This is a genomic window from Haloimpatiens massiliensis (assembly GCF_900184255.1).
GTDB lineage: Bacteria > Bacillota > Clostridia > Clostridiales > Clostridiaceae > Haloimpatiens > Haloimpatiens massiliensis.
Genome location: NZ_LT854635.1, coordinates 1 through 57,671, shown reverse-complemented (window position 1 = coordinate 57,671; position 57,671 = coordinate 1). Strand labels below are relative to the sequence as shown.

At 31.1% G+C, this 57,671-nt stretch carries 45 protein-coding genes, 1 tRNA gene, 2 rRNA genes, 3 pseudogenes, 1 riboswitch and 1 other annotated feature (1 of these 53 running past the window's edge); of the genes and pseudogenes, 13 read left to right on the top strand and 38 right to left on the bottom strand.

Annotated elements, in window-relative coordinates; translation table 11 throughout:
• The 11 genes and pseudogenes from C1715_RS01110 to C1715_RS01060 all read right to left on the bottom strand — a co-directional run.
• On the bottom strand, positions 1 to 1,091 hold the 5' portion of the coding sequence (locus C1715_RS01110) for an RNA-guided endonuclease InsQ/TnpB family protein (protein WP_180963951.1). 79 nt of this gene lie to the left of the window's left edge; 1,091 of the gene's 1,170 nt are visible here — the first part of the coding sequence; it begins with the start codon at positions 1,089 to 1,091; its stop codon lies beyond the left edge, outside the window.
• Positions 1,069 to 1,265, bottom strand: a pseudogene (locus tag C1715_RS01105) (MerR family DNA-binding transcriptional regulator); the annotation flags it as partial. The gene C1715_RS01110 and the pseudogene C1715_RS01105, both read right to left, overlap by 23 nt.
• Positions 1,266 to 1,471: 206 nt before the next feature.
• On the bottom strand, positions 1,472 to 2,974 hold the full coding sequence (gene cobA, locus C1715_RS01100) for a uroporphyrinogen-III C-methyltransferase (RefSeq protein WP_102398841.1): 1,503 nt from the start codon (positions 2,972 to 2,974) through the stop codon (positions 1,472 to 1,474).
• Complete coding sequence (gene hemC / locus C1715_RS01095; protein ID WP_102398840.1) at positions 2,964 to 3,878, bottom strand: hydroxymethylbilane synthase; 915 nt, start codon at positions 3,876 to 3,878, stop codon at positions 2,964 to 2,966. Before hemC ends, cobA begins: the two co-directional genes overlap by 11 nt.
• An 83-nt stretch (positions 3,879 to 3,961) precedes the next feature.
• Complete coding sequence (locus tag C1715_RS01090; RefSeq protein WP_242971862.1) at positions 3,962 to 4,582, bottom strand: precorrin-2 dehydrogenase/sirohydrochlorin ferrochelatase family protein; 621 nt, start codon at positions 4,580 to 4,582, stop codon at positions 3,962 to 3,964.
• 26 nt (positions 4,583 to 4,608) lie between these two features.
• Complete coding sequence (hemA, locus tag C1715_RS01085) at positions 4,609 to 5,844, bottom strand: glutamyl-tRNA reductase (protein ID WP_102398838.1); 1,236 nt, start codon at positions 5,842 to 5,844, stop codon at positions 4,609 to 4,611.
• Positions 5,819 to 6,643 carry an energy-coupling factor ABC transporter ATP-binding protein gene (locus C1715_RS01080; protein WP_102398837.1) on the bottom strand — a complete coding sequence of 275 codons (825 nt, stop codon included), beginning with the start codon at positions 6,641 to 6,643 and terminating at the stop codon, positions 5,819 to 5,821. Before C1715_RS01080 ends, hemA begins: the two co-directional genes overlap by 26 nt.
• Before the next feature lie 109 nt (positions 6,644 to 6,752).
• Positions 6,753 to 7,433, bottom strand: a complete 681-nt coding sequence (cbiQ, locus tag C1715_RS01075; protein WP_102398836.1) for a cobalt ECF transporter T component CbiQ — start codon at positions 7,431 to 7,433, stop codon at positions 6,753 to 6,755.
• Complete coding sequence (locus C1715_RS01070) at positions 7,417 to 7,731, bottom strand: energy-coupling factor ABC transporter substrate-binding protein (RefSeq protein ID WP_102398835.1); 315 nt, start codon at positions 7,729 to 7,731, stop codon at positions 7,417 to 7,419. Before C1715_RS01070 ends, cbiQ begins: the two co-directional genes overlap by 17 nt.
• Positions 7,715 to 8,449 (bottom strand): energy-coupling factor ABC transporter permease, encoded by a 735-nt coding sequence (locus tag C1715_RS01065; protein WP_102398834.1) that lies wholly within the window; start codon positions 8,447 to 8,449, stop codon positions 7,715 to 7,717. Before C1715_RS01065 ends, C1715_RS01070 begins: the two co-directional genes overlap by 17 nt.
• Positions 8,450 to 8,672: 223 nt before the next feature.
• Positions 8,673 to 8,844: riboswitch (cobalamin riboswitch) on the bottom strand.
• A 77-nt stretch (positions 8,845 to 8,921) separates the two neighbouring features.
• On the bottom strand, positions 8,922 to 9,932 hold the full coding sequence (locus tag C1715_RS01060; RefSeq protein WP_102398833.1) for a ketoacyl-ACP synthase III: 1,011 nt from the start codon (positions 9,930 to 9,932) through the stop codon (positions 8,922 to 8,924).
• A 259-nt stretch (positions 9,933 to 10,191) separates the two neighbouring features.
• Between C1715_RS01060 and C1715_RS01055 the strand changes: the two genes are divergently transcribed.
• Entirely contained in the window at positions 10,192 to 11,724 is a 1,533-nt protein-coding gene (locus C1715_RS01055) for a methyl-accepting chemotaxis protein (protein ID WP_102398832.1), read from the top strand.
• A gap of 167 nt (positions 11,725 to 11,891) precedes the next feature.
• Positions 11,892 to 13,613: a sequence feature (23S ribosomal RNA rRNA prediction is too short), on the bottom strand.
• 352 nt (positions 13,614 to 13,965) lie between these two features.
• On the opposite strand, the gene C1715_RS01050 is transcribed toward C1715_RS01055, so the two are convergent.
• The 5 genes from C1715_RS01050 to C1715_RS01030 form a co-directional block, all read right to left on the bottom strand.
• Positions 13,966 to 15,112 (bottom strand): 16S ribosomal RNA (locus C1715_RS01050).
• Positions 15,113 to 15,715: 603 nt separating this feature from the next.
• Positions 15,716 to 16,462, bottom strand: a complete 747-nt coding sequence (gene nagB, locus C1715_RS01045; protein ID WP_102398831.1) for a glucosamine-6-phosphate deaminase — start codon at positions 16,460 to 16,462, stop codon at positions 15,716 to 15,718.
• A gap of 268 nt (positions 16,463 to 16,730) precedes the next feature.
• Positions 16,731 to 17,891 (bottom strand): N-acetylglucosamine-6-phosphate deacetylase, encoded by a 1,161-nt coding sequence (gene nagA, locus C1715_RS01040; RefSeq protein WP_102398830.1) that lies wholly within the window; start codon positions 17,889 to 17,891, stop codon positions 16,731 to 16,733.
• Positions 17,892 to 17,907: 16 nt separating this feature from the next.
• Entirely contained in the window at positions 17,908 to 18,639 is a 732-nt protein-coding gene (locus C1715_RS01035; RefSeq protein WP_180963953.1) for a GntR family transcriptional regulator, read from the bottom strand.
• Positions 18,640 to 18,784: 145 nt separating this feature from the next.
• Positions 18,785 to 19,852 carry an HD-GYP domain-containing protein gene (locus tag C1715_RS01030; RefSeq protein WP_242971861.1) on the bottom strand — a complete coding sequence of 356 codons (1,068 nt, stop codon included), beginning with the start codon at positions 19,850 to 19,852 and terminating at the stop codon, positions 18,785 to 18,787.
• A gap of 134 nt (positions 19,853 to 19,986) precedes the next feature.
• Between C1715_RS01030 and cls the strand changes: the two genes are divergently transcribed.
• Both cls and C1715_RS01020 read left to right on the top strand, forming a co-directional pair.
• Positions 19,987 to 21,420 (top strand): cardiolipin synthase, encoded by a 1,434-nt coding sequence (gene cls, locus C1715_RS01025; RefSeq protein ID WP_102398827.1) that lies wholly within the window; start codon positions 19,987 to 19,989, stop codon positions 21,418 to 21,420.
• A 267-nt stretch (positions 21,421 to 21,687) separates the two neighbouring features.
• Positions 21,688 to 22,296, top strand: a complete 609-nt coding sequence (locus tag C1715_RS01020) for a uracil-DNA glycosylase (protein ID WP_102398826.1) — start codon at positions 21,688 to 21,690, stop codon at positions 22,294 to 22,296.
• A 400-nt stretch (positions 22,297 to 22,696) separates the two neighbouring features.
• Here C1715_RS01020 and C1715_RS01015 read toward each other — a convergent pair whose 3' ends face one another.
• The 4 genes from C1715_RS01015 to C1715_RS01000 form a co-directional block, all read right to left on the bottom strand.
• On the bottom strand, positions 22,697 to 23,032 hold the full coding sequence (locus C1715_RS01015) for a single-stranded DNA-binding protein (RefSeq protein ID WP_102398825.1): 336 nt from the start codon (positions 23,030 to 23,032) through the stop codon (positions 22,697 to 22,699).
• Positions 23,033 to 23,315: 283 nt separating this feature from the next.
• A complete protein-coding gene (locus C1715_RS01010; RefSeq protein ID WP_102398824.1) occupies positions 23,316 to 25,388 on the bottom strand; it encodes a beta-galactosidase in 2,073 nt (690 codons plus the stop codon).
• A 378-nt stretch (positions 25,389 to 25,766) separates the two neighbouring features.
• Entirely contained in the window at positions 25,767 to 26,768 is a 1,002-nt protein-coding gene (locus C1715_RS01005; RefSeq protein WP_102398850.1) for a Gfo/Idh/MocA family protein, read from the bottom strand.
• A 4-nt stretch (positions 26,769 to 26,772) separates the two neighbouring features.
• Entirely contained in the window at positions 26,773 to 28,014 is a 1,242-nt protein-coding gene (locus C1715_RS01000; RefSeq protein WP_102398823.1) for a metal-dependent hydrolase family protein, read from the bottom strand.
• A gap of 336 nt (positions 28,015 to 28,350) precedes the next feature.
• Between C1715_RS01000 and C1715_RS00995 the strand changes: the two genes are divergently transcribed.
• On the top strand, positions 28,351 to 29,745 hold the full coding sequence (locus C1715_RS00995) for a glycosyltransferase family 39 protein (RefSeq protein ID WP_102398822.1): 1,395 nt from the start codon (positions 28,351 to 28,353) through the stop codon (positions 29,743 to 29,745).
• A gap of 237 nt (positions 29,746 to 29,982) precedes the next feature.
• Here C1715_RS00995 and C1715_RS00990 read toward each other — a convergent pair whose 3' ends face one another.
• A complete protein-coding gene (locus C1715_RS00990; protein WP_102398821.1) occupies positions 29,983 to 30,429 on the bottom strand; it encodes a GNAT family N-acetyltransferase in 447 nt (148 codons plus the stop codon).
• Between the two features lie 398 nt (positions 30,430 to 30,827).
• Here C1715_RS00990 and C1715_RS00985 point away from each other — a divergent pair, with 398 nt between their 5' ends.
• From C1715_RS00985 to C1715_RS00955, 7 genes and pseudogenes are all read left to right on the top strand, one after another.
• Complete coding sequence (locus C1715_RS00985) at positions 30,828 to 31,574, top strand: M15 family metallopeptidase (RefSeq protein ID WP_102398820.1); 747 nt, start codon at positions 30,828 to 30,830, stop codon at positions 31,572 to 31,574.
• A gap of 603 nt (positions 31,575 to 32,177) precedes the next feature.
• A pseudogene (locus C1715_RS00980) lies at positions 32,178 to 32,330 on the top strand (MerR family transcriptional regulator); the annotation flags it as partial.
• 21 nt (positions 32,331 to 32,351) lie between these two features.
• Positions 32,352 to 33,512, top strand: a pseudogene (locus C1715_RS00975) (RNA-guided endonuclease InsQ/TnpB family protein).
• Between the two features lie 162 nt (positions 33,513 to 33,674).
• Positions 33,675 to 34,412 (top strand): M15 family metallopeptidase, encoded by a 738-nt coding sequence (locus C1715_RS00970; RefSeq protein ID WP_102398819.1) that lies wholly within the window; start codon positions 33,675 to 33,677, stop codon positions 34,410 to 34,412.
• Between the two features lie 291 nt (positions 34,413 to 34,703).
• The gene (locus C1715_RS00965; RefSeq protein ID WP_242971860.1) at positions 34,704 to 36,113 is read left to right on the top strand and encodes a sensor histidine kinase; all 1,410 of its coding nucleotides are present in this window, start codon (positions 34,704 to 34,706) and stop codon (positions 36,111 to 36,113) included.
• Positions 36,110 to 36,778: a hypothetical protein gene (locus C1715_RS00960; RefSeq protein ID WP_102398817.1), complete on the top strand. Its 669-nt coding sequence runs from the start codon at positions 36,110 to 36,112 to the stop codon at positions 36,776 to 36,778. The genes C1715_RS00965 and C1715_RS00960 overlap by 4 nt, the downstream gene beginning before the upstream one ends.
• A gap of 17 nt (positions 36,779 to 36,795) precedes the next feature.
• Positions 36,796 to 37,449, top strand: a complete 654-nt coding sequence (locus tag C1715_RS00955) for a response regulator transcription factor (protein WP_102398816.1) — start codon at positions 36,796 to 36,798, stop codon at positions 37,447 to 37,449.
• Positions 37,450 to 37,463: 14 nt separating this feature from the next.
• On the opposite strand, the gene C1715_RS00950 is transcribed toward C1715_RS00955, so the two are convergent.
• The 7 genes from C1715_RS00950 to C1715_RS00920 form a co-directional block, all read right to left on the bottom strand.
• On the bottom strand, positions 37,464 to 38,369 hold the full coding sequence (locus C1715_RS00950; protein WP_102398815.1) for a sensor histidine kinase: 906 nt from the start codon (positions 38,367 to 38,369) through the stop codon (positions 37,464 to 37,466).
• Positions 38,370 to 38,388: 19 nt separating this feature from the next.
• Entirely contained in the window at positions 38,389 to 39,141 is a 753-nt protein-coding gene (locus C1715_RS00945) for an ABC transporter permease (RefSeq protein WP_102398814.1), read from the bottom strand.
• Positions 39,134 to 40,054: an ATP-binding cassette domain-containing protein gene (locus tag C1715_RS00940; RefSeq protein ID WP_102398849.1), complete on the bottom strand. Its 921-nt coding sequence runs from the start codon at positions 40,052 to 40,054 to the stop codon at positions 39,134 to 39,136. Before C1715_RS00940 ends, C1715_RS00945 begins: the two co-directional genes overlap by 8 nt.
• A gap of 82 nt (positions 40,055 to 40,136) precedes the next feature.
• Complete coding sequence (locus tag C1715_RS00935; RefSeq protein ID WP_102398813.1) at positions 40,137 to 40,838, bottom strand: response regulator transcription factor; 702 nt, start codon at positions 40,836 to 40,838, stop codon at positions 40,137 to 40,139.
• Between the two features lie 227 nt (positions 40,839 to 41,065).
• Positions 41,066 to 42,055 carry a biotin--[acetyl-CoA-carboxylase] ligase gene (locus tag C1715_RS00930; protein WP_102398812.1) on the bottom strand — a complete coding sequence of 330 codons (990 nt, stop codon included), beginning with the start codon at positions 42,053 to 42,055 and terminating at the stop codon, positions 41,066 to 41,068.
• 168 nt (positions 42,056 to 42,223) lie between these two features.
• Positions 42,224 to 42,655, bottom strand: a complete 432-nt coding sequence (dut, locus tag C1715_RS00925) for a dUTP diphosphatase (RefSeq protein WP_102398811.1) — start codon at positions 42,653 to 42,655, stop codon at positions 42,224 to 42,226.
• 134 nt (positions 42,656 to 42,789) lie between these two features.
• On the bottom strand, positions 42,790 to 43,470 hold the full coding sequence (locus C1715_RS00920) for a CPBP family intramembrane glutamic endopeptidase (RefSeq protein ID WP_102398810.1): 681 nt from the start codon (positions 43,468 to 43,470) through the stop codon (positions 42,790 to 42,792).
• Positions 43,471 to 43,586: 116 nt separating this feature from the next.
• On the opposite strand from C1715_RS00920, the gene C1715_RS00915 reads away from it, so the two are divergent.
• On the top strand, positions 43,587 to 44,780 hold the full coding sequence (locus C1715_RS00915) for an MFS transporter (protein WP_180963950.1): 1,194 nt from the start codon (positions 43,587 to 43,589) through the stop codon (positions 44,778 to 44,780).
• 758 nt (positions 44,781 to 45,538) lie between these two features.
• Here the strand turns inward: C1715_RS00915 and C1715_RS00905 are convergent.
• From C1715_RS00905 to C1715_RS00870, 8 genes are all read right to left on the bottom strand, one after another.
• A complete protein-coding gene (locus tag C1715_RS00905) occupies positions 45,539 to 46,162 on the bottom strand; it encodes an HD domain-containing protein (protein ID WP_102398807.1) in 624 nt (207 codons plus the stop codon).
• Between the two features lie 181 nt (positions 46,163 to 46,343).
• Positions 46,344 to 47,297, bottom strand: a complete 954-nt coding sequence (locus C1715_RS00900) for a zinc-binding metallopeptidase family protein (RefSeq protein ID WP_102398806.1) — start codon at positions 47,295 to 47,297, stop codon at positions 46,344 to 46,346.
• Positions 47,298 to 47,616: 319 nt separating this feature from the next.
• Positions 47,617 to 48,615 (bottom strand): M42 family metallopeptidase, encoded by a 999-nt coding sequence (locus C1715_RS00895; RefSeq protein WP_102398805.1) that lies wholly within the window; start codon positions 48,613 to 48,615, stop codon positions 47,617 to 47,619.
• Complete coding sequence (locus tag C1715_RS00890) at positions 48,606 to 49,646, bottom strand: M42 family metallopeptidase (protein ID WP_102398804.1); 1,041 nt, start codon at positions 49,644 to 49,646, stop codon at positions 48,606 to 48,608. The genes C1715_RS00895 and C1715_RS00890 overlap by 10 nt, the downstream gene beginning before the upstream one ends.
• Positions 49,647 to 49,839: 193 nt before the next feature.
• A complete protein-coding gene (locus tag C1715_RS00885) occupies positions 49,840 to 50,985 on the bottom strand; it encodes a mechanosensitive ion channel family protein (protein WP_242971859.1) in 1,146 nt (381 codons plus the stop codon).
• 434 nt (positions 50,986 to 51,419) lie between these two features.
• On the bottom strand, positions 51,420 to 52,916 hold the full coding sequence (locus C1715_RS00880) for a glycine betaine uptake BCCT transporter (protein ID WP_102398803.1): 1,497 nt from the start codon (positions 52,914 to 52,916) through the stop codon (positions 51,420 to 51,422).
• Positions 52,917 to 53,218: 302 nt separating this feature from the next.
• Positions 53,219 to 54,529, bottom strand: coding sequence for a betaine reductase selenoprotein B (gene grdH / locus C1715_RS00875; protein WP_102398802.1), 1,311 nt, complete (start codon positions 54,527 to 54,529; stop codon positions 53,219 to 53,221).
• Positions 54,530 to 54,541: 12 nt separating this feature from the next.
• A complete protein-coding gene (locus C1715_RS00870; RefSeq protein WP_102398801.1) occupies positions 54,542 to 55,867 on the bottom strand; it encodes a glycine/sarcosine/betaine reductase component B subunit in 1,326 nt (441 codons plus the stop codon).
• A 647-nt stretch (positions 55,868 to 56,514) separates the two neighbouring features.
• Here C1715_RS00870 and C1715_RS00865 point away from each other — a divergent pair.
• Positions 56,515 to 57,168, top strand: a complete 654-nt coding sequence (locus C1715_RS00865) for a TetR/AcrR family transcriptional regulator (protein WP_102398800.1) — start codon at positions 56,515 to 56,517, stop codon at positions 57,166 to 57,168.
• A gap of 167 nt (positions 57,169 to 57,335) precedes the next feature.
• Here the strand turns inward: C1715_RS00865 and C1715_RS00860 are convergent.
• Positions 57,336 to 57,411 (bottom strand) — tRNA-Lys (locus C1715_RS00860).
• A gap of 10 nt (positions 57,412 to 57,421) precedes the next feature.
• A 5S ribosomal RNA gene (rrf, locus tag C1715_RS00855) occupies positions 57,422 to 57,538 on the bottom strand.
• Positions 57,539 to 57,671 lie beyond the last annotated feature (133 nt).

Below are 57,671 nucleotides of genomic sequence, written 5' to 3'. Positions count from 1 at the left end.
CATTTGTAAACTCTATCAGATAGTTTTAAATCTTTCTTATATGCTCCACAACAGCTACACACTTTACTACTTGGATAGAATCTATTAACTATTCTTATCTCAATGCCATTTTGTTTAGCTTTTGAAATAAGCTTAGTTCTAAATTCATAAAACTTTTGCCCAGCAACCGCTTTAGCTAAATGTCTATTCTTCATCATTCCACTTACATTTAAATCTTCAATAGTTATAAAACTTGGTTTTTGTTTTATTAACTCATTCACTGTTTTATTTATATAATCAGTTCTTATATTTGTAAGTCTTTGATGAAGTTTTTGTACCTTTACTATTTGTTTTTGGATATTTTGACGAGTAGCTTCTCCTTTCTCTTTTTTATTTCTTAATTTTAAACTTTCATATTTTCTTGAAAGCTTTCTTTGCTCACGTTTTAGTTTCTTTTCTGCTTTTTTAACTGTTTTAGTTTTGTTAATATTCTTTTTAGATAAACCATTATTACAAATTGCAAAATTCTTTAATCCAAGGTCTACGCCTATTCCTTCTGAATAAGATTTATTGTCTAAATTAATAGCTTCTTCAACTAAAATTGAAACAAAATATCTATCTGCTTTTTGACTTACTGTACCACTTTTAACTATAGAGTTAACTGGAATGTATCCAAATTCTTTTAATCTAATCCAACCTAAAGTTGGTACTTTAACTCTATGTCTTTCAATAGTCCAATCTGATTTGTTATTCTTAGGAAAATAAGCTTTAACATCTTGATTTTTCTTTTTCTTAAATTTAGGAAAGCCGCTTTCCCCTTTAAAGAATTTTTTAAATGCTTTTTCTCCATTCATAATGGCTTGTTTAGTAGCTTTGGAAGACACTTCTTTAATCCAAGCTTTGTCAGGATGATTAGGAATATATTTGTTATTAAGCCATTTAGAAAAATCCATACCACTAATAAATTTTTTCTCTTTTTCGTAAACTTCTTTATTATGAGCAATATAAAAATTGTATATGAACCTGCTTACACCAATAGTTTGATGAATTTTAGTTCTCTGTTCTTCTGTTGGTTTAATCTCTATTTTGTATGCTTTTTTCAACTTCTTCATCTTCCTTTATCTTTTTCTTATATTTTCTTTGTATTGCTCATAAGTATAATATCTCCTATTTGTTGGTGTTCTAAATGCTTTTAATATTCCTTCATTATCCCATCTTTGTAATGTTCTAACTGATACATTAATTAATTCTGCAAATTCATTTGGTTTATAGTTATTATTCTTCAAATGTACTCACTTCCTTTTCATAAGTACATTTTACTATATTTAATTACTTTTATTTATATTTTAAATAACTAAAGATATCTCCTAAATTTAAAATATTCAATGTCATTCCTAAACTAATCTCTCACTCTCAGTTATAGTTGAGAATTGACAATTGAGACTAGAGATTTACAACAACTAGCATTCTAGCCCTCTGACACCCTAGCCCACTAATACTGGCACGCTAGTAAACTATGCACTAGTCCACTAATAGTATATTCTTCCGCTTCCCTATAAACTTTAAGTCCAAACTCCTCTATGGTTTTAGAAGTAATAGGTCCTATAGACATGAGTTTCACCCCATCTAATAAGCTTAAATTTTTCTCACCTAATATTTTAACTAAATTTTTAACTGTAGAGGAGCTAGTAAATGTTATGTAGTCTATTTTACCATCCTTTAAAAGTTCTATTATTTTTTCTCTCTTTCCCTCTCCTGCTACAGTATCGTATATTTTAACTTCTTTAACAAAGCATAATTTGCTTAATTTCTCAACTAAAATTTCTCTAGCTTCACTAGCTCTTGGAATAAGCACCTTATCTTCCTTAGTTATAACATTTTCCAATTCCTTAAATAATTCCTCTGCTACAAACTTATCTGGAACTATATCCGCTATAAGCCCGTACTTAGTAAGCTCTTTAGCTGTAGAAGATCCTATAGCTACTATTTTTGTACCTCCAAAAACTCTACTGTCAAAGCCCAAATTCATCAGCCTTTTAAAGAATATATTTACTCCATTTATACTGGTAAATACTACATAAGAATATTCCTTTAAACATCTTATACTATTATCTAATTGTTCATTAGGAATTATTTCTTTTATTTTTATAGTTGGAAACTCTACAACATCAGCACCTAAGCTCTTTAGCTCCTCTACTAATTTGCTACTTTGAGTTCTTGCTCTTGTAACCACTATATTTTTACCAAATAAAGGCTTTTTTTCAAAGAAGTTCAGCTTATCTCTTAAAGCAACTACACCACCAACAACTATAAGGCTAGGTGGTTTTATTCCTTCTCTTTGTACCACCTCATATATGGTTTCTAATGTTGCTGTTACTACCTTTTGTTCCGGTCTTGTAGCCCAGTTTATTATGGCAACTGGTGTATCCTTACATTTACCCTGTTCTATTAAGTTATTACATATATTTTGCAGATTAGCCATACCCATTAAAAATACAAGGGTTCCATCTAATTTAGCTAGTGCTTCCCAGTTTAATTCCTTATCTTCTTCCTTTAGGTGACCTGTTATAACGTGAAAAGATGATGCATAGTCCCTGTGAGTTATAGGTATACCTGCATAACAAAGACCTCCAATTGCAGAGGTTATGCCGGGAACTACTTCAAAATCCACACCTTTTTCTAAAAGAAATTCGCCCTCTTCTCCACCTCTTCCAAATACATAAGGGTCTCCCCCTTTAAGTCTTGCAACGGTTTTACCCTCTAAAGCTTCTTCTGCTATAATTTCATTTATTTCATCTTGAGTTTTAGTGTGATTTTTAGACTCTTTACCTACATATATAAATTCACAACCTGCCTTAGTTTCCTTTAAAAAGCTATCATTAGCAAGTCTATCGTAAACAACTATGTCTGCTTTTCTAATACAGTTAAGACCCTTTAAAGTAAGTAATTCATAATCTCCAGGTCCTGCACCTATTAAGTATACCTTACCTTTCAACGTTTTTCATCTCCTCTCTGATTTCTTCCGCCAATTTAAGTCCCAGTTCTCTAGCTTCTTCTTTTTTTCCTTTTACAATTTTTCTAACCATTACACTTCCATCTTCTAAACCAAACAATCCATCTATACTAATTTCTTCTCCATTTACCGTACATAAAGCTCCCACAGGTATGTGGCAACTTCCCTCTATGGCCTCTAGAAATCCTCTTTCGGCCTCCGCTTGAGTTTTGCTTTCTTCATGGTGAATAGGCTTTAATATTTCTTCTATTTTGGTATCATCTTTTCTTATCTCTATAGCAAGGATTCCTTGCGCTGGTGCTGGAAGTATTATTTCCTCGTCTACATAAAAAATTCTATTCTTGATTTTGTCATCCATACCTAATCTATTTACACCTGCTGCAGCCAAGACTACTCCATGAAGATTTTCTTCTTCTATTTTTCTTATTCTAGTATCTATGTTCCCCCTTATAGGTACTATATCTAAATCCGGTCTATACTTTAAAAGCTGATATTTTCTTCTTTTACTGCCTGTACCTATTCTAGCTCCCTGTGGCAAGTCCTTTAAAGAATTATACCCTTCTCTAAGAATTATCACATCTCTAAAGTCCTCCCTCTTTGGCACATAAGAAAACTTAAGTCCCTCTGGAAGAGTTGATGGCATGTCCTTCATGCTGTGAATTGCTATGTCTATCTTTCCTTCTAGAAGCTCTTGCTCTATTTCCTTAACAAAAATACCCTTATCTCCTATTTTATCTAAGGCTACATTTTGAATTTTATCTCCCTTTGTCTTTATCACTTTAAGCTCCACTTCCACATGTGGATTCGCTTTTTTTATCTTATCTATAACCCAATTAGTTTGTGTAATCGCCAATTTACTGCCCCTAGACCCAACAATTACTTTCATGCTCTTAAAATCTCCCTTCCTAAATTAGAATATATATAAATGATCAAACCACAAAAAGGTACAATGTGGTGGAATTATGTAATTTATAAGTCACTCATACATTTATAACTATAAGGATTTATTTTTAATTGTTTATAAAAATCCTTAAGCTCTTGTAGCTTCAAATTTGCTAAGTTATTTAAAATATTTTTCTTCTCACTATTATCCTTACAAGTTTCTAGAATAATTTTTCTTACTTTCCCAAGCAAACTGACGTATTCTTCATAGTCTTCACCATAAGTTTGTTCCAGCTCCCTTCTTATTTTAGCACAAAGGGATGGACTATTCCCTAAAGTGGACACTGAAATTAAAAGGTCGCCCCTTTTCACTGTAGAGGGTACTATAAAACTTGAATCTTCTATATCATCAACTACATTACAAAGTATGTTTTTTTCAACACAAAAAGATGCTATTTTACTATTTACCTCCTTTGAATTAGTTGAGGCTACTACTAAAAAAGCATCCATTATATATTCACTTTTATAATTATCTTTAACTAAACAAAGCTTTTCTGCATAAGCTTCTTTTAAAACAGAAAAATATTCCTGAAAGCTAGGAGCAACAACATAAACTTCAGCTCCATACTCTAAAAACTTCTTACTTTTTCTAAGGGACACGTGTCCCCCACCAATTAATACTATTTTTTTATTATCCAAATCTATCATAAGTGGATAGAACATATCTCTTCTCCTTAAAAATCAAATAATTTATTCACCATATCTATATAGGTATCCATATGATCAGTTTCTTTTATATCCTTAAGGTTCTTTATAGGTTCTCTTATAACCCTCTTTAAAGCAGAACCCAACATCTTCTCTATTATCTTCTTTTCCCTACAGTCTAAATCTAATTTTCTATTTATGTAATCTAAAGTATCTTGTTGAATTTCACTGCATCTGTCATTCAAAGATTTTATAACAGGATCAACCTTTACCTTTTCAAGCCACTCTATAAATTCTTCCACATCTTCTCTTATTATCTCCAAAGCCTCTTTAGCTAGTTCTTCTCTTTTTATTAAATTTTCCTCAGAAGTTTTCTTTAGATCATCTATATCATAAAGATGTACATTTTTCATTCCTTCAACCTTTTCCTCCACATCCCTTGGAAGAGCCAAATCCATTATATAAAGCTCTTTTTTAATGTTTGGCATATCCTTCTTAGTAAATATCATATGTGGAGCTGATGTAGCAGTTATGACAATATCTATATCATTTAAAAGAGAATATCTTTCTTCATATTTTATAGTCTTAAGCTCCGGAAACTGAAAACACAAATCCTTTAATTTTCCATGAGTTCTATTGGTTATATAGATTTCATCTAAACCCTCTTCTTTTAAATATTTTAAGCTTAAACTACTTATTTTTCCTGCACCTACTATAAGAGCCTTTTTACCATTTAAGGATTGTAGTTGCTCTTTTAAAAGTTTAATACCAATATAACTAGTTGAAAGAGGTATTTCGGATATCTTAAGCCTACACTTTATATCTTTAGCAGCAGTTATAGCTTCTCTAAAAAGCTTATTTAGTATCTTTTTACTGCCCCCGACTTCCATAGAAAATTCTAGAGCCTCCCTAACTTGTCCTAAAATTTGATCCTCTCCTAATACCACAGAATCCATGCCTGCAGCCACCATATAAATATGATTTATAGCCTCTTTACCTTTCTTCACAAATATATAGTCATGTATATGATTTATATGAAAGAATTCCTTATAGAATTTTTCTACATCTTTTATTCCCTCATTTATCTTATTACTGCATATGTATATTTCACTTCTATTACAAGTAGATAAAATAACCGCTTCATTAATGCGTCCATCCAGTAAATAATTTATTCCTTCTATCTTTTTAGTTTCGGTAAAAGAAACTTTTTCTCTAACTTCTATAGGAGTAGTATTATGATTAACTCCTACTACTGCTATTTCCATATTGTTCCCTCCAATAATTATAAAAACCTTCCTCGTTCTTAAACAAAGGCACCTGCAAATTTTTATGAAGTTTTACAAGCCAAGGCTGATTTAGACCAGCTTCTTTAAGAAGCTCCTCCTTTGTAAATACTTCCTCTACACTTCCTTCTCCTACTACCTTGCCCTTACTAAGTACATACACATAATCACATATGTCATATATAGAATCCATGTTATGGCTAGATATAACTATCTTCTTGCCCTCTTCTCCTAGCTTATGTATTATTTCTGTGACACTTTCAGTCATCACTGGATCCAATCCTGCAGTAGGTTCATCAAGTAATATTATATCACTATCCATAGCTAAAACACCTGCCATAGCTACTCTTTTTTTCTGACCATAACTTAAAAAATGTACCGGTTTTTCCTTAAATTCGTAAGCTCCTGTTTTTCTTAATACACACTCTACTCTCTCTTTTATTGTATCCTCAGGAAAGTCTAAATTTCTAAGAGCAAAAGCCACATCATCATACACATTAGAATAAAATATTTGCTTATCTGGATCTTGAAAAACTATACTTACCTTTTGCCTAAATTTCCTTAAAAACTTCTTATTATATTGAATTTTCTCACCCTCATAAATTACCGAACCTTTTTTAGGTTTTAATATTCCTATGATATTTAAAAAAAGTGTTGACTTTCCACAACCATTAGCCCCTATTATTCCTATTCTATCTCCCTTATTCATATCTATGTTAATATTATCTAATGCTACAGTTCCATCCTCATACACATAGGTTAAATTTTCCGTCCTAAGCATATTTTCATCCCCTTCTTTTATCCATTAAAAGTTATGTTTTAAGAGTATCTTATTTAAATCACCATGCAATTATCATTTATCTACTATATTTTCTTTTTCATCTTAAATTCTACATTTTAAACTCTCCATCATAAAGCTTACTTTCTAATGATATAATTAATTCTTCATATTTAAGCATAACTCTTACAAATAAGCATCGTATTAAAAGCGAAAGAGACTTATAAGAATTTTTTCTATTATTATACCCAAATCTCATTTCTTGAGCAGTGTGTATTTCCTTGCACTCTTCTAAAAATATAAATATAAATCTATAAATTAATATTAAAAGTTCAATAAATACCTTAGGCAATCTAAATTTTTTAAAAACCACTATAAGTTGATTCATAGGTATAGTTAATGCCATAAAATATGTGGCAGCTACACAAGCCATAGCTCTGAAAAATACATGTCTGCAGGTAACAATTGCATCTCTAGTTATGCCTATGTAATTTTTTGACAGTGGTAGTGCCCATAAAAACAATTCCCTTTTAGGAGAACAGGATATTAAAATAGTTATAAGACTCACAATTAAAAAAGCTGTAGGGATACAAAGGAGTTTAGTATACTTTTTAAAAGGAATTCCAGCAACTCCTACTGTTAGTATCAGTAGAAATAGAAAAATACATAGATTAAATCTATAATCCCTCATATTTAGGGATAAAATTAGTATTCCTATGGCAAAAAAGAATTTTGCCATAGGATTAAAATTTCTTAATCTATTGGTGTATGCATATTTATCTATCAGAAGCACTTTTTTTCTTTCCTTTAAAATAACCTAATGTATATCCTATAACCCCTGCACCTATAGCTCCTTGTGCACAGAAAAGTAAACTTTCTATTTCTCCACTTGGTGGTTCCCAAATGCTTTCAAACCATGGTTTATATCCTGGGTTTATTTCCGTTATAGCCCCTTCTGCCTGATCATCAGCACCTGCAAATTCAGCTCCGCTCTTAAATACTAAAGGAGTTATAATAAGTGCCAATGTTATTAAAAGTAAAATTATATTCTTCTTTTTTGTTGAAGTGCCCGTATTAGTTGATGCTTTCATCTTTTAACACCCCTTCACGTTTATAATCTAAAAGTAGGTTGTAAACTACAGTAGTTAAAAGTCCCTCTGCTATAGCTAAAGGTATTTGAGTTACTGCAAATATACCTAAGAATTTTACAAGTGAAGCTCCTATACCTCCTGATGTAGCTGGAAAAGCTATAGATAACTGAGTAGCTGTAACAACATATGTAGCTAAATCTCCTAAAGCTGCTGCGAAAAATACACAAGTTGATGTCTTAACATTGTTTTTCTTTAAAAGTTTAAATATTGCATAGGATACTAAAGGTCCTACTATTGCCATAGAAAATGTATTTGCACCTAATGTAGTTAGTCCACCATGAGCAAGTAATAATGATTGAAATAATAAAACTATTATACCTAGCACACTCATAATTGTAGGTCCAAATAAAATTGCTCCAAGCCCTACTCCTGTTGGATGTGAACAACTTCCTGTAACTGACGGTATCTTTAAAGCAGATAACACAAAAACAAATCCTCCAGCTAAAGCAATTAATATTTTCTTATTAGGCTGCTCCTTAAATATCTTATTTAAATTTTTAATTCCCATTACTAAGAATGGTATTGTAACTATAGCCCAGAAAATACACCATTTTGCTGGCAAAAATCCCTCCATTATATGCATAGCTTGTACAGTGGAAGGCGTAATAACTGCTAGTAATGCAAGAGCTGCAGCTAATTTAAGTTTTTCTTTACGCATTTTATATCCCCCTCTTAATTTTTATATTTATTTTAAATAAATCACAGGATTTAAATAGTAAATAGAGCTAATAAATATATTCAATAATTGAGGTGAGAAGATACACACAAATAAAAAACCCTAACCAATAGGTTAGGGAATTTTTTCTTATAATCATCTATTTAACAGAATTAATCCATTAAAATTATACAATAAATTATAAGTAGTCTCTTCCCTCCGAAGGCATACTTTAAAATCTTAGGCAGGTCTCCTGACTTAAGTTCTCTCTACTTGTTGGCCTTCCCGTATAATACAGTGGCATAGTCAACTTTCGTCCCTCTTACAGTAGCGGGGGCTGTATTGGATTTTCACCAATTTCCCTTTTAATATTAATAACCTAAATTTTTCTTTTTTAAATTTTACAATCTAACGATACCACAAAAAGTCAAAATATTCAATAGTATATAAAAATTTCTCTTATAAGTTGTCCAAATTAAAATTCATAAAGTACTGAGCACATAGCTACTCCTGCACCTACAGAACAAAATACTGCTTTAGCTCCTCTAGGTATATCCTTGCCCTTAACAGCATGATGAAAAGCTACTATCGGGCTAGTTGTGCCAGTGTATCCATACTTATCTCCAATATAAGTGAATTTATCATGGTAATCCTCTATATTTAAATATTTAGCAGTTTCCGTAATAAATTGCTTTGAATATTGAGATAATAAAAAAAGCTCTATATCATCAATTGTAAAATGAAATTTTTTTGAAAAATATGTAATTGCCTTTGCCCATTCTGGAGCAAAAAAATCCAAATGAAATCCTCTCCACCTTTGCTTTTTTTCATATTCTCCTACATCATTATGTCTAGCTTTTGTCATACCACAAGCTGGAGACATTATTGTATCATAATATTTAGAGACAGTGGTATATTTTGAATCTAATACTCCTCTAAGAGTTTTCTCCTCTTTAGCTTCTAATATAAGGGCTGCTCCTGCATCCCCAGAAGCAGGATAAGTGTACTTACAATCTTCTCTTGCTATTGAAGACACGTATAATCCTCCACACACCAAACAATATCTTATATCATCGTTTGTTTTCATCATTCTAGATGCTTGATCCAATGCAACAACCATTCCTACACAATTAGAATTTAAATCATATACTATATGTGCATTTTGGGCATTTAATTCTTTATTTATTATTAATGCATTAGATGGCGTTAAATATTCTGGAGTATCTGATGAAAATACTATCATATCTAATTGTTCTGGTGATATATTTGCACTTTTTAATGCCTCCCTAGAGGCTTCTAGCGCCATAGTTAATGCATTTTCTTCTTTATTATCGATTACATATCTATATTTCCTCCCTAGATTATTTAAAAGTGCCCTTATGTCTACATCCTTATTGTCAAAATGTTTAATAAAAAATTCGTTTCCTACCCTTTTCTTTGGATGGTACACACCTGTGCCTATGATATTTACATTTCTAAACCCCATAATCTGTCACTCCCATTCGTCTATTTTAAAACTTTTATATTTATATTTATAATTTTAATTAAATATTTAATGAAACTATATATACCTTTTAAAAATATATTATCAATTTTTTGCATATTATTCAATAACTATATTATTTTCTCATAAATCTACTATTATATTGTAAAATCGTTAAATTTTTTATAATTACAAACGATAATATTATTGCTTGCTGTTAATAACGCTGCTAACAATATTTATAAAGAAAGGGTGTCAATTAGTGAAAGATGAAAAAACTATAATTTCATATCAAAAAGATACATTAAAGTTTGTAATACTCATTTATTCTTTTAGTTGTATACTTTCTCTTATTTTCTTTACATTTCTAAAAAAATTCGGAATAAACGAACAACTAAAATGGTCTACATTGATTAAGTTAGGTATTTTAACCCTTGTAGAAATATCCGTTCTATTTTCAATGTATAAAATGACCATAAAAGAAGGAGTATTGATACAAAAAAACTTTAAGTTTTTAAAAATGGCAATACTTATAATTACATATGTGCACTATTTATATTTAACTTTTACAATTCCATCTAAAGATCTGTGGTGGTTTATATTTTATTTTGTGATACTAGGTGCATTGTTTTTAGACTTAAAAATGCTGACAACCTCCATTGTCATGGCAGTAATAAGTGTATCAATTGTTTGGAAGTTTAATTCTAGCATCCTTCCTCAAGGAAATCTACGTACTTCTGAATTACTTATAAGGGGAATAACTGTTATACTAACCTTATTAGGTATTTATGCATTTGCTTATTTTGCTGCTAATCTATTGAAAAAAATAGATGAAAATGAAAATGAACTGACCATAGAACGTAATAACATGAAAAATATACTAGACGAATCCTCTGACTGCTCAAAATCCATACTTGAATCTAGTAAAGTTTTGGCTGATATAGCAAATCAAGAAAGTCTTTCTATTCAAAATATAGCTAATACAGGTTATACTTTAACAGAAGATTCTAAAAGTATATTAGAAAAAACCTCGAAAAATATATCTATACTAAATAATTTTCTTGAAAATACCAAAAGCATTTCCTCAAATATAAGCAATACTAGCGAAACATCATCAAAACTTATTGAGGTATCAAATGAAAATCAGAACTCCTTAGGGAAAACTCTAGATATAATACAAGAAATTGCCTCAAGCATAGATGTAACTTTGGATTCCACAAATATCCTTCAACAAAAGTCTGCAGAAGTAGATAATATACTATTAATTATTAGAAGTATTTCCGAGCAAACTAATTTATTGGCATTAAATGCTTCCATTGAAGCAGCAAGAGCTGGAGATTTAGGAAATGGTTTTGCAGTAGTAGCTGATGAGATAAGAAAATTAGCTGAAAGCACTAACGCTTCCCTGGAAGATGTGGAAAAAATTATAAGTGAATTAAAAATACATATTAGAGAAGTAGAAGATCATATGATAGGAAATAATGACAAAATTAAAAATGGTAATAATATATTAAGCTCTACAGTTGAAAGCCTTAACAATATGGTAGAACAATTAAAATCATCTAATAAAGATATACATTCAATAGATGAATTCACAAAATCCATGGTATGTGAAACTAACAATGTTGTAAATTTTAATAAAGAAATATCCTTTACAACTGAAAATGTCATAAACAAATTTAAAACTATATCTGACTCAGTAACTGAAACTGCAGCAACCAGCGAAGAATTAGCTAGCAATGCCGAAAACCTTAAAAACGTAGCTCACAAGATTAATGATATCATAAAAATTTAATATACAACTAATCCATTACAATTAAACTCCTTTTAGTAAATTATAAGTAACTAAGTTTACCAAACTACTTCGTTTGCTAAAAGGGGGTTATTTTATATCTTAATTGCCACATTTAAACTCTTTTCAAAACTTTTTAAAGTTATCCTTACCACTTGGAACTTATTATTTTGATTATATAGAAAATATTAGCTTATTGTATAGAAAAATAATAAGTTAACGTTTTTTACAACAAAAAACCCTTAGATTTATCTAAGGGTTNCCATTTTCCTCGATAGAGGCTTTTCTTGGCAGTGTGGAATTGGATACTTCGCTACTAAAATTTCACTCCCCATCACACCTCAGACTTAAGATTGAACGGATTTGCCTGTTCAATCATCCTAAGTGCTTAGACGCACATCCATCAGTGCGCACATCCTATCCTACTGCGTCACCCCATTTCTCAAACGGATCATGGTGGTATCGGAATATCAACCGATTGTCCATCACCTACGCCTTTCGGCCTCGGCTTAGGTCCCGACTAACCCTGAGCGGACGAGCCTTCCTCAGGAAACCTTAGATTTTCGGCCAATGAGATTCTCACTCATTTCTCGCTACTTATGCCAGCATTCTCACTTCTGTACAGTCCACCGCTCCTTACGGTACGACTTCAACCCGTACAGAAAGCTCCCCTACCATATACATAGTATATCCATAGCTTCGGTGGTAAGTTTGAGCCCCGGACATCTTCGGCGCAGGATCTCTTGACTAGTGAGCTATTACGCACTCTTTAAATGAGTGGCTGCTTCTAAGCCAACATCCTAGTTGTCTTAGAAATCCCACATCCTTTACCACTTAACTTACACTTTGGGACCTTAGCTGATGGTCTGGGCTGTTTCCCTCTTGACCACGGATCTTATCATTCGTAGTCTGACTGCCAGGATAAAAGTAAATGGCATTCGGAGTTTGATAAGGTTCGGTAAGCGATATGCCCCCTAGCCTATTCAGTGCTCTACCTCCATTACTCAATTACCTGACGCTAGCCCTAAAGCTATTTCGGGGAGAACCAGCTATCTCCGAGTTCGATTGGAATTTCTCCGCTATCCACAGCTCATCCCATGGTTTTTCAACACCAACGTGGTTCGGTCCTCCACGGAATTTTACTTCCGCTTCAACCTGGCCATGGATAGGTCACCCGGTTTCGGGTCTACAGCATGCAACTAATCGCCCTATTCAGACTCGGTTTCCCTGCGGCTCCGCACCTTAAGTGCTTAACCTTGCTACATACCATAACTCGCTGGCTCGTTCTACAAAAAGCACGCCGTCACACATGTAAAGTGCTTCGACAGTTTGTAGGCACACGGTTTCAGGTTCTATTTCACTCCCCTCCCGGGGTTCTTTTCACCTTTCCCTCACGGTACTTCTTCACTATCGGTCACTAGGTAGTATTTAGCCTTGGGAGGTGGTCCTCCCAGCTTCCCACAAGGTTTCACGTGTCTCGTGGTACTCTGGAGTAGATCTATCTTATATTTCTTTTACCTACAGGACTATTACCTTCTGTGGTGGAGCGTTCCAGCTCTCTTCGATTAGAAAATCTAAGACGTTATGATCTATCCGCAACCCCTAAATCCGAAGACTTAGGTTTGGGCTCTTTCCCGTTCGCTCGCCGCTACTTAGGAAATCGATTTTTCTTTCTCTTCCTCCGGGTACTTAGATGTTTCAGTTCCCCGGGTTTGCCTCTGTATACCTATGAATTCAGCATACAGTACTCAGCGTAGCTGAGCAGGTTGCCCCATTCGGAAATCTGTGGTTCACAGGCTATTTGCGCCTACCCACAGCTTATCGCAGCTTATCACGTCCTTCGTCGGCTCCTAGTGCCAAGGCATCCGCCATGCGCCCTTTGTAGCTTGACCTGTATAATTTGTCAAAATCTCTGATTTTGTAACAAATTAACACTCATCAGCTCTGCTGATTGAGTTTCCTTAATTCATCTTAAAATCTTTGATTTTGTTGCAAATTAGCACTTATTAGATTATCTAATAAGTTTGTTTCTATAATTGATTCTCCAGTGAAATCATCACAATTGTAATAATTTCTACTTTCTTCACTGTGCAATTTTCAAAGAACAACTTTTCAGTTGCTAGTTTGCTAATTTCATAGCGTCTAGCTACTGATGAGAGATCTGGTCTCTCAAAATTAAACAGAGATTTCAGTGAACTTGTCATAATTTACGAAAAGGTGACTTCCTTTTCATGTTCTCCTTAGAAAGGAGGTGATCCAGCCGCAGGTTCTCCTACGGCTACCTTGTTACGACTTCACCCCAATCACTAATCCCACCTTCGGCCGCTGGCTCCTTACGGTTACCTCACGGACTTCGGGTGTTACCAGCTCTCATGGTGTGACGGGCGGTGTGTACAAGGCCCGGGAACGTATTCACCGCGACATTCTGATTCGCGATTACTAGCAACTCCAGCTTCATGTAGGCGAGTTGCAGCCTACAATCCGAACTGAGATCGGTTTTTGAGATTTGCTCCACCTCACGGTCTTGCGTCTCGTTGTACCGACCATTGTAGCACGTGTGTAGCCCTAGACATAAGGGGCATGATGATTTGACGTCATCCCCACCTTCCTCCTGGTTAACCCAGGCAGTCTTGCTAGAGTGCTCAACTTAATGGTAGCAACTAACAATAGGGGTTGCGCTCGTTGCGGGACTTAACCCAACATCTCACGACACGAGCTGACGACAACCATGCACCACCTGTCACCAAGTTCCCCGAAGGGCACTACCGTGTTTCCACAGTATTCTTGGGATGTCAAGTCTAGGTAAGGTTCTTCGCGTTGCTTCGAATTAAACCACATGCTCCGCTGCTTGTGCGGGCCCCCGTCAATTCCTTTGAGTTTTAATCTNCCGCGGCTGCTGGCACGTAGTTAGCCGTGGCTTCCTCCTCTGGTACCGTCATTATCGTCCCAGATAACAGAGCTTTACAACCCTAAGGCCTTCATCACTCACGCGGCGTTGCTGCGTCAGGGTTTCCCCCATTGCGCAATATTCCCCACTGCTGCCTCCCGTAGGAGTCTGGACCGTGTCTCAGTTCCAATGTGGCCGATCACCCTCTCAGGTCGGCTACGCATCGTCGCCTTGGTAAGCCTTTACCTTACCAACTAGCTAATGCGCCGCGGGCCCATCTCAAAGCGGATTGCTCCTTTGATTACAAAACCATGCGATTTCGTAATTTTATGCGGTATTAATCTCCCTTTCGGGAGGCTATTCCCCTCTTTGAGGCAGGTTGCCCACGTGTTACTCACCCGTCCGCCGCTAATCCGTTCCCCGAAGGGAACTTCATCGCTCGACTTGCATGTGTTAGGCACGCCGCCAGCGTTCGTCCTGAGCCAGGATCAAACTCTCAATTTAAAAGTTCAATCTCAAACTCAAATTCACTGACTTTATGATTCATCATCATCATCTCTGTTTAATTTTCAAAGACCAGTTTGCCGTTTTTAAGCGACTTCTTTTATTATATCACTTAAATTCGACTTTGTCAACTTTTATAAAACATTTTTTATTAAATTTTCTTGTCGTTTCTTAGCGACAAGTGATATTTTATCATAATATTTTATGTGTTTACGCATTCAATACTTTAATAATTAAAATTAAACTCCTTTTTCGGATTATTTCTAGTTTTTTCTCAATATATCTAGTATTGATACACCAGGCTACTTTGTGAGCTTACTCCAGCCACAAGGGCATGGGGATTCCTACTTCCTCCACCTCGTAAAAGCTTTTGCTTTAATTCGTATTCTACTAAGCTATACCGCAAGGTTTTACAATATAATGATTATCCCACAAAAAGTATTACATTACTTGAATTATGAAATTTCTCTGTAATGACTTGCATAAGAAGCAAAGGAACTGTTTAAATTTATTGTTTCGAACTCTTATGCAAGTCATGGAGGAGGAATTTCATAATTCCTCCTCATTGTACCTTTTTATGATTTAATTGTATAATTTATATTATTAGTAATTATATTCCATTGTACTTAATTCGCTAGCAGCTTCTTTATCAATTATAAATGTTACATCTTTATGTAATTGAAGAATTGAAGCTGGTACTTCTGGAGTTATTTTACCTTCTATAGTTTTTCTTATAGCCTCTGCCTTTCCTTTTCCATTTGCTAATAATAAAATCTTTTTAGACATCATTATTGTCTTTATTCCCATACTTACTGCTGTTGTAGGAACTTCATCCATGGAATTAAAGAATCTTGAATTGTCCTTTATTGTTTTTTCATTTAAATTAACTAGATGTGTTCCAGTCTCAAAGGTAGCATTTGGTTCATTAAATCCTATATGGCCATTCCCACCTATACCTAATACTTGTATGTCTATGCCGCCAACCTCTTCTATTTTTTTATCATACTCTAAACATTCTTTTTCTATATTTTCTGTCATTCCATTAGGTATGTTAATATTTTCTTCACCAACATTTATATGATTAAACAAGTTTTTATTCATATAATAATGATAACTTTGTTCATTGCTTTTTTCCAAACCATAATATTCATCTAAATTAAAAGTCTTTATACTAGAAAAATCTACTTCTCTATTCTTGTACATGTTAATTAATTCCTTGTACATGCCTATTGGAGTACTGCCTGTAGCTAACCCTAGTATACTATTGGGCTTTAATATAACTTGACTTGCCATCATTATAGCTGCTTTTTTGCTCATTTCCTCGTAATTTTCTACAATTATTATCCTCATATTCTATTCCCTTCTCCTTTATATTATTTACTATTAATATTATTTAGGTACATGAAAAGAAATAACATTTCAAAGATGCTGGTATATTTTGTGTCAGACAAGAAAGCAGGTTCCATAGCTAGTACTATCGGTGGGTTCTGCTGACTCAGTATGACGCAAAATACACTAGCATACTGATTTGTTATTTATTTGAATGTGCCTTAAGATATAAACTATGTGCTAATATTAAAATATAAGCTATATCATTCTACATATTACTTACTATTTCTTAGGCCCTAAAAACTACGTTTCCTTCCACTATAGTAGCCTTTATATTAAATTTTTCATCAAAAATAGTGAAATCCGCATCCTTTCCTATTTCTATGCTTCCTTTTCTCTTATCTACACTTATAACTCTAGCTGGATTTATGCTAGCCATGGCCACTACTTCTTGTATTTTTAGATTTGTATTTTCAAGTATATTTTTTATTCCGTTATTTAGATTTAAAATACTTCCAGCTAGTGTTCCATCCTCCAATCTTGCAGAGTTATCCTTTACTATTACCTTTTGTCCTCCAAGATCATAATTTCCATCATTTAAATTTCCTGCTCTCATACAATCTGTAATTAATACTACTTTGTCAAAACCCTTTACATTTATTAGTACATTAAATGCACCTGGATGCACATGTATTTTATCTGCTATTAATTCACAACTAACATTACTATTCATTATTGCTCCTACAACCCCAGGTTTTCTATGATGTAGTGGTGTCATAGCATTAAATGTATGTGTTCCATGGGTAATTCCTAACTCCATAGCTTCTATGGCTTGTTCATAAGTAGCATCTGTATGACCTATAGATAATATTATATTTGTATCCTTTTTAACCTTTTTTATAAACTGATATTTCTCGTCCATTTCCGGTGCTAAAGTTATGATTTTTATTGTGTCTAAATAGTCTTTAATGAAATCATAATCTGGTTTTTCTATGTATTTTTCATTTTGTGCACCTTTATATTTCGGATTTATAAAAGGACCTTCCATATGTGCACCTAAAATTTTTGCTCCTTCTGCTATACTACCCATGCTTTCTCTAATAGCATTCAACGCTTTATAAATCTTCTCCTTAGCCATAGTCATAGTAGTAGGTAAAAATGCTGTTACTCCATTTTTGCACACATTCCTACTTATGGTTTTTACATCTTCTAAAGTTCCATCCATAGTGTCGCTACCCCCACAACCATGAACGTGTATGTCTATAAAGCCTGGTGAAATATAGTAGCCCTTTGCATCTATAATCTCATATCCTTTTATATTATTCTTATTAATATACTGTTCTAAATTTTTTTCATCTATTATATCTAAAATTTTTTCTTTGAAAAATAATGCTTTATTTTTTAGAACTTTGTTCTCAAGTATTATTTTTCCATTCCTTATTATTTTCATGCTATCATCTCCCATATTAAGTAAGTACTATCTCATATTTATATTTGTCACTTCTGTATATTTCCCTAGTATGCTCTATGGGTATATCATTTTCTAAATAAGTTGTTCTTTTAAACATTAGTGCAAGAGAATTATCCTCTTGATTTAATAATTGACTTTCAAACTCATTTAACATTATTGGTTCTATTGTTTGTTTTGCAAATTTTAAATTAAAACTATATTTTTCTCTTAGTATTTCATAAAGTGACTTTCCATCTAAGCTCTCTTTTGTTAAATCTGGGCACATATAACAAGGTATAAAAACTTTTTCCAAAGCATAAGGGTCCTGTTCAATAATTCTTAATCTATTTATTTCTATTACTTCTTCTTGATCTTTCGGAAGTTTCAAAACACATTTTATTTGATTTGTAGCTTTCTTTACATTGAAGGATATTATCTTCGAACTAGACTTAAGTCCTTTTTCCTCCATTTGCTCTGTAAAACCCTTTAGTTGCAATTGCTGTTTCTCCTTAGGACAGGCAACAAAAGTTCCTTTACCCTGCTCCCTATATAAAACTCCCTCATTTACTAAAGACATTATTGCTTTATTTACAGTCATTCTACTTACTTCTTGAAGCTGGCATATTTCTCTTTCAGGAGGTATTAATTCTCCTGGAATTAATTCTCCATCTTCTATCATGTCAAGCAATAATTGCTTTATTTGATAATACAGTGGAAGTGGACTATCCTTACAAATTTTTCTCAAAATATTACCTCCCGCTATAAATAAATATTATCATATTCACATGTTGTTATGTTGTATATACCAATTATAATATAAAATGATGTGGAAATTCAACATCATTTTAAAATTTATATGCATTTACCATGAAATAAACAGTTAACAATCGTACTTATTCATGGTAAACATCGACTATTGTAATGCTTGGATTATCCAAAAGATTCATATCATATGTATAAACATTATTCTTTTTAGATTCCCCACATGTAACTCTTATTATTGGCCTGTCTGGGAAATTTTCATTTTGTTCAACTACATATCCCTCTAAACCATTAGACAATATTAGTTTACATCCTAAAGGATATATAGCAAAGCATTGCTTAAACTTTTCTACGTACTTTGGTTCAAACATTATACCTGAATTACTAAGTATTAATTCATAGGCCTCATTAGGTGAAAACCTATTTCTATAGCTCCTATTAGAACTTACAGCAGTAAAAACATCACAAATACTTATGATTTTTGCATAATCGCAAATTTCATCTCCCTTTAATCCAAAAGGATACCCTGTACCTAAAATTTTCTCATGATGCTGTAAAACCCCTAAAATAATGTCCTTAGAAAAAATACCTTTACTCCTTAATATTTCTCCTCCAAATATAGGATGTTTTCTTATTACATTTAATTCATTTTTAGTTAAATCTCCCTTTTTATTTATTACACTACTGGGGATTTTTGTCTTTCCAATATCATGAAGAATACCGCATATGCCAAGTTCTCTAACTTTTTCCTTATCCCACCCTAATTTAACCCCTAAGTATGTAGCCATTATCCCTGTATTTAGAGAATGTATATATGTATAATCATCATATAACTTTACTTCATATAAATTGGTATTTAAATTATTTTGTTCAAAAATATAATCAATAATATTTTGAATATTACCTAAACTTTCCTTAATTTGAGATTTAGTTCCTGATAATATATTTTGGAATAGGAAAGGTATTTCATTTAAACTAGAGGATTTTAATCTATCTATTTCGCCATTTTCCTTAGTATCTACATCAGTAAATGTGTCATCCTTTATGTATACAAGATATATTCCATTAGCTTCTAGCTGCCTTATATAACTTAGAGTTAATGTACTTCCCTTTTTTAAAAGTACACTTCCATCACTAGAAAGTATATTTCTAGCTAAAATTTCTTTTCCACTTAAATTTTTTATAAATTCTAACTTCATAATTCCCTCCATAAACCTTAATACCAATTTACATATTATACAGTATTTCTATAAATTTGCAGGAATTCCTTTGAAATATTTAAAAATAATTGATATTATATTTCTACACAGTTATATTTAAAGGAGGAGGCCTTATGAATACTAACCTTATAAAAATACTTTCTTGGTTTTTTATAATTAACGCAGTAATATCTATAATAGTTATAATTTTAGAACGTAGAAGACCCGAAAAAACTATAGCATGGCTATTAATATTATTAATTTTACCTCCTATAGGTTTGTTTTTATATATATTTGCGGGAAGGAATTGGAAAAAACATAAATTAAACACCGAAAACACTCAACGTACTCACAAACTTGTATCTGAAACTTTATGTCATATAAGAAATGTCAAGTATCCTTCTCTTATACAATTAATAATGAATAATAATAATTGTCCCGTTTTTATAGATAATGATATATCAATACTTACCACTGGTGAAGAAAAATTCAAAATATTAAAAGATTGTCTGAAAAATGCAAAACATCATATACATCTTGAATACTATATAGTTAAAAATGACACAATAGGAAATGAGATAAAAAACATATTAATAGAAAAAGCTAGAGAAGGAGTAGAAGTACGTTTTATTATAGATAAGGTAGGTTCTCCTACTATAAAAAAAGATTTCATAAACCAGTTAAAAGCTGCAGGAGTAGATGTAGTTTTTTATACTTACTTTCTAGCACCTTTATTTAAAAAAATAAACACTCAATTAAATTATAGAAACCATCGTAAAATAGCTATTATCGATGGCAAAATAGGATTTTTAGGTGGCATAAATATAGGGGATGAATACTTAGGTAAAAGTAAATTAGGCTACTGGCGAGATACACATTTAATGATTCAGGGTGACTCGGTGCTTGGGCTTCAGGCTTCATTTTTTGACGATTTCTTCATGGTTAAAAAAAGCCAAAATACATTTCCTTGGCATAATGATTTTGAATCCTATTTCCCTACTCCTGATAATTTTAAAGGAAAAATAATGCAATTAGTCAAAAGTGGCCCTGATTCTGAAAATGCATCTATTATGCAAGTAATTATTAAAATGATTTCTCTAGCAGAAGATCATATTTACATAGCCACACCATATTTTGTTCCAAATTATAGTGTGATGAATGCTTTAAAAATAGCTGCCTTAAGTGGCATTAAGATAAAAATTTTATTTCCGGGTCGCTATGACCACTTTACTGTTTATTATGCCTCTAAAACTTATCTTTCAGAATTAGCTAAATACGGTATTGAAATCTATCTTTATAGAAAAGATGCCTTTATGCACTCAAAATTTATGACCATAGATGGAGAAATTTCTACTGTAGGCACTGCTAATATGGATATCCGTAGCTTTGAGTTAAACTATGAAATAAATGCAGTTATATATGATAAATTCTCCACGGAAAACCTCGAAGCTATTTTTATAAATGATCTAGAACAAAGTACTTTAGCTAATTATAACTATTTTGAAAATACACCTTTGTACAAAAAGTTTATGGAGGCTATAGCTAGAATTTTTTCAAATCTCCTTTAATATTTACGAAAATACTATTTTATATTAATCAATGTTAGATAAACTGATATAAATATATAAGTATTTTTTCTTACTTACATAAGGTACATGAAAAGAAATACCCAGTCAAAGATGCTGGTATATTTTGTGTCAGACAAGGAAGCAGGTTCCGCAGCTAGTAGGAACTATGGGTTCTGCTGACGCAGTATGACGCAAAATAGACTAGCATACTGACTTGTTATTTATTTGAATGTGCATAAATAAAGAAAAGAGGTGACCTTCAGCAAAATGACTCTTGAAGAGATAAAAGATGCAATTAAAAATATATCCGATAATTATAAAGAAGATCATATAGGTGGATGGATAACTGGTGATGGACCTGTGCCTTGTGATATCTTATTCGTAGGCGAAGCTCCTGGTAAAACAGAAGTGGAAACAGGTAAACCTTTTGTAGGCACTGCTGGCAAAACCTTTGAAAACTATCTAAAATCTATAGGCATTAGTAGAAAAGAGATACGAATAACAAATACCTGCTTTTTTAGGCCTATAAAAAAGAAGCTTTCGAAAAATGGAAGAGAAACTATAAGCAACCGTCCTCCAAAAACTTCTGAGATAAATTTATTTAGACACCTATTAGATGAAGAAATCAAATTGGCCAATCCAAAACTAATAGTAACCCTTGGCAATGTCCCACTTAAGAGACTTACAACCTTTAGTAGCATAGGAAGCTGTCATGGAGAACTTTATTTTAATGAGGAAATAAAAAGATACATTTTCCCAATGTATCATCCTTCTTCACTCACGTACAATAGAAGTGAAGATTTTAAAGATATGTACTCTAAAGACTGGAAAAAACTATCCGAAGCTTTAAAAAAACTTACCACGCAACAAAAATAAAATGCAAAGCAAGTACCGTAAGAAAAATCACACTTTAAGTCCATAAAAAAATTGGAATTTGGGACTAATCACAGTACGCTAAGGCCTTCTACATGTTTGCAGATTTCAATCCCCTAAAACCTTAACTCGCTCCTTACGTCCCTCAAACAGGAAGGTTTCTTAACGGAAATTGAAATCCGCAAACATAAGAAGTTCTAAGGCTAGTTCCATAGTCCCCAATTCCAATTTTTTCATTCCCTTAAAGTGTGATTTTTCAGTTCATTCATAGTTTATTTAGGGAGGAATACGACCTAGTAAAGGATGATTTTCCTCCACTATGTTACGGAAAATCATCCTTTACTAGCCCTCTAGCACACTGGTCCACTAACCCTCTGAAAATTATGACAAAGTCATAATTTTCTTATACTGCTGATTCTTTCTTACTTTCAAGAAACTTAATCTCATCCGCTACCACACTGGTATAATATCTTCTAGTTCCGTCCTGCTGATCTTTTGAATATATAGAAATTCTACCACTCACAGCAATCAATCGTCCCTTTAATAAATATTTTACTAAACTATCATAATGCTTTGTAAAATAAATAACTGGAATAAAATCTGCTTCTCTTTCTCCATTTATATTTTTACGTCTCCTATCTACAGCTAAAGTAAATCCAAGGCCTTTCCTATCACTTTCATTTAAGTCTATTAACTCCGTATCTTTAGTTAATCTTCCAATTAATGTAACTTTATTCATTGTACTCTCCCTTCCTCTTTTAAAACATTTATATACAATGAATTCTATCCATTTAATTGGTAATTATTCAATTACATTATATTTTTTCAAATTCATATAAGGTACATGAAAATAAATAACAAGTCAAAGATGCTGGTATATTTTGTGTCAGACAAGGAAGCAAGTTCCGCCGCTAGTAGAACTATCGGTGGGTTCTGCTGACGCAGTATGGCGCAAAATAGACTAGCATACTGACTTGTTATTTATTTGAATGTGCCTAATGAGATGAAAATCGGTCTTTAAGTTAGTTAATTTTTTGTAATACTCTTATTCCATATTTGTCTAACTCTAAAGAGTTCTCCACTTTATTTCCAGTCTCCATATCTCTAAATATCATTCCATTTAAATTCACGCTCTTTTTATCTGGCGTAAAGTTAGAAACAAATATAAACTTATTCTCTCCATCTGTACGCATTTGCGCGGTAACTCCATATGGTAATTCAGTATTTATTACTCTTTTCAAATTACAATCTTTAGCTATCTTTTCATAGAAGTTTAAAAGAAACTCCTCATTACTTCTAAAGGCTATATAATAAGCCTTTCCATTATGGAAAAGGTTTTCTGTGACAGCCGACATTCCCGCATAAAAGTCATTTTTATATTTGGCAAGCACTTTAGCTGTTTCTGCATGAATTAAATCGCAAAATATACTAGCTTCATATTTTCCTGCCATACCCAATTCATTATTATTTTCAAACTCAACATAATTCACTTCACCATCATATAAGGCATCTATTTCTTCAGACCAAATTCCAGTAACCTTTCTAAGTGGTCCTGGGAATCCTCCAAGGAAGCATAAATCATTTTCATCTACTATGCCACTCCAGTATGTAGTTACAAAAGTACCTCCATTTTTCACAAACTCCTCTATTCTTTCACCCACACCCCTTCTAACCATATACAGCATAGGCGCTACAACTAACTTATACTTTGAAAAATCTACATCCATGCTCACTACATCTACAGGCACTCCCATGTGCCAAAAGGCCTTATAGTGATTTACACAGGTTTCAAAATAATCCTTTTTTTCCTTTCTTGGACCCTGAGCGTCTTCCATTGCCCAGCAATTTTCCCAATCGTATATTACTGCTACCTCTGAATCTACTGAAGTCCCAACAACAGAATTAAGTTTAGATAATATTTCTCCAACTTTTGAAACTTCCTTAAACACCCTAGTATTTTCATGCCCACAGTGATCAACTACTGCTCCATGAAATTTTTCAGAAGACCCTCTACTTTTTCTCCACTGAAAATATTGAACAGTATCTGAGCCATGTGCTATAGCCTGAATTGAACCTAAAATATGCATACCGGGCCTTCTTAATTTAGCTACTGGTTGCCAATTAGTTGCACTAGGAGAGCTCTCCATCATCATGAATGGCTTTCCACCTTTTAAAGACCTATTTATATCATGTATAAACGCTCTTCTACATGCCTCTAAAGGCTCTGGACGCTGACCATGCCAATAAGGGTAGTTATCCCACGAAATCACATCTAAGTAAGGAGCAAACTCCCAATAATTTATGCTATTTGCTATATCTACATACTCATGAAAATTTGTTGTTATGGGTATTTCTGGTGTAATTTCTCTCAATGGAATAGTTTCTGTTTTAAAGAAATCTAAGGTTTTATATGTAACAAACCTTCTCCAATCTAAATTTAATCCGTGTAAATTAATTTCTCCCTGTAGTGCCGGTGATTCTATTTGAGACCAATCAGTATATGTGTGACTCCAAAAACCTGTCCACCATGTTTTATTTAACTTATCTAAATCACCATTATATTTTACTTTAAGCCATTGCCTAAACTCCTGTTGGCATAATTCACAATGACATTCTCCCTCATATTCATTAGATACATGCCACATAATAAGTGCAGGATGATTTTTATATCTTTCTGCTAACTTCGTATTGATTATGCGAACTTTCTCCCTATAAATTGGGGATGTATAACAATGATTGTGACGTTCTCCATGAAGATTTCTAATTCTATTTTCTTTAACTCTCAATACTTCAGGATATTTTTGAGACATCCATGCTGGCCTAGCCCCACTTGGAGTAGAAAGTATTACATGAACTCCATTACTATACAACTTATCCATAATCTCATCTAGCCATGCAAATTCAAATTTTCCTTCCTCTGGTTCCAAGAAGCTCCAAGAGAACATACCTATTGACACTACATTACAATTTGCAAGCTTCATAAGTCTCATGTCTTCATTCAAAATGCCCGGAATGTGCATCCACTGTTCTGGATTGTAATCTGCTCCATGCAACATAAAATTGCACTTTTTACTTACAGGTTCATATCTTTCCATAAAAATTTCCCCCTTATAAAAATTAAAATTTACTCATAGCTATCTAACGTAATGCTCCCCACTTGTAGCAAAATGGTACATGGAAACACATAATCCTATGAATAATATTTTCTAAGTTTCAGCTGCAATAAACCTACATCTAAAACCATAAACTTTATTTTCTTAGGTTAATATACCCTTTCTTGAATTATTAGTTTTACAATGAGCCATATGTATTTCACTGTTTTAACCTAAAATTCACTACTATATAAGAATTGTACAGTATTTTCGGAAAAATTTCTATATTACTTAATATTTTTAACAAAAATGAACGAGTAATTTTATTAAAATAAAAGCACATATATTTATATTAAAAATACACGTGCTTTTAAAAAATAACTACTTATTTTTTTTATCTGATGGAAAGACCAATCCGATTTCCTTTCTTATAGAATCCATTATTTCCATAACCCATTTAGAATTCTGGTAATAATTAACATCGGATTCAGTTTTATTTTCGTTTATTAAATTTATAAAATGTTGTGCTTCATAATACATGTCATCTTTTATTTGAACCTGCGTCAAATCTTCTTCTTCTCCATCTTTAAGCAGTATTTTTACCTTTTGAAAATTATTAATTGTCTCTATTGTTATACTGCCTTTTTCTCCTTGAATTTCTGACGACACATATGAGTTAGCAATTTTTGAATATGTAATTAAAGCATCCATATGATCATATTTAAATAGTACACTGCCCTCACCATCTACTCCAGATTCCAACATTAAGGCATTGGCCTTTATTGCCTTTGGCTTTCCAAATAGATTTACCATTGGATGAATACAATAAACTCCTATGTCCATCAATGCTCCATTAGACAACTGAGGATTAAATGCATTTAATACTATACCCTCTTTATACTTATCATACCTGGATGAATACTGACAGTAGTTACCAAAATACCTTCTTACTTTACCTATTCTATGTAGGTTTTCCTTAACAACTTTAAAATTAGGGAAATGAGTTGTTTTCATAGCTTCCATCAAGAGTACATTATTTTCTCTAGCAGTTTCTATCATTTCTTCAACTTCCATGCTGTTAGATGCAAAAGCTTTTTCACATAATACATGCTTTTTATTTTTTAAAAACAGCACACTCTGCTCTTTATGAAGCGCATTAGGTGATGCAATATAAACGGCGTCTATTAAGTTACTTTTTGCCATGTCCTCTAAATTTGTAAACACGTTAGTTACTCCATATTTTTCAGCAAAATTTCTTCCTTTTTCTTCATTTCTTGAATAAACTGCTGTCAAACAAAAATTCTCTAATTTTAATGCTCCATTTAAAAACCACTCTGTAATGTTATTTGTACCTATAATACCAAACCTTATTTTTTTATTCACGCTTTCATTCCTTTCTCTTAACAAATTTACCTTCTTTCATTATGACTTCCATTTTATCAGTAGCTACATTATGAATGTCCTCTAGTGGATTGCCATTAATTACTAAAAAGTCCGCGAATTTACCCTTTTCTAAAGTACCTGTAATATCATTTATCCTAAGCATTTCAGCTCCATTCTTAGTAGCTGCCATAATTGTCTCCATCTCTGTCAATCCTGCTTTATTAAGTGTATACATCTCTGTAATAGCATATTTACCATAAGGAGTCAAGCTGCTGCAGAAAGAGTCAGATCCGACGGTAATTCTAATTCCCTTTTTATTTGCTTTCTGTAAATTATCTATTATACGGTTCAGCTCTTTTTCAGCAGTGGTTTTACCTGGATAATTATCATGAACTGGTCTATACGGTGGTTCATACACAGTAAACCATTCATAAAAGAATTGCAGCGTTGGACAAAAAGTTATATCTTTTTCTTTCATTATTTCAAGGCACTCATCATTTAATTCCTGTCCATGAATTATTGCAGCAACCCCTGCTTTGCAAGAATTAAGTGCTCCCTCATAACCTTCAGCATGAGACCACACAGGTAATCCTACCATATTACACTCATCAACTACTGCTTGAATTTCTTCCATGCAATAATGGGAATCAGCCTTTGCATCATGTCTCCAAATCCCCCCACCAGTAGACCATATCTTAATGGCATCAGGATTTTCACGAATTCTTCTTCTCACTGCCTTTCTAAGATCCCAAGGTCCATCTACACGTTCAGCCCATGGATGTGAATCATTATTATATTCTAATGGTAACTTATGAGAATCTCCATGTCCTGCTGTTCTACAAAAACCAAGTCCAGACGTAACCACACGAGGTCCTTCTATAACCCCCTCTTCAATCATGTTACGAATATGTATTCCTGAACGAGAAATTTCACCTACAGATGTTAATCCATGTTCAAGGGCTTCACGAGCTTGCGCCACTGCCACAATTGTCTTTTGTATAACAGGCTCAAGCACCCACTCTGTATCATCATCAGTTCTATTTCCACTAAAATGAAGGTGAGTGTCAATTAACCCAGGCATTATAGTCTTTCCCGTAATATCCATTTTTTCTAAATCATCACCGATGTCCATCATGACCCCAGCATACTGAATTTTTTTGTCCTCAACAATTACTAATGAATTTTCTATAGGTTCGTTTCCAGTACCATCTATTAGTAATCCACCTAGAAATGCAATCTTATTCATAGTTTTCCCCCCTAAGATTTTGTATATACTCCAATCTATCTTTTAACAATTTATAGTTTATGCTTTTTAGAAACCGTTATCAAGCCATCTATACCCTGAACAACTATAAAATTTAAATTTTACATATATTTTTCTTCTAAACTCTTAACTTTATAACTAATTAACTTTATTGTATTTTGCTTAATATTTTAACTATCTTGTTCCAAATGGTTGAATTGTACAAAATAGTTCGTGATGTTATAATTGTAACGATTAAATATTATTTAAGGGATACGTGTCCCTTTTTTATTAACGGTAACGTTATAGCTATTAAATATAAATTTTAGGGAGATAACTATGAAAACACTATTTGCTAGACATAAAAAATTTCAACTTAATAAATTAGATAAAATATATCTATTTTTTATAACTATTATAGGAATATTAACTCGTATTTCTTTTATATTAAATGTACCTTGCAATCCTGTTTCAGATTTTAAAAAGTATCAAATTATAGCTACCAATATTTTTACAGGTAATGGTCATTCCTATTTAGGAAAACCTACTGCTTTTCAAGCAATGGGCTATCCATATACCCTAGGCTATTTTTATAAACTAATGGGATCTAATAATATATTCTTAGGTAAAATATTAAATGTTTTACTATCATCTGTAACTCTAATAATTATTTTATTTATACTATTTAAGTTGTGTAAAAATATGCTTTCAGTACATATAGCATATACAATAATAACTTTTATTCCAAACTATATTGCCTATAATAATGTTTTAGGCTCAGAGATACTAATAACATTTTTACTAGCAGTAATAATTTACCTACAACTATGTAATTTTAATGCTACTCTCCGATACATAACTATGGGAATTTTTATAGGGCTTGCTGCCTTAACTAAACCCTTCTTTTTAATGTATACCATAATAATCTCAATAATTCATTGGTTAAAAAGTAAAAATAGGAAAGAAACTTTTAAATTATTTTCTATTACTACTGTACTCATGTTTATAGTAGTGGCTCCTTGGACTTATAGAAACTACAAAAAATTCAATTTGATAATTCCTGTGTCTCACAATGGTGGATATGTATTATTTATTAATAATAACAGCAATAATAAAACTGGTGCTTGGATGCCTGTTGCAAACATATACGTATCTGAAAGTTTAAAAAGAGAATTTTATGAACATAATTTTAAGTATAGAGATAAATCTCAAAATGAGGTAGATCAGATTATGTTAAGTCCCTCCTTAGATAATTTATTTAAAAAAGAAGCAAAAAAATGGATATGGAATCATCCCCTTAGATTTTGCCAGCTAGGCTTAATTAGATTGCGTAACACCTTTTTCCACGGTGCAGGAGACATATATCAATGGACAATGGCTAGTAATGAAGCAACAAAATACTCAACTTTTTTAAAAACTAACTTTATTAATACTATTTTCAACGGATATGTTTATATACTAAATTTCTTTGGTTTTATTTTCGTTATATATAATATAAAAAGAATATTAGTTGGTTTATTTAAAAAAGAAACTAAAATTGATTATGTAACTTCTATACCATTTTTTAATATCGCATTCTTTATACTAATAGCTTTTGTTTTTGAAGGACAACAACGATACAATTTTCCTATACTATTTTTATGTTCACTATGTATAACTACTTTTATAGAAAAACTTGATGTAAGTAATAATTATCAGAGTACTACTATACATAAAGCACGACAGTTTTTTTAAGTGTACTAAATAGTAAAATTCATCATAAGTATGTTTTTAATGTTACAGCAGTATATGCTCTCTTTCCAATTATGGCTTAAATTATGTATCTTCCATGTACACTAAAAATAAAAATGTAGATGTATCTTATATAGACACATCTACATTTTTATTTTTCTTGCTTACATTTTTTATACCAGTTATAAATTCAGAATAAGGAATATAACTAATGAGCTTAACTAGTAGCCCTATTCTATATTAATTAGAACCGTATAACATCTCTACATGTGGAATATTATCCTCTAAATAAACCTCAGAAACTTCTTTAAAACCTAAACTTTTATAAAAATCCTTTAGGTATTCCTGAGCTGAAATTCTAATTGAATTCTCTCCTAAATTTTCTTCTATAAAATTTATTGCTTTTAGCATGCCTTTCCTTATTAAACCTTTATTCCGGTACTCTTTTTTAGTTAAAACCCTTCCTATAGAAATTTCCTTATAGGATATTCCTTTCTCTAAAATCCTTAAATAAGATACAATTTTACCCTTATGACTATAGAATAAATGATATGCATGTTTATCTTTACCATCACAATCCTGATAAGCACATTTTTGTTCTACAACAAAAACTTCATTTCTTATTTGTAATATCTCATATATATCTTCTACACTTAATTGGTTAAAATTTTTTATATTCCACTCCATTCAAATCTCCCTTTATCAGTCTACATGTTGCAGACACTTACTTTAAGTAAATTATAAGCAATAACTCTAGTGCTATCAACTAATTGTTTAAAAAATCAGATTTCTTATTTAACACAAAGCCCCTATGGACTTACAAATAACATTTATAATATAATGTAATTAAATTACAATTTAATATCCTAAGTCATTTTTAAAAGTGGACGCGCTTATAATTAAAAACATAAAAGGATATACTTTACATATATAGGTTTTATAAATAGACTTAATAAAAAATAGTAGATATTTAAACTTATTGATATTTATCAATTGCAACTATATTTATTTCATTTTACATTACTAATTTTTTTGCAGATTAAAAACTAGAGATTACAGACTGATAAATATGAAAGGAGAAGTTAATGAAAAAATTACTATGTTCTTTGATTTTGGTTTTAGCTATAATTTGTTCAATAAATGCCTTTACAGATTTAAAAGATAAAGAAAATAATTTAAATAATGAAAACACTAGTACTGTAGTTAAAGAGACAAATCCCAATATCACTACTAAAGTTAACAGTACTCAAACAAACAAAAAAACAAATATTCTTTTAATAAATGATAAAAATAAATTAAGTAAATCATATATTCCAAAAAATCTTGTAATTCCAAAAGTAAAATTTATATCTTATGCAGATCCTAATGTGAAAAAAATGGATATAGACGCTGCCGTGGCTCTAGAGAGTCTATTCCTTTCTGCTTCAAAAGATAACATAGAATTACTAGCTGTGTCAGGCTACAGAACTTATGAATATCAAGATAAACTTTACAAGAAGAGTAAAAATACTACCCGTGCATCGGACAAAGCTACATCCGAATATGTAGCTAAACCTGGAACTAGTGAGCATCAATCAGGATTGGCTATGGACGTACTTTCTGATGAATGCTTTTATCTAAATGATAGCTTTAGCCAAACAAATGCCTATGCTTGGCTTAAAGAAAACTGTTATAAATACGGTTTTATAATCCGTTATCCTAAAGGAAGAGAAAATATTACTGGATATTGTTTTGAGCCTTGGCACATAAGATATATTGGGTTACCTGCATCTAAAGAAATTATGGAATCAGATATTACTTTAGAAGAATATTTGCTACCTACTGGGAACTAAACGAAAAATACTTTTAGTTTCCTCATCCATTTTTTAATATTTTTTACTTATTAAAATTGTAATATAACTATTTATATGATTAACCCACAAAAAGCATTATATTACTTGAATTATGAAATTTCTCTGGAATGACTTGCATAAGAAGCGAAGGAACTGTTTAAATTTAATTTTAGAAATTCTTCTTTTAGACAGATAAAATTATCGTAAGCCTGGCAAGGACGCCAGGCTAGCGAATCTGAGGCAGGACGCTGAATGTGAGCGTTAGATAATTTTATATGGCTAAAAGATTAGAATTTCTTAAATTAAATTTATTGTTCAGAGCTTTTATGCAAGTCATGGAGGAGAAATTTCATAATTCCACCACATTGTACCTTTTTGTGGGTTAATCATTTATATATATTAAACTTTTATAAGTATTTTACACTTCTGAAACAACTGCAAAAGAATTTCGAAACCATGCTTCACTATACTTATTCATATATTGAGTATTTCATTGACTTAAATAATATTAAGGAGATATCTTTAGTTATTTAAAATATAAATAAAAGTAGTTAAATATAGTAAAATGCACTCATGAAAAGGAAGTGAGTACATTTGAAGAATATTAACTATAAACCAAATGAATTTGCAGAATTAATTAATGTATCAGTTAGAACATTACAAAGATGGTATAACGAAGGAATATTAAAAGCATTTATAACACCAACAAATAGAAAATATTATACTTATGAGCAATACAAAGAAAATATAAGAAAAAGATAAAGGAAGATGAATAAGTTGAAAAAAGCATACAAAATAGAAATTAAACCAACAGAAGAACAGATAACTAAAATTCATAAAACTATTGGTGTAAGTAGGTTCATATACAATTTTTATATTGCTCATAATAAAGAAGTTTACGAAAAAGAGAAAAAATTTATTAGTGGTATGGATTTTTGTAAATGGCTTAATAACAAATATATTCCTCATCATCCTGACAAAGCTTGAATTAAAGAAGTGTCTTCCAAAGCTACTAAACAAGCCATTATGAATGGAGAAAAAGCTTTTAAAAAGTTTTTTGATGGTAAAGCAAGTTTCCCTAAATTTAAGAAAAAGAAAAATCAAGATGTTAAAGCTTACTTTCCTAAGAATAACAAAACAGATTGGACTATTGAAAGACATAGAGTTAAAGTACCAACTTTAGGTTGGATTAGATTAAAAGAATTTGGATACATTCCAGTTAACTCCATAGTTAAAAGTGGTACAGTAAGTCAAAAAGCAGATAGATATTTTGTTTCAATTTTAGTTGAAGAAGCTATTAATTTAGACAATAAATCTTATTCAGAAGGAATAGGCGTAGACCTTGGACTAAAAAATTTTGCAATTTGTAATAATGGTTTATCTAAAAAGAATATTAACAAAACTAAAACAGTTAAAAAAGAAGAAAAGAAACTAAAACGTGAGCAAAGAAAGCTTTCAAGAAAATATGAAAGTTTAAAATTAAGAAATAAAAAAGAGAAAGGAGAAGCTACTCGTCAAAATATCCAAAAACAAATAGTCAAGGTACAAAAACTTCATCAAAGACTTACAAATATAAGAACTGATTACATAAATAAAACAGTGAATGAGTTAATAAAACAAAAACCAAGTTTTATAACTATCGAAGATTTAAATGTAAGTGGAATGATGAAGAATAGACATTTAGCTAAAGCGGTTGCTGGGCAAAAGTTTTATGAATTTAGAACTAAGCTTATTTTAAAGGCCAAACAAAATAATATTGAAGTAAGAATAGTTGATAGATTCTATCCAAGTAGTAAAGTGTGTAGCTGTTGTGGAGCATATAAGAAAGATTTAAAACTATCTGATAGAGTTTACAAATGCAGTTGTGGGCTTTCTATTGATAGAGATTTAAATGCATCAATAAATTTAGCTAATGCTAAAGAATATAAGATAGCTTAATTAAACAAGCACTTATATATGTACCCAAGGCTATTTGGGGAATTAACGACTGTGGAGTGCTATACAAACTGTAGTAGCTTAGGCAAGGCAGAGTACGTTGAAACAGTAAGAATCTCAATATGGATACATTTGAACATATTTTGAGTAGCAGGCATGGTTATTATGAAAAAAATACTGCCTACTGTATTATTACCTTTATTTTTATCTATATTTTTATCACTTATAATATTCAATTTAGTATTTATAAATACAAACTTAAATTCATTGAATAATAATGCTAAAATTCAATATACATCTAAACCTCAAATAGTTCAAAATGACCAAACAAATAAAAAATCCAATAAAACTGATATTATATTAGTAAATAAAACCAATACAGTAACCAAAAACTACCGTCCTGAAAATCTTACTATACCAAATGTTAAATTCATATATTATGCTGATCCTAAAGTCAAACAGATGGAATCAAAAGCTGCAGAAGCATTAGAAAGTTTATTTCAAGCTGCCTCAAAAGACAACATAACACTATTAGCTGTTTCTGGCTATAGGCCTTATGAATACCAAAGAGGACTTTATAATAATGATAAGCAGTCTTCTAATAACACTGATAAATATTTAGCTAAGCCAGGAACCAGTGAACACCAAACAGGTTTAGCTATGGATGTACTTTCTGATGAATATTCTTCACTAGATGAAGGCTTTGTTAACACAAAAGCTTATGAATGGCTTAAAGAAAACTGTTATAAATATGGCTTTATAATTCGGTATCCTAAAGAAAAAGAAGATATAACAAAATATAATTTTGAACCTTGGCATATACGATATGTTGGAATTACACATTCTAAAGAAATTACAAATAAAAATCTTACCTTAGAAGAATATTTAGGTAACACAGACTAGTTCTCTTATTTAAAAATAAAGTACACCTAAGTGTTTTAATTCTTATTTACCAATTAAAATACTTAAGTGTGCTTTATTTTTATAAATTTTACAATTTTGAAACAACTATTATAAAATTCTGTCATAGCCTGCTTATAAAATATACATACAAATGTATCCTTATTACGCAATTTAATTTATTTTTAAACATTTCTTTATTTTAATTAAAATGATACTATATATGTAGGCTAAACTAAACTTAAAGGTAATGGTGATAAGATGAAATTTTGGAAGAGAATATTTATATATTCAATGACTTTATTCCTTATACTATTTAACGGTGCTGGAATATTTATTATTGAAAATATACACAAAAGAGGTATTGACAGAAGTATAAAAGCAGCTCTAGATGAGCATAAAAGTGTAGAAGGAATTTTATATCTTAATGCAGATTCTTCATTAGATAACTATACATCCACCAATAGTACATTAAAAGATTGGGTAAATTTAATAATAAGCAGCTATGTTTTTAATGTTCAATCAGAACCAAGTTTTGTAGAAATATATGATAATAATAACAGCTTAATTTTTTCTAATTCACAATTGAAGTTAAATACCTCTAGACCAGAAATAATCAATTCAAAACTAAAAGAGAGGTCTTTTATAATAAGACAAGTTAATGATAAACGTTACCTATTTATTACCTCGAAATTTAAAATTCAAAATACCACTTTAAACTTAGTATTAACAAAAAATATTAATTATTTATATACACAACGTATTGAAAACTATCAACTTTTTATGATATTAGATATTTTTATAACACTATTGCTTGCACTTGGGATGTATTTTATTTCAAAAAAAGTTACAACTCCAATAGTACATCTTAGTAAAACATCCAAAGAAGTGGCACAAGGTGATTATACTAAAAGAATATATGTTAAAAATAGAAAAGATGAAATTTCATCTTTAGCTAAAAACTTTAATATTATGATTGAAGCTATAGAAGAAAATATTCAAAAGCTTACGGATTTAAATGCTTCGCAACAAAGATTTATTGACAGCTTAACACACGAACTTAAAACACCTCTTACTTCTATTATTGGATATTCAGATTTATTAATTAAAGGTAATATAAACGAAGAAGTTAAATTTAAAGCCCTAAGTTACATAAATTCAGAAGCTACAAGATTAGAGAAATTAAGTCTTGCATTATTAAAATTAAGACTTATACAACAAGAAAAACTAATTTTAAATAATGTTTCTATAAATACATGTATAAATACTGCCTGTAAAACCTTAAGTTATAAAATAAAAGAAAGTAATATAAATTTAAAAGTTAATATACAGAACTGTACTGTTACTGGTGATTCACAACTAATAACAATTCTCTTAATAAACATTTTAGACAATGCCATAAAAGCTTCTAATAATTCAGGTATTATTGAAATTACAGGTATTTTAAATAATGAAGACACTCAATATACTTTATCTATAAAAGATTATGGCATAGGTATCCCTATGAATGATTTATATAAAATAAAAGAACCTTTTTATATGGTAGATAAGGCCAGAGATAGAGCTAAAAATGGTGCTGGGTTAGGATTAGCTTTATGTAATGAAATATGCAGTATTCACAAAATAAATTTTGACATTAATAGTATAGTTAATGAGGGTACTACTGTATTACTAACATTCAATAAGGAGAATATTGTATTATGAAAAAAGAATTAAAACTACTTTTACTTATATTGATTTTACCCTTAATATTATGTAGCTGTGAACTTCATTTAAATTACTATGAAGATAAACTATATTCCGAAAAAAATCTTATTACCCTTAATAAAAATAATAAATTAGACAGTACAAATGTTTTCACTAGAGAAAAAGCCATAACCAAAGCTATTACTGTTTTTAATAAAGGCTTAGGTGTTAATATCGATAGAAATAAATTTTCGGAATTTATTCAATTGAGTAAGAATGAAATTCCTCCTGATTTTACCGAATACATACTAAAATGGCAAATCACTTGGATTGATCCTGATAGCAAAATTAATTATCATTGTGAAATTGCTTGTAACAATGGAGAAATACTGAATATAGAATATTCTTCTAATGAACGCAATTATGAAAAAATAGATAAAGAACCTAACCTAAAGGAATTAATTGGTATAGCTAATCCCCTATTTTCACAACTAAAAATTGACATTAATGATTATAAATTAAATGACCATGGATTTACTACTGTATTTAAATATGGTGATTACAATAAGTACTACTTATTAAGTTTTAATAATCGTTATGACTATAATAAATCTTTTTTTATATTAATTAATTATAAAAATAAAAAAATAATATCATTTAAAAAGGGAATAGATACAAAATAATTATGGAGGAAGAAGCAATGAAAAAAATTTTAGTAGTGGAAGATGATGCTCCTATTAGAGACTTAATATGTATAAATCTTGAAATGGTAGGATATAAGGTATTAAAAGCCTCTGATGGTGATTCAGCAAAAAAAATTATTGAAAGTAATCAATTAGATTTAATCTTATTAGATGTTATGCTTCCCAAAATCGATGGATTTACTTTAATTACAAAAATTAAAAACAGAGGAATTCCTATTATATTTGTTACAGCCAAAGAATCTGTACTAGATAGAGTAAAAGGGCTTAGATTAGGAGCAGATGATTATATAGTTAAACCATTTGAAACAATTGAACTCTTAGCTAGAATAGAAGTGGTATTAAGAAGATACGGCAAAGAAGATGATATAATACAATTTAAACATTTAAATGTATATACAGAGCAAAGGATAGTTAAAATTAACAATAACATAATTGAACTTACACCAAAAGAATATGATCTTCTAGTATTTCTTCTACAAAATAAAAATATTGCACTTACTAGAGACCAAATCCTAGAAAAAGTATGGGGATTTGATTATGGCGGCGAAACAAGAACTGTAGATATTCATATTCAAAGACTTAGAGATAAGTTAAATTTGAAAGAGAACATTAAAACTATATTTAAAGTTGGTTACAGATTGCAAGATTAATTTCACATTAATAACTAATTTATGTTTTTCCACTTTATTGTTATACTAAATTTGCTCTCTTTAAGTTCTGAATAAATACTATTACCCATTTTATCAACCAATGACTTTGTTATAGCAAGGCCGAGACCTGTATCTTTCCCACTTCTAGTGCGATCTGCAGTGAAAAATCTTTCAAATAAATGACTTGCATCTTCCTCACTTAGGTATAAAGCATCATTAGTAATAGTTGTAACTATAACTTCCTTCTCCTGCTTTAGTGATATGTGTACAAACTTCTTTGCATATTTCAATGCATTCTGAATCAAATTAGAAATTATTCTTCTTACTGCATTTTCATCAGCAATAATAAGTTTTGCTTTTTCATCTATCTGAACCATTGGCTCTATACCTTTATTTACAAAATCATAATAGAAAGCTGCCATGGTATCACACAGTATATTAGATAAGTTCAGCGCCTTAAGCTCAAGTACATACTCATCAGATTGGAGCCTCGATAAATCGTAGAATTCTGATATCAAAATCTGTAAAGAATTTGTCCTATTTTTTATTACGTCTATATACTGTGTCCTTTCATCATCAGATATATGTTCATCCTCCATAAGCTGTATATATCCCATTATAGACGTAAGAGGAGTCCTTAAATCATGAGATATGTTTGCTATTGCCTGCCTAAGCTCCAAATCCATTCTTTTATATTCTACTTTAACCTTTTGTTTTTCCTCTAAATTTTTATTTATCTGCAAAACCAAACTCTTCAAATGCTTATTGCACCAGGATAATTTTATCTTTGAATTAGTATTAGATTTATTTATCACGTGCAGTTGTTCATTTATATTCTTAATCTCTTTACAAAATAAAACATAAAGGGTGACAAAAATTATCACCAGTACTATAAGAAAATTTGTAATAATCCACTGCATGTTTTGTCACCCATCCTTTCTAACTAATTTCTTTATTTTTTAAATATACTAAACTTAAAGCGGTAAAAACTAATGTATAACCTATACCTATTAAAATTGCCCAACGTATATCTTCACTAGTAAGGCTAGGTTTAGCCAAGTTGCCTAATTGAATTGTAATAAGAAAATCATAGGCATATTTAAATTTATCCCAAACTAATTGTGAAAGTATAGCAATTATCTTTTTTAAAAATAAAAATATCATGGCATATGAAAAGCCCAGTATATTACCACTATTACATACAAAACCCATAAAGGTACCTACTGCTATAGTTCCAATCCAAAGAGGCATAGCTACAAATAATTTGGTTATAAACTCCCCTAAAATACTTATAGAAAAATTAGGTCCAGTTCCAAATAAAGCTAATCCACTACCTAAAAACGTAATTAATATAATACTCCATGATAAGAAACAAAGTATAGTTCCCACTATAATCTTTGATAAAACTAATTTATTTCTTGAAATACCAAAACATACAATATTTTTCAAAGTATTATTTTTATTCTCTTCTGATATGACTATGTCAATAATCCCTACTGCTAAAAACACTGGTAAAATAAATAAATTAGGAACTATACTCAATAATTCAGTAAAATTAATAAAATTATAGCCCTCCTTTACTCCCATAATTATATTTAATGCTAGTGCTATAATAGCCACTCCTCCTGTATACACCCAAAAATACAATCTATTAAAATTTCTATAAAGCTCTGCTTTTATATAATTAAGCATGATATCCACCTCCAATTAAATTTATAAAGTAGTTCTCTAATTTATCACCAACTACATTACAGGAGGATACCATTACTCCATTCTTTACAAGAGCCTGCACTACTATTTCAGGTTCATTTATATATTTATATAGCCTTATTTCATTTTCATTTAAAACCTCGTAATCATTACATTTTAAATCATTTTCAATTACAACAGTAGCATTTTCCTTATTCTTAACCCTAATTGATACACATTGCCTGCATTTTTCTTTTAATTCTTTTGCTCCTATTTGCTCTATAAGTTGTCCATTATGTATGAAACCATAAACCGTAGCAAGCTGGGAAAGTTCTTCTAATATATGGCTAGATATTATTATAGTAGTACTTTTTTCTCTGTTAAGTTTTAATAAAATTTCTCTAAATTCTACAATACCCATAGGATCCAGTCCATTTATAGGTTCATCTAGAATAAGTAAATCTGGGCTTGACATTATACTAAGAGCTAAACCTAGCCTCTGTTTCATACCAAGGGAAAATTTCTTAAACTTCTTGCTTCCTACATCATGAAGTCCTACAATTTTAAGAGCTTCATCTACACATTCCTTTTCTGGAATTCCTCTTTGAATTCTGTAATACTCTAAATTTTTCTTTGCTGATAAATATGGAAAGAAACTTGGTGTTTCTATTATACATCCAGTTCTCATTCTAGCTTTATTTAATCCATTTTCGGAAGTTTCACCAAATAACTCTATCTCCCCATTAGACTTTATTGTATTTCCACTTATCATTTTAATTAAAGTAGTTTTACCCGCTCCATTCTTACCAACAAGACCATAAATATCTCCCTGTTTTACATCTATATTTATATTATTTACAGCAGAATACTTATGATATATTTTTGTAAGATTATTAGTTTTAACAACTGTTTCCATAACTATTTCAACCTCCTTTTCTTTATAGCTACATATTAAAACATAATTTACAAGATAGCTTAAAGAAAGTCTTAAGAAAGTCTTAAGTTTTATCACTCATCTTAAAACCAATACCCCATACAGTATGAATATATTCTGTATGCTTATCAATTTTAGATATTTTTGCTCGAAGGTTGCTTATATGAACATTGACTGTATTATCATCGCCTATAAATTCGTCATTCCAAACATGCTGGAACAAATTAGCCTTTGTAAACACCTTGTTAGGATAAGTCATCAGAAGCTCTAATATGGAAAATTCTCTTGAGGTAAGAGGTATTGTTTTTCCCTTAAGTGTAACTTCTATTTTTTCTTTATCCAAAACCAAGTCTTTATAAACTACTATATTTTTCTTTTCAATATTGTTAGAGAATATCATGTAGCGTCTTAACTGAGCTTCAACTCTTGCCACCACTTCATTAATATCAAAAGGCTTTGACACAAAATCATCTGCACCGAGTTTTAATACTTCTATTTTAGTATCTTGCTGAAGCTTTGCAGAAATAACTATAATAGGCATGGTCTTAACTCTTCTTATATACGAAATAAGTTCTTCACCACTGACACCTGGTAACATCAAATCTAGCAAGACCATTTGAAAATCGTACTTTTCAAGACACATCCTTCCCTCTGAACCTGAATAAGCGCCTGTTACCTTGTACCCTTCCTTAGTAAGTATTTTACACAAAAGATTATTTATATCCACGTCATCTTCCACAACCAATATACTTATATTATCATTCATGTCCCCATCACCACTTTATTTATAATATTATTAACTTAACCTTTGCACATAACTTTCAAGATATTTATTTCATATGTACTTACCATCTTTATAACTAGATAAAAAAAATAATTATACTTTTATATATGAATAAGTTAAATTATTAATTATTTCTAAATTACGTTTCACATTAATATTACCATAATTTATCGTATTTCAAACAAAAAAATATGGGCTGTAGACTAAATTTAGTCCACATACCCATATATTCCTCTAATAGATACTTCCCCAGAAATAATTTTTTCTTCTTTTCCATCTTCATGACTTACAACTAATCTACCTTCTTCATCTATGGTTATTGCTTTAGCTTTTCTCACTTCATTTCTTCCTATAATCTGAATTTCTTTCCCTAATAATATAGACTTTTCCCTACATATAGCTAAAGACTTCTCTATATCTCCCTCTTTTACAAAGCTTTCATAAAGATTTTCAAAATTATTAAGTATTTTCCCTACTAGGGCTTTTCTATTAATACTCTTACTTTTTTCTATCTTTAAAGAAGTAGCTATGTCTCTAAGCTCCTTTGGAAAATCCTTTTCTTCTAGATTCACATTTATACCCATGCCTAATGTTACATAGTTTATCTTGTCCAGTTCTCCGCTCATTTCTGTTAAAATTCCACAAACCTTTTTACCTTCTACAACTATGTCATTAGGCCATTTTATATAACCTTCTATTCCCATTTCCTCTATGGCCTTAACTGCTGCTGCCGCTGCTACTTGAGTAACCATACAAACTTTAATTGGATCTATATCTGGTCTTAAAATTATGGACATCCATATACCCTTATTCTTAGGTGATGTCCAATTTCTACCCAATCTCCCTTTTCCCTGGATTTGTTCTTCGGATATTATAACAGTCCCCTCTGGCTGCCCCTCTACTGCTAACTCCTTAGCTTTGGTATTTGTAGAATCTATAGTCTCAAAATGTACTATATTTCTTCCCATATATTTTGTATGTAAGTATTCATCTACTTCCTCTTCTGTAAGAGTATCTGGAGATTCTACTATTCTATATCCTTTTCTAGACACAGACTCTATTTTATATCCTTCTTCTCTTAAACTGTTTATATATTTCCAAATTGCTGCACGAGTTACTCCAAATTCCTTGCTTATATCTTCCCCTGAAAGAAACTCCATTCCTGAGTTTTTTAAAAGATGAAGAATTTCTTCTTTCATTTAATCACCTTCCTTGTAATATCTCGTGTATATCCCTTTGACACTATAGTATATACTAAATACACCACATATATATACCCATGAATTACTTTTTACCATCTAATTTACAATTACTCTTTAATATACAATATATATTCAATCTACTTAGATTTTAACATTCTCTAGGTTCTATATTCCTGTAGAACCAAATCCACCCTCGCCTCTTTCAGATGAGACTAGCTCCGAAGTTTCCTCTACCTCTACCAAAAATACAGGTTTAATAACCATTTGAGCTATTTTCATACCTTTTTCAACCTTAAAAGAATTTTTCCCGTGGTTTATTAATATTACACCAATTTCTCCCCTATACCCTTCATCTATGGTACCTGGAGTATTTAAAACTGTTATGCTGTTTTTTAGTGCAAGGCCACTTCTAGGTCTTATTTGAGCTTCTGTGCTCTTTGGTAATTCTATACTTATACCTGTATGTACAAGCTTTGTTTCACCAGGTAATATGTCAGTTTCATCTACTGAAAATAAATCTAATCCCGCATCTCCCTCATGAGCATACTCTGGCATTTTTGCATCTTTATCTATTAGTTTAACCTTTAATTTATACATAATATCTTCCTTTCTCTATATGCCTTTATTTATATTTACTTTTTTATATGCATTTTACTTAATTATTCATTTCTTCAGCTTTGACAGCTCTAAAATTGCAATTACCTCAAAATACTGTATCAAAGTTAAGGTAGTTATATTATACCAAACATCCTCATTCCAATTAACATTATAGCTGCATCTGCTAAAATATGAACTATCCATGAGTTGAAAAAATTTTTAGATTTTGTATCTATATAATCAAATATAAATCCTATTGTAATTAATCCAAATAATGCTAATAGTATTAATTTTATATCAAACCATGTTCTAAAAATAGCTATATGGTACAGAGCAAAAAGCAATGACGAAAACAAATATGCAGTTTTTTTAAGATTCATTTCATATAAATTTAAGAATATAAATCCTCTAAAAAAGAATTCTTCCAAAAATGAATTTCCAAAGGTTATGTAGGCCGCCACAAATAAAAAATTAACCGGCGTTACCTTAGATTTGTTTTGTAATTCCTGAGAAATGCTCTGCAGATTAATCACATCTTTTAATATAAAATAGGTAACTAAAATTATTATAAAGCTTATACTCCCTAATATAATACCAATTTTAATATTGTTTTTATTTGTCTCTTTACATCTTAAAGAAGTGATTATATTTGATTTTTTATATAGTCTCATGTAAATATATGGTATAATAGTAAACACTACTATTTTTGCAATTGTCTTGGTTAAATAATCTACCTTCATTACCTGCTCTACATAGTACATGAAAAAACAGGCTATTACGGAACTTATGAGTATGTATTTATATTTTTTATCCATAATATACTCCTCCCTAATTATATTATATCATACAATTTTTTTAAAATATAGACTACAATTATACAAAATTTACCTATATAATTATAAGCATGTTACTATTTAGGAGGGGGATTTTTATGTTTAAAAAGATATTGCATAATAAAAACTTTCTACTCTTAACTACAGGCTCCTTTATCTCGTCTATAGGAGATTATTTGTACAACATTGGAATAACAATTTATCTTTATAACGCCACAAAATCTATAGGTTCTATAGCACTTATGTGGCTTTCTAGAGGGGCTTTAAGAATTCCAGTACAATATCTATCCGGTATAATTGCAGATAAATGCAATAAGAAGAGAGTCATAGTACTTACTAACTTAATTAGCGCACCCATTGCTTTACTTTTTATATTTGTTAGCAGCAAAAAACTATGGCTTGTTTATCTCTTAGCTTTTCTTTTACAGTCACTTAATGATATGGATATGTGCTCTGAAAATGCTATTCTTCCAAAGCTTGTTTCAAAAGATCATTTATCTTACTGCAATTCAATATTTTCATTTTTAGAATCTATAAGTATATTTTTATCGCCTGCTATAGGAGGACTTATTTACAAATTTATAGGAACGGACTTTTTGTTTATAATAAATTCCTTAACCTTTTTAATATCTGGCGTAACTTTTTTATTTATAAGATATAATCATGAAAATGAAAAAATTTACTCTGAAAAATCAGGTATTTTCAAAAGTGGCCTAGAAGGTTATAAAATTTTATGTAATTATTCCATAGTTAAAGGTATGTTCTTAATTTCCTGCCTTTATGGAATAATGGGTAGATTTTACGAAATATTCAAAGTAGCTGTGTCCGACACACTTTTAAATATGAATGCTGAAGGAATCATATATTTCGACTATGCACTGGCCATTGGTGGACTTTTAACGCCACTTTTTATAAAACTATTTCATAAACATAAAGATTTCAATATTTATATAAGCACTTCTTTATGTATAAGTTTTGCATATATTGTATTTGGTTTTTCTAAAAACTATATACTTACTTTACTTATCCTAGTGATATTAGGACTAACTTGGAGTATACAAGGTGTCTATTCTAAAACTATAATACAAAAAAATATCCCAACAGAATACTTAGGCAGAGTGTTTTCTTTCTATAAAATACTACTAACGTTCTTTGCCATAATAGGTATCTTAATATCCACCCCAATGTATAATAATATTGGCATAGGTATGTCGTTTTTAGTGCTCTGCAGTCTTTCAATTTTACTGTGTGTATTTTTTACTTTTAACTCTAAAGTACATTCAAATAAATAACAAGTCCGTATGCTAGTCTATTTTGCATCATACTTCGTCAGCAGAACCCGCCGATAGTTCTTAGCGGCGGGTTCTGCTTCCTTGTCTAACACAAAATATACCAGCATCTTTCACTTGCTATTTCTTTTCATGTACCTAAAAGATATTCATAATTTCAGAAAATCATTCCACCACCTAATAATAGTTTGAATATTGCGATAACTATTAAAATATGATAAGCTGTTAAAGATATGTATTTTTGTAATGCTATACAACCGTATGGAGGTGGTTTTTTGAGCAAATTATTACGAAAATGCCTACTCCCTAGTATTATAGACACTATTTTAATATTTTTTATGTACGAGTGGCTTTTTAAAAAAATTGAATTATCTATTATGGTCTGGTTATTTATTTTTATAGGTGTTTTTGCTTATATGTACTTAGCTGAATTTTATATTTCCAAAGAGGCAAATATATTAAAAAGAATCTTATTTATAGGATTAAATAATTTAATACTACTCATAACCGTATGCATGCTTCATAAAAAGTATACGTTTTATGAAATATTAGATACCTCTAAACTTTTCATAATGGTATTTACATTTGAAACAGTGCATATTCTTTTAGAGAAAAAAAGAAAGAATAAGAAATATATTTATACCTAAAAATCGTTTTGATTATTTGAGAGCTATGAAAAAAGTATGGGCACTTAATTTACCCATACTTTTTATTTTTAATATTAAATTTTTAATTTTAGATGCTACACTAATAATGAAAATCTAAAATTTAAATGTATTCTCCACAACTCCAGGTAATACGGAATATACGGATTTACCCATGAGATTTTCAAAGTGATCCTTTATGCTAAAAATAGCCTTCCACTTTGGAATTATATAATTATTTAAGCCATGACGAAGTGCTACATCTATAAGCCTTTTTTCCATAAGACAACATCCATCTGGCAATGCTAAGGCATCGCAGAATTGAATTAGCTTATCATAATCGTGAAACTCTTTGTTCTCCACATAATTCTTTACAAATTCATATTCTTCATTAGAGCAATCCCATTTGCCAAATACAGCCCTCGTATCTTGATATGGAAAGGAGTGAGTAATGCATATTCTAGAGGGAAGCTCATATCCTTTTTCCTTTAAGAATTTATATCCATCTATGCTATGCCTCATACTAGTTACCCCATATCTCCTGCCTATATCATGAAGCAGCCCACATACTAAAGCAACTTCTTCATCTAAATCTTCACAGCTTTTAGCTATTGCCTTAGCAGCTTTGCCCACATTAATAGAATGTTCAAACCAAGGTCCTGGATTTAATTTATTGGCCTCCTCTAAAAGTGCCATAGCTTCTTTTTCCGTAGGTATTTTGCCAAAATCTACATTTTTCATTGTCAATTCCCCAATCTTATATTTTTTATCCATAATTTTAAATTATTTATTGCCCGCTATTGAATTTGGGATTGTTAATTTAGAATTATCAATTTATATTTTTGAGCTTTAAATTATAAATTTTATACCTCATCTTTAATTTTCAATGTCAATTTGGGTTTTAAATCCTGATCTTAAATTCTTAGTTTAGTATTCCACTTATTACTTTTATAGTATCTTCAATATCCTTAACATCCATAACTTCTGATGAAGAATACTTGTATCTTAAAGGTATTGATACAACTCCTGTTCTTATGCCGCCAACTTCTTTGTGTATCTTTCCTCCGTCAGTATTTTCTCTAGTAATTCCATATTGAACTTTCACAGAAGCTTTTTCTGCTGATTCATCTAGTAAAGTTTTAACTCCAGCGTCTATTATTAAGCTAGCATCCATTATGCTTACTACCGGTCCATGTGAAAGCTTAATTCTTCCATCTTCGCCTTTAACATCATCAGCCTTTATACAATCTAAAACTACACAATAATCTGGCTCTATAGCATAAGCTGCAGCTCTTGCTCCTCTTCCCTCTAATTCCTTTTGTGTAGAAAATACAAAATAGTATTCCTTATTTAAATTTTTCACTGCTTTTATAGCCTCAAGAAGTGCATAGCATCCTGTTCTATGAAGATTTGGTCCAGTAACTTTTCCATTTATTTCTGTTAAATGACCTGTAAAGCAGGCTACCTCTCCTTCTTTTACCCCTTTTAGTGTTTCTTCTCTACTACTTGTAAATACATCTACATATAGATCTCTTTCTTCAGGTTTTTCCTTAGAAGCACATAATCTTCCCTTTGCTCCACTTTGGAATGTAATCATTCTTCCTAGTGAATTTTTATAATCTGTATTTCCAACAGTACCTACTCTTACAAACCCATCATCTTCTACAAAAGTAGTCATAAATCCAGCTGCGTCCATATGTGTACATATCATGACTTTTTCTGAACCTTGTCCCATTTTTACAATTAAGTTACCTAGCTTATCTTCTTTCATTTCACAATTTACATCTTTAAGTTCTTCTTTTATTATTTCTTTTACTTCCTTTTCCTGTGCTGCAACACCAAAAGCACCTATTAATTTATTTAAAAGTTTTTCCATATATTTTATTTAGCAAGAGGCCTATTACATCTCCTACTAAAAATTCACTTCCTTTCCCTATATTCTTGGATTTCTCAACATTCCTTAACTCATTCATATTTTTAGCTTATTAATATTCACTGACTTCTTCATGTTTATTAAATTTCTATATAATTCATAAATCACTAGTCACCATTTATAGATGTATTACTTAAACCTTTGTCATGGACAGCAATAATAAAATAGATATAACTTAAACACTTTGTCATAAATATCAATAATATAATAGATATAACTTATCCACAATATAAAATATTTTTCTGCATTTATCCACAAATTATTATAAAGTTTTTAGATATTCCTCCATTAACTTTACTGTATTTTCGTAATCATCTAAGCTTGCTACGGATACAGAAGAGTGAATATATCTACAAGGCACTGACACTGTAGCAACCTTTGCTCCGTCTCCTACAGTATGGATAGCACCTGCATCATTACCTCCAGCTATAGCTCTTCTTCTTTGATGGTTTATGCCCTTTTCCTCAGCAACTTTTATAATGGCATCAGTTATTTCATTATTGAATATACTAGTCCTATCCATTATTGAAATAGCAGGACCTTTTCCTATTTCTGTAGCCATTAAATACTTTGGAACTCCTGGCATATCCGCACAAATAGTTCCCTCTAATGCTATACCTATATCCGGCTGAATATTGTAAGCTGACACATATGCTCCTCTATCTCCAACCTCTTCTTGAACATTAAATACTCCATAAAGGTCACAATTGTAATTTTCCTTTAATATTTCTATAAGCACTGCACAGCCCATTCTATCGTCAAAGGCTCTTCCTTTTACAAGTCCTTCACCAAACTTTGAAAACTTAGTATCAAATATAGCATACTCTCCTAGCTTTACTACTTTTTTAGTTTCTTCCTTGGAATTTGAACCTATATCTATGCAGCACTTGTCATAAGGCACTGGCTTTTTTCTTTCATCCTTATCTTGAAGATGTATTGGCTTAAGTCCTATAACTCCTGGAAGCTTTTTATCTCCTATAAGTACCACTTTTGAAGGTATTATCTTAGGATTTATACCACCAAGAGCTCCAAATCTTAAAGTTCCATCATCATTATATCCAGTTATTATAAAGCCCACTTCGTCCATGTGAGCATCTACTACAACTTTAGGTCCATTGCCCTTTTTATGTGCAATTATGTTTCCCATATTATCAACTTTTACATCATCTACATAATTTTTTATTTCTTCTTTAATAATATTTCTAACTTCTCCTTCATAACCTGAAGGGCCTACTGCATTACACAATTTTTCTAGAAGCATAGCAATCCCTCCACTTCTTCCTCTTTTATTTCCTCTATAAACTTAGCTATTAGCTTTCCTGTATTTTTAATGTCTTCCATATTAGCTACTTCCACTGAAGTATGCATGTACTTTTCTGGAATAGATATTAAAAGTGTAGGTATTCCACCTCTAGTTACTTGTATATCCCAAGCATCTGTACCTGTGCAACCTGGCTCTATTTCTACACTATATGGTATTTTATATTTATCAGCTGTATCCATGATCCTTTGTCTAAACTTAGGATGAATATTAGGTCCTATACATATACAAGGTCCATCCCCTATGGTTCCTTCTTTGTCTTTAATTCCCATAGGTCCATTATCAAAAGTTACATCAATTGCTATAGCCATGTCTGGGTGTATATCATAGCTGGACATTTTAGCTCCTCTATGACCTACCTCTTCTTGGCAGGAGCATACAAAGTAAACATCTAAATCATGCTCTACATTGGAAAGCTCCTTAGCACAAGTGTACATAGCTACGATAGCAGCTCTATCATCTATAGCCTTGCAGCTTACATTATTATTTAAAAGTTCATAAAAATCTCTTTTTAAAGTTACAAAATCACCTATTTTAACAATTTTCTTTAATTCTTCAGTAGAATATCCTGTATCAATAAGAAGCTTATCTGCCTCCACTGCATTTACTCTCTCTTCTTCATTCATAAGGTGAGGCGGCTTTATGCCTATAACCCCCTCTATAGTTTCCTCCCCATGAATTACAACTTCTTGTGAAACTAAAGTCTTTGCATCTATTCCTAATGGTTTAAATTTCAAAAATCCTCTTTCACATATCTCTGTTATATTTAAAAATACTTCATCCGCATGTCCCATAAGCATAATACTTTTATTGCCTTTGCCTTTTTTATGTACGTAAAGGTTATTTAAATTGCCTTCTTTTATCTCCCCATATTCTTTGAAAGCCTCTTTTATTTCTCCATGAATCCAATTTTCTCTTCCACTTGGTCCATGAGAAGTACAAAGATTCCTTAGTAAATCTATTTCCCTCATGCTTAAACCTCCTTCTTTCGTCTACAGTTTATACTTTTCATATTTGTAAAAAACCTTACTTTTCATATTTCTACACTTCATTCCTATTTCCTTTATTAATTTAGAAAAGGTTTGCGGTTTTAATAAAAATAAAGTCATGCACTAATATAAGCAACTTTGCCTTATATCAATACACGACTTTAATTTTAATTTTTTACTTTTCAGCCTTGTCTTCCATCTCATCTTTAACTTTATCCTCTATATACACACTAGTACTAGGGAAAGCCATGGAAACACCATTTTTCTCTAATATTCTCATTATTTTAAAGTTTATATCCTCTTTTATCTCTAAGTACCTAGATAATTCAGGTGTATTTATGTAAAAATTTAAAAATATATCCAAGCTGCTGGGTGCAAATTTATCAAAATTTACTATCACAGACTCTCTATTTACCCAAGTACTATCTTTTAACATCTTTCTTATTTCATCTACAGATTTTTTAATCTTCTCCACTGGAGTATCATAAGTAATTCCCACATTAAAATTAACTCTTCTTTTTACCCTTCTATTCCAATTAGTTATAGGCTGATTAGCTAAAGTAGAATTTGGCACCACAACTAGTCCCTGTTCAAAAGTTCTTACCCTTGTGCTTCTAAAGGATATATCCTCTACAATACCTTCTACACTAGGAGTATATATCCAATCCCCTATATTAAATGGCTTATCCATAAGTATCACTATGCCTCCAAATATATTAGCTGCAGCATCTTTAGCTGCCAGTGCAAAGGCTAAACCTCCAAGTCCCAGTCCTGCGATAAATCCTTGTATATCATAACCCCATTTTTCTATAACCATTATAGTTGCAAAAGCAACAATCAAAAACCTAACTATTTTGGCCATAAAAGGAAATAATATTTTATCTAAATTAAGATCAAATTTTTCTCCCATTTTATCAAATAATATTGATGAACCTAATGTTAAATTATAAAGTCCCCAAGCTACAATTATAATTATTGATGAGCTAAAAAGCTTTTGCATAAAAGGAGACACCGCATATCTGCTTCCTAATAAGTTAGCCCGCAAATAATATACAGAAGAATAAATCCCTAAAATTAAAAAGAACATGCTTAAAGGCTTTTGAAAAGCTGTAAATATCTTAGAATTTAATTCCGCCTTTTTTTTGCTAAATATTTTAAGCATTAAATTTAGCAAATGCTTAGAAAATATCTTTCTAAGTACCATAAAAAACAAGAATATTATAAAAGCTATACCTATTATTTTTAAAGTATCATAAGAAAAATACTTACTAAGTCCCTGAATTTTTTGAATAAATGCATTTATAGATAGAATAGACTCCAAATTCTCACTTCCTTTTCATTAAGATATACTCTAATATAAATTAGTTTAAATATCTGTGCCGTAAATATAATTGACAATACTTTTTTAAAATAAATTTATTATTTTTAATTAATACTATTATCTTGTTATATTTGAATTATATTTTAACACATATATTTATATTTTTTAATATACCATTTTAAAATACTAATGATGCAAAAACACACCCTTAAATAAGAGTGTGTTTTCACGTGTTTTAAATTTTTTAGAGATAGTTTTATTTTTTAGGTTTGATATATTATTAAAGTAGTTCACTAACATAAATAAAGTCCTTGATTTCAGATGGAGTTTTTACTCCATTTGAAACTTAGAAATTGTTATCCAGTGGCTTAAGTATCGTTTTCTATCACTTTGATAGAAGATATAAATATTACGTTAAGTAGCCATCAGATGAATTAAATTTTTTCTTCTCTTAATGCCTTCACAAGTGATATACATGCAAATATCATTACAAATATAAATGGGAAAGCTGCTGCTACAGAAGCTGTTTGAAGAGCTTTTAACCCTCCTGCAAATAAAAGAGCCGTAGCAAGTAGTGCTTGCACAAGTCCCCATAATATTTTTTTGCTATTACTTGGATTTAAATCTCCTTCTGAAGTAAACATTCCTAATACAAAAGTAGCTGAATTTGCTGATGTTATAAAGAAAGTACATAGTAGGAATACTGCTACTAGTGAAACTATTACTCCCATTGGATAGTTTTTCATTACTGCAAATAAAGCTGTTTCTGGTTTTGCTGCAATAGCCTTTAATGCTTCTAATTTTACTTTACCTGTAATTCCAAGATCCATTCCTAAGCTTCCAAATATGGAAAACCATACAAAAGATGCTATAGATGGGGCTACTATTACTCCCATTACAAATTCTTTTATGGTTCTACCTTTGGATATTCTAGCTATGAAAGTACCCACAAATGGTGCCCATGCTATCCACCATGCCCAATAAAATATTGTCCAACCATTTAACCATGAGTTGTCACCAAAAGCATTTATACCTAAACTATCCTGTATAAAAGTTCCTATATATGAACCCATACCATTAGTAAGGGAATTTATCATTTTTAATGTAGGTCCAATAAAGAAAGATAATATAATTAATAATGCAGCTGCCCATAGGTTAATATCTGATAATAATTTTATACCCTTTTCTATACCACTCACTGCAGTCCATATAAATATAGCTGTTACCACACTTATTATAGCTAACTGAACTAGCTTTGTTTCTGGTATATTAAAGATATATTTTAGTCCGCTGTTTATCTGAAGTGTACCTAATCCTAAAGAAGTTGCAACTCCTGCTACTGTAGCAAAAACAGCTAATATATCTATTAATTTTCCTATAGGTCCATTAACTCTTTCTTCTCCTAATAAAGGTATAAATATACTACTTATTAGACCTGGTTTATTTTTTCTAAATTGAAAATACGCCAAAGCAAGACCTATTATGCTATAGTTTGCCCATGGGTGAAATCCCCAATGCTTAAATGAAACCTTCATGGCAAAATCAGCAGCTTCTGCTGTGCCAGGTTTTATTCCTGGAGGTGCTACAAAATGTGATAATGGTTCTGCAACTCCCCAGAAAACTAATCCTATGCCCATGCCTGCTCCAAATAACATAGCAAACCATGAGGCTGTGCTAAAATCAGGTTTTGAATCATCTGGTCCCAACTTTATTTTTCCATATTTACTAAAGGCTAAACCTACGGCAAATATTACGAAAAATAACATTGACATTAAATATGTCCATCCAAAATTTTCAGTCAAAAATGAATATATTGAGTTGGCTGCATCATTGAACTTGTTTGGAATTGTAATACCCAATAAAACAATTGCAAATGTTATAACTAAGGAAATATAAAAAACTTTATTATCTTTAGCCTTTGACTTATTCATTTTTTACCCCCTTGTAATATAATAACTACCCTACCTATATGCCTTATAAAAATAACTTAAAAGTTATTATCCAGTGACCTATCTACCGCTCCGTGCCATTGTTAGGGGATGACACTTACGGTAGATAGTCATAGGATAAGTTCATAAAACTAATATTACCCTGATATTCTACTAATATTCTCTGAAAAACCTATCCCACTATAGATTTTCAGTTCATATAACTATATTTTTATATTTATATGATATTGTAACTGCTAAATTTAACTTTTGATTAGTTCATAAAATAGCTTTCTTTTATGATACTAAAATTTAACTTTAAAAATTGTTTGTTCCTCTACATCTGTAGCAAGTGCATCTAATGCTACTCCTACTCTGTGATAACGTAATTTCCATTGCTCTTCCTTAGTAGTTGCTGGATCTCCCAATGGATATGGTATTGATATAGTTGGAACTATTTTGTTTGATCCAACAGTTTTTGCAACTGGTATTAAGTTAGCCATTTGAACTACAGGGAATCCTGCTCTTTCTATTTCTTTAACCATCGTTGCACCGCAACGAGTACAAGTTCCTCATGTAGAAACCATTATAACTCCATCTACATTAGCTTCCCTTAAGTATTCTACTATTTCTTTAGCCATTCTAGCCGCTTCAGCCTGTGTAGTACCTGTTCCTACTGTTGAATAGAAATAGTCATGAAGCTTTCCTATTTTTCCTTCCTTTTCATATGCTCTTAAGGCATCTATTGGAGTAATTACATCTGGATCTGCATCTGCTGCTGCAGGGTCAAAACCAGCATGTATTGTCTTGAAAACTCCACCCTTTAAATCATCTACTCCAGCAATGTTGTATCTACCCCATCTAGTAGCTGATGCTGATTGAATTCTATCTGGATTATCTACAGGTACTATACCACCTGTGTTTACTAGAGCAATAGTTGCTTTACTTAAATCCTTTATAGCTGGTGCTATAGGGACTCTATCTGCCTTTGGAATTGGAAGTTCTGTATTAAACTCTTCCCCATTTAATTTCTTAATAAGCATCTCAACAACTCTCTCTGATGCTGGTTTTGCATCAGAAAGCCAAACTTGATGTCTTATACCTCTTTCATAATATCCTTCTTCTTCAGCACTTAATAATTCTTCACCTTTTAATATTTTGTTTCCAAACTTAGCCATAGCTTTTATATCTGCTCTCATTTTAGCTGCACTATGTCCACCTTTGAACACGTACATTTCTTTTCTGAACATTTCTACTCCAGGATTTTCTATATGCATTGAAGTTATAACGGGTACATTAAATTTTTCCTTTACAGCCTTACATATATGACCACAAGCTGCTCCATATCTTCCTGCTTGGAATGCTGGTCCTGCAAAGAATATGTCAAATTCTAATCCTTCTAATTCTTTTATTATTCTCTCTACTGCTTCCTCCTGATGGGAACCCATAAAGTTATCTCCGCATATAACTGTATGAGTAACCTCTGCTTCTAGCTCAGCATTAAGCTGCATAGCAGGTCCTACTAATCCTTCTCTTACTTCTGGTTCAAAATCTGCTTTATCTTCTCCACCAATCTGTCCAAAGAATTGGTTTACATACAATATAGCCTTTTTCACTTGAAACACCTCCTAGTATTCTTTCATAGTCTTAGGTGACCATCCTATTACTTGGTCTCCACAGAACATTGCGTTATTTTCCATAATTATTGATCCATCTGGTCTTACAGAAGGTCCTAATATTTCATCTCCTGACCATCCTCCAGATAATCCATCTCTTCCTAATGCCTCTAACTCACCTAATACTGTTTCCATTGGAGGTAATTCTATAAGTTCTGAAACGTTACCACAAGAAACTATAGCATTTGCTTTTTCATCTAATGTAACAAGTGGTTGAGAATTTCCATCTCTTCCTGTACACTCATTTGTTATTCCTACAGTTTTAACTCCTGCATCTTCCAATGCCACTATACAAGCTATAAAGTCAGCATCTGGGTTTCCATATCCTTCTTCTGCTACTATTGCACCATCTGCTCCAAGTGATTTAGCCATTTGTGCTACAAATAGAGCTGATCTTTCTTTTTGCTCTAGAGCAACATTTAAGTTTGACATTATAACTCCTAAGAAGTTTATAGATTTTCCATGCTCTTCATATAGTTTCTTTATAGTAGGACAGTTTTGAAAATCATATGTTGCCCACTTAGATGAACATGGCATAAAACTACCAGAAATAATAGCTCCATCTAAAACTTCATTTGGATGCATAAATGTAGGCACCATTCTATTTGTATCCCAACCATATAGTAAATCGTTATATCCTAACTCTTCCATTTGAGATTGTGGCTGCATTACATACACCATTGAAGGTAATTTTTGTACTTCTTCACTTCTCTTAATCACTGGTTCTAACTCGTATGTCTCTAATTCTTCAGGATTTAAATCCTTTACACATTGAGCAACAAATTCTGCAAGCTTATGTCCTGCCATTCTTAATGCTTTATTTTTCTTTTGTTGTTCTCTTTTTTCAAATTCTTCATCTGTATCTGCTACAAGAACTATATTTTTTAACTGAGAGAAGTATGTGTATTTAGCTCCTTCTCCACTCATATCTATTAATCCATCTTGGAATCCACCCCAGTGTTTACCCACAACTATAACTGAAGTTCCTTTTAGTGCATGTGTTTTTCCATCTCCTGCTTGAGCTAATTCTCCAGTGTATCCAGGAAATAGAGCTCTTCCATCTGGTCTCACTCTAGGCTCTATAGCCTCTTTAACAGGAACTAATCTTACCTTATCCCCTGGCTTTACAATATAAAGCTCAGCTTCTGTTATGTGCTCATCCTGCATTACAAAATCCAAAGCCTCTTTTTTGTTGATTGTTAAAATTCCGTCATTATATGATGTCTTTTCACCAAAGACAACATCTTTCACATAAAAGTTGCCTATTTCTAATTTCATTTTTCTGCACTCCCTTCATTTTTTATACTACCCTAATTTGTTAATTAATAAGTTTATTAATATTTAAATTACCTTAGAACCATGCGGATTCTTGTTACTTTTTATTGTTATACATAACTTTTTATTACTTTTTGTTACTCAGATTATATCATAATCATGATTATATATACAATCGGATTATCTGATAATCATGATTATATTTTCTAATAATTGAGTATTTTCAGTATATGCCGCTTCATAAATTGATGATTTTTATACTATTTCTTAATAATTACTAAAACTATTCTCATATTTAAATTTTAAATTACAGATTTGCGGTAAATTATGTTATAATAAATTGGTCATAGGCTAAACATCATCTACTCATAAAAAATATAAAGCTTATGTATATGTAATAAACATTTTAGGTGCCAAATTGTAATTTTACCTTCATATTTTTTATTTTCACAAAATATCATTTATTCTATTCAGTTGCGTAAAACAATCATAATGTTATTGTTTTAATTTTAGCTATATTTATACTACCTTTACTTTATCTTTTACATGTTTAATTCTAAAAATAATATGATATATTCTTGTAACTTATGGAATATAGGAGCTTTAATATAATCATATTGAAATAAAATTTTAATTTAATGGTGATAATAATGATAAAAAAAACTTTACAACAAAAAAGAATGATGAGCTATTTTATTGATGCAACAAACCAAATAATCCAAATGGATGGTATAGAAAATGTTACTATTCGAAAAGTAGCTGATATAGCAGGATATAATAGCGCCACTTTGTACAACTATTTTAAAAATCTAGACCACCTTATACTATTTGCTTCAATGAAGTATTTAAGAGAATATGTCGAAAACCTTCCAGAATACATAAAAAGAGCAACAAATTCTTTAGATAGGTATTTTTTGATATGGGAGTGTTTTTGTAATCACTCTTTTAAAAGACCTAAAATATACAATTTAGTATTTTTCTCTGAATTCAGTAATACTTTAAATGATACTATATCAGAATACTACTCAATATTTCCTGATGAATTAGCAGATTCATCCTTAAATTTAAACTCCATGCTACTTGGGAATACATTATATAAGAGAACTTTATCTATTATAAATGATTGTGTAAAAGATGGGTTTATATCCGCTGAAAATGTACATGAAATAAATGAAATGTCTATTTTAATATATCAAGGCATGCTTAATAAAATATTAAGTAAGAATCCACCTTATACCGTAGAAGAAAGTATAAATAAAACTCTAAAATATTTTAAACAAATAATAAAATCTTATTCCAAATAACCTTTCTTTTAGATTTCAAAATAAATTTCAACTACTGAATGTCATCATAAAACTCTAACATTGTTTAAATGTGTAATTATATTTTTAATAGCAACTTTCTATCGAAAGAAGAAAGTTGTTATTAAAAATATAATAAAAAAACGTACCTCTGAACGAGATACGTTTTTTGGTGATCTACCGGGGAATCGAACCCCGGACACCATGATTAAAAGTCATGTGCTCTACCGACTGAGCTAGTAGATCAAAATAAACAACCTGGCGACGACCTACTCTCCCACAGGGCTTCCCCTGCAGTACCATCGGCGCTTTGAAGCTTAACCGTCCTGTTCGGAATGGAAAGGGGTGTTACCTTCAAGCCATAATCACCAGATGCTATAGTTCTTAGGTCTTTAGACCTTAGAAATATAGTACTCCTCAGCTCTGCTGAGCGAGTTTCCTTTAAAAGAACTTATTGTTCTTTCAAAATTGCACAGTGTGGAAAATCTTTAGTTAATTAATTTGAT

Excerpts from the sequence above, each read along its gene's own strand:
- C1715_RS00895 (WP_102398805.1), bottom strand. The coding sequence starts at position 48,615 with ATGCTTCTAGAAAAATTGTGTAATGCAGTAGGCCCTTCAGGTTATGAA.
- C1715_RS00935 (WP_102398813.1), bottom strand. The coding sequence starts at position 40,838 with ATGAATGATAATATAAGTATATTGGTTGTGGAAGATGACGTGGATATA.
- C1715_RS01000 (WP_102398823.1), bottom strand. The coding sequence starts at position 28,014 with ATGAATAAGATTGCATTTCTAGGTGGATTACTAATAGATGGTACTGGA.
- C1715_RS00905 (WP_102398807.1), bottom strand. The coding sequence starts at position 46,162 with ATGAAAAATGTAGATTTTGGCAAAATACCTACGGAAAAAGAAGCTATG.
- C1715_RS00870 (WP_102398801.1), bottom strand. The coding sequence starts at position 55,867 with ATGAAATTAGAAATAGGCAACTTTTATGTGAAAGATGTTGTCTTTGGT.
- C1715_RS00955 (WP_102398816.1), top strand. The coding sequence starts at position 36,796 with ATGAAAAAAATTTTAGTAGTGGAAGATGATGCTCCTATTAGAGACTTA.
- nagB (WP_102398831.1), bottom strand. The coding sequence starts at position 16,462 with ATGAGGATAATAATTGTAGAAAATTACGAGGAAATGAGCAAAAAAGCA.
- C1715_RS00890 (WP_102398804.1), bottom strand. The coding sequence starts at position 49,646 with ATGAGGGAAATAGATTTACTAAGGAATCTTTGTACTTCTCATGGACCA.
- C1715_RS01020 (WP_102398826.1), top strand. The coding sequence starts at position 21,688 with ATGACTCTTGAAGAGATAAAAGATGCAATTAAAAATATATCCGATAAT.
- C1715_RS00985 (WP_102398820.1), top strand. The coding sequence starts at position 30,828 with ATGAAAAAATTACTATGTTCTTTGATTTTGGTTTTAGCTATAATTTGT.
- C1715_RS01080 (WP_102398837.1), bottom strand. The coding sequence starts at position 6,643 with ATGCTTAGGACGGAAAATTTAACCTATGTGTATGAGGATGGAACTGTA.
- C1715_RS00920 (WP_102398810.1), bottom strand. The coding sequence starts at position 43,470 with ATGGATAAAAAATATAAATACATACTCATAAGTTCCGTAATAGCCTGT.
- C1715_RS00880 (WP_102398803.1), bottom strand. The coding sequence starts at position 52,916 with ATGAATAAGTCAAAGGCTAAAGATAATAAAGTTTTTTATATTTCCTTA.
- C1715_RS00930 (WP_102398812.1), bottom strand. The coding sequence starts at position 42,055 with ATGAAAGAAGAAATTCTTCATCTTTTAAAAAACTCAGGAATGGAGTTT.
- C1715_RS01065 (WP_102398834.1), bottom strand. The coding sequence starts at position 8,449 with ATGCGTAAAGAAAAACTTAAATTAGCTGCAGCTCTTGCATTACTAGCA.
- C1715_RS00990 (WP_102398821.1), bottom strand. The coding sequence starts at position 30,429 with ATGGAGTGGAATATAAAAAATTTTAACCAATTAAGTGTAGAAGATATA.
- C1715_RS00970 (WP_102398819.1), top strand. The coding sequence starts at position 33,675 with ATGAAAAAAATACTGCCTACTGTATTATTACCTTTATTTTTATCTATA.
- C1715_RS01010 (WP_102398824.1), bottom strand. The coding sequence starts at position 25,388 with ATGGAAAGATATGAACCTGTAAGTAAAAAGTGCAATTTTATGTTGCAT.
- C1715_RS00915 (WP_180963950.1), top strand. The coding sequence starts at position 43,587 with ATGTTTAAAAAGATATTGCATAATAAAAACTTTCTACTCTTAACTACA.
- C1715_RS00965 (WP_242971860.1), top strand. The coding sequence starts at position 34,704 with ATGACTTTATTCCTTATACTATTTAACGGTGCTGGAATATTTATTATT.
- C1715_RS01015 (WP_102398825.1), bottom strand. The coding sequence starts at position 23,032 with ATGAATAAAGTTACATTAATTGGAAGATTAACTAAAGATACGGAGTTA.
- C1715_RS00950 (WP_102398815.1), bottom strand. The coding sequence starts at position 38,369 with ATGCAGTGGATTATTACAAATTTTCTTATAGTACTGGTGATAATTTTT.
- C1715_RS01060 (WP_102398833.1), bottom strand. The coding sequence starts at position 9,932 with ATGGGGTTTAGAAATGTAAATATCATAGGCACAGGTGTGTACCATCCA.
- C1715_RS00945 (WP_102398814.1), bottom strand. The coding sequence starts at position 39,141 with ATGCTTAATTATATAAAAGCAGAGCTTTATAGAAATTTTAATAGATTG.
- nagA (WP_102398830.1), bottom strand. The coding sequence starts at position 17,891 with ATGAAAATAATAAGGAATGGAAAAATAATACTTGAGAACAAAGTTCTA.
- cls (WP_102398827.1), top strand. The coding sequence starts at position 19,987 with ATGAATACTAACCTTATAAAAATACTTTCTTGGTTTTTTATAATTAAC.
- hemA (WP_102398838.1), bottom strand. The coding sequence starts at position 5,844 with ATGGAAATAGCAGTAGTAGGAGTTAATCATAATACTACTCCTATAGAA.
- C1715_RS00900 (WP_102398806.1), bottom strand. The coding sequence starts at position 47,297 with ATGGAAAAACTTTTAAATAAATTAATAGGTGCTTTTGGTGTTGCAGCA.
- C1715_RS00865 (WP_102398800.1), top strand. The coding sequence starts at position 56,515 with ATGATAAAAAAAACTTTACAACAAAAAAGAATGATGAGCTATTTTATT.
- C1715_RS01030 (WP_242971861.1), bottom strand. The coding sequence starts at position 19,852 with ATGAAGTTAGAATTTATAAAAAATTTAAGTGGAAAAGAAATTTTAGCT.
- C1715_RS01070 (WP_102398835.1), bottom strand. The coding sequence starts at position 7,731 with ATGAAAGCATCAACTAATACGGGCACTTCAACAAAAAAGAAGAATATA.
- hemC (WP_102398840.1), bottom strand. The coding sequence starts at position 3,878 with ATGAAAGTAATTGTTGGGTCTAGGGGCAGTAAATTGGCGATTACACAA.
- C1715_RS00940 (WP_102398849.1), bottom strand. The coding sequence starts at position 40,054 with ATGGAAACAGTTGTTAAAACTAATAATCTTACAAAAATATATCATAAG.
- C1715_RS00995 (WP_102398822.1), top strand. The coding sequence starts at position 28,351 with ATGAAAACACTATTTGCTAGACATAAAAAATTTCAACTTAATAAATTA.
- dut (WP_102398811.1), bottom strand. The coding sequence starts at position 42,655 with ATGTATAAATTAAAGGTTAAACTAATAGATAAAGATGCAAAAATGCCA.
- C1715_RS01090 (WP_242971862.1), bottom strand. The coding sequence starts at position 4,582 with ATGATAGATTTGGATAATAAAAAAATAGTATTAATTGGTGGGGGACAC.
- C1715_RS00960 (WP_102398817.1), top strand. The coding sequence starts at position 36,110 with ATGAAAAAAGAATTAAAACTACTTTTACTTATATTGATTTTACCCTTA.